61 protein-coding genes, 1 tRNA gene, 1 other RNA gene and 1 pseudogene (1 of these 64 only partly in view) are annotated in these 57,126 nt (G+C 39.9%); 18 read left to right on the top strand and 46 right to left on the bottom strand.

The annotated features are described in order from the left end of the window. The 15 genes from P7J58_RS03770 to P7J58_RS03700 all read right to left on the bottom strand — a co-directional run. Positions 1-1,179 carry the 5' portion of an RsmF rRNA methyltransferase first C-terminal domain-containing protein gene (locus P7J58_RS03770; RefSeq protein WP_408555738.1) on the bottom strand. It extends 123 nt beyond the left edge of the window, so 1,179 of the gene's 1,302 nt are visible here — the first part of the coding sequence; the start codon lies at positions 1,177-1,179; the stop codon falls past the left edge of the window. After that, a complete protein-coding gene (locus P7J58_RS03765; protein ID WP_024375673.1) occupies positions 1,179-1,937 on the bottom strand; it encodes an inositol monophosphatase family protein in 759 nt (252 codons plus the stop codon). Before P7J58_RS03765 ends, P7J58_RS03770 begins: the two co-directional genes overlap by 1 nt. Continuing rightward, positions 1,927-2,205, bottom strand: coding sequence for a UPF0223 family protein (locus tag P7J58_RS03760; RefSeq protein ID WP_332422349.1), 279 nt, complete (start codon positions 2,203-2,205; stop codon positions 1,927-1,929). The genes P7J58_RS03765 and P7J58_RS03760 overlap by 11 nt, the downstream gene beginning before the upstream one ends. A gap of 14 nt (positions 2,206-2,219) precedes the next feature. Then, the gene (locus P7J58_RS03755) at positions 2,220-2,621 is read right to left on the bottom strand and encodes a Spx/MgsR family RNA polymerase-binding regulatory protein (protein WP_009909989.1); all 402 of its coding nucleotides are present in this window, start codon (positions 2,619-2,621) and stop codon (positions 2,220-2,222) included. A 73-nt stretch (positions 2,622-2,694) separates the two neighbouring features. After that, positions 2,695-3,432, bottom strand: coding sequence for a potassium channel family protein (locus P7J58_RS03750; RefSeq protein ID WP_408555737.1), 738 nt, complete (start codon positions 3,430-3,432; stop codon positions 2,695-2,697). Further along, positions 3,425-4,348: a bifunctional riboflavin kinase/FAD synthetase gene (locus tag P7J58_RS03745; RefSeq protein ID WP_408555736.1), complete on the bottom strand. Its 924-nt coding sequence runs from the start codon at positions 4,346-4,348 to the stop codon at positions 3,425-3,427. Before P7J58_RS03745 ends, P7J58_RS03750 begins: the two co-directional genes overlap by 8 nt. A gap of 19 nt (positions 4,349-4,367) precedes the next feature. Continuing rightward, positions 4,368-5,258, bottom strand: coding sequence for a tRNA pseudouridine(55) synthase TruB (gene truB / locus P7J58_RS03740; protein WP_408555742.1), 891 nt, complete (start codon positions 5,256-5,258; stop codon positions 4,368-4,370). A 52-nt stretch (positions 5,259-5,310) separates the two neighbouring features. After that, complete coding sequence (locus tag P7J58_RS03735) at positions 5,311-5,742, bottom strand: hypothetical protein (protein WP_228376853.1); 432 nt, start codon at positions 5,740-5,742, stop codon at positions 5,311-5,313. Between the two features lie 33 nt (positions 5,743-5,775). Then, positions 5,776-7,101: a DUF438 domain-containing protein gene (locus P7J58_RS03730; protein WP_408555735.1), complete on the bottom strand. Its 1,326-nt coding sequence runs from the start codon at positions 7,099-7,101 to the stop codon at positions 5,776-5,778. Further along, a complete protein-coding gene (locus P7J58_RS03725; protein ID WP_029172144.1) occupies positions 7,098-7,331 on the bottom strand; it encodes a DUF1858 domain-containing protein in 234 nt (77 codons plus the stop codon). The genes P7J58_RS03730 and P7J58_RS03725 overlap by 4 nt, the downstream gene beginning before the upstream one ends. A 52-nt stretch (positions 7,332-7,383) precedes the next feature. Continuing rightward, positions 7,384-8,184 carry an aminoglycoside adenylyltransferase domain-containing protein gene (locus tag P7J58_RS03720; protein ID WP_408555734.1) on the bottom strand — a complete coding sequence of 267 codons (801 nt, stop codon included), beginning with the start codon at positions 8,182-8,184 and terminating at the stop codon, positions 7,384-7,386. Beyond that, positions 8,171-9,517, bottom strand: coding sequence for a DUF2130 domain-containing protein (locus P7J58_RS03715; protein WP_408555733.1), 1,347 nt, complete (start codon positions 9,515-9,517; stop codon positions 8,171-8,173). Before P7J58_RS03715 ends, P7J58_RS03720 begins: the two co-directional genes overlap by 14 nt. Before the next feature lie 6 nt (positions 9,518-9,523). After that, positions 9,524-9,781 (bottom strand): hypothetical protein, encoded by a 258-nt coding sequence (locus tag P7J58_RS03710; RefSeq protein WP_408555732.1) that lies wholly within the window; start codon positions 9,779-9,781, stop codon positions 9,524-9,526. Positions 9,782-9,798: 17 nt separating this feature from the next. Continuing rightward, positions 9,799-10,086: a hypothetical protein gene (locus tag P7J58_RS03705; RefSeq protein ID WP_408555731.1), complete on the bottom strand. Its 288-nt coding sequence runs from the start codon at positions 10,084-10,086 to the stop codon at positions 9,799-9,801. A gap of 51 nt (positions 10,087-10,137) precedes the next feature. Continuing rightward, complete coding sequence (locus P7J58_RS03700) at positions 10,138-10,269, bottom strand: hypothetical protein (protein WP_408555730.1); 132 nt, start codon at positions 10,267-10,269, stop codon at positions 10,138-10,140. A gap of 405 nt (positions 10,270-10,674) precedes the next feature. On the opposite strand from P7J58_RS03700, the gene P7J58_RS03695 reads away from it, so the two are divergent. From P7J58_RS03695 to P7J58_RS03685, 3 genes are all read left to right on the top strand, one after another. Further along, the gene (locus P7J58_RS03695; protein ID WP_408555729.1) at positions 10,675-11,490 is read left to right on the top strand and encodes a Cof-type HAD-IIB family hydrolase; all 816 of its coding nucleotides are present in this window, start codon (positions 10,675-10,677) and stop codon (positions 11,488-11,490) included. Positions 11,491-11,499: 9 nt separating this feature from the next. Then, positions 11,500-12,720: a peptidase T gene (pepT, locus tag P7J58_RS03690; RefSeq protein WP_024415822.1), complete on the top strand. Its 1,221-nt coding sequence runs from the start codon at positions 11,500-11,502 to the stop codon at positions 12,718-12,720. Between the two features lie 130 nt (positions 12,721-12,850). Further along, positions 12,851-13,249 carry a DUF5684 domain-containing protein gene (locus tag P7J58_RS03685; protein ID WP_408555728.1) on the top strand — a complete coding sequence of 133 codons (399 nt, stop codon included), beginning with the start codon at positions 12,851-12,853 and terminating at the stop codon, positions 13,247-13,249. 128 nt (positions 13,250-13,377) lie between these two features. On the opposite strand, the gene P7J58_RS03680 is transcribed toward P7J58_RS03685, so the two are convergent. Genes P7J58_RS03680 through P7J58_RS03665 form a run of 4 tightly spaced genes read right to left on the bottom strand, consistent with a single transcriptional unit; the run spans position 13,378 to position 17,330 of the window. After that, on the bottom strand, positions 13,378-15,141 hold the full coding sequence (locus P7J58_RS03680; protein ID WP_408555727.1) for an ABC transporter ATP-binding protein: 1,764 nt from the start codon (positions 15,139-15,141) through the stop codon (positions 13,378-13,380). Further along, positions 15,134-15,823 (bottom strand): hypothetical protein, encoded by a 690-nt coding sequence (locus tag P7J58_RS03675; protein ID WP_408555726.1) that lies wholly within the window; start codon positions 15,821-15,823, stop codon positions 15,134-15,136. Before P7J58_RS03675 ends, P7J58_RS03680 begins: the two co-directional genes overlap by 8 nt. Beyond that, entirely contained in the window at positions 15,816-16,616 is an 801-nt protein-coding gene (locus tag P7J58_RS03670) for a hypothetical protein (protein ID WP_408555725.1), read from the bottom strand. The genes P7J58_RS03675 and P7J58_RS03670 overlap by 8 nt, the downstream gene beginning before the upstream one ends. A 6-nt stretch (positions 16,617-16,622) precedes the next feature. Continuing rightward, entirely contained in the window at positions 16,623-17,330 is a 708-nt protein-coding gene (locus P7J58_RS03665) for an ABC transporter ATP-binding protein (RefSeq protein WP_408555724.1), read from the bottom strand. Between the two features lie 286 nt (positions 17,331-17,616). On the opposite strand from P7J58_RS03665, the gene P7J58_RS03660 reads away from it, so the two are divergent. The 6 genes from P7J58_RS03660 to P7J58_RS03635 all read left to right on the top strand — a co-directional run bounded on the left by P7J58_RS03660 (position 17,617) and on the right by P7J58_RS03635 (position 22,624). Next, complete coding sequence (locus P7J58_RS03660) at positions 17,617-18,288, top strand: response regulator transcription factor (RefSeq protein WP_105114845.1); 672 nt, start codon at positions 17,617-17,619, stop codon at positions 18,286-18,288. Further along, positions 18,273-19,349, top strand: a complete 1,077-nt coding sequence (locus P7J58_RS03655) for a sensor histidine kinase (protein ID WP_408555723.1) — start codon at positions 18,273-18,275, stop codon at positions 19,347-19,349. The genes P7J58_RS03660 and P7J58_RS03655 overlap by 16 nt, the downstream gene beginning before the upstream one ends. Before the next feature lie 417 nt (positions 19,350-19,766). After that, entirely contained in the window at positions 19,767-20,084 is a 318-nt protein-coding gene (locus tag P7J58_RS03650) for a PadR family transcriptional regulator (protein ID WP_105109178.1), read from the top strand. Next, positions 20,081-21,193 (top strand): DUF4097 family beta strand repeat-containing protein, encoded by a 1,113-nt coding sequence (locus P7J58_RS03645; protein WP_408555722.1) that lies wholly within the window; start codon positions 20,081-20,083, stop codon positions 21,191-21,193. The genes P7J58_RS03650 and P7J58_RS03645 overlap by 4 nt, the downstream gene beginning before the upstream one ends. A gap of 11 nt (positions 21,194-21,204) precedes the next feature. Beyond that, positions 21,205-21,783 (top strand): DUF1700 domain-containing protein, encoded by a 579-nt coding sequence (locus P7J58_RS03640; protein WP_029176599.1) that lies wholly within the window; start codon positions 21,205-21,207, stop codon positions 21,781-21,783. Then, complete coding sequence (locus tag P7J58_RS03635) at positions 21,770-22,624, top strand: DUF4097 family beta strand repeat-containing protein (protein WP_408555721.1); 855 nt, start codon at positions 21,770-21,772, stop codon at positions 22,622-22,624. Before P7J58_RS03640 ends, P7J58_RS03635 begins: the two co-directional genes overlap by 14 nt. A 36-nt stretch (positions 22,625-22,660) precedes the next feature. Here the strand turns inward: P7J58_RS03635 and P7J58_RS03630 are convergent, their stop codons facing one another. Next, positions 22,661-23,020: a DUF1304 domain-containing protein gene (locus tag P7J58_RS03630; RefSeq protein ID WP_408555720.1), complete on the bottom strand. Its 360-nt coding sequence runs from the start codon at positions 23,018-23,020 to the stop codon at positions 22,661-22,663. A gap of 19 nt (positions 23,021-23,039) precedes the next feature. Continuing rightward, entirely contained in the window at positions 23,040-23,465 is a 426-nt protein-coding gene (locus tag P7J58_RS03625) for a MarR family winged helix-turn-helix transcriptional regulator (RefSeq protein ID WP_002937706.1), read from the bottom strand. A 161-nt stretch (positions 23,466-23,626) separates the two neighbouring features. Between P7J58_RS03625 and P7J58_RS03620 the strand changes: the two genes are divergently transcribed. Genes P7J58_RS03620 through P7J58_RS03610 form a run of 3 tightly spaced genes read left to right on the top strand, consistent with a single transcriptional unit; the run spans position 23,627 to position 26,091 of the window. Further along, entirely contained in the window at positions 23,627-24,385 is a 759-nt protein-coding gene (locus tag P7J58_RS03620) for a threonine/serine exporter family protein (RefSeq protein WP_044767935.1), read from the top strand. 3 nt (positions 24,386-24,388) lie between these two features. Next, the gene (locus P7J58_RS03615; RefSeq protein ID WP_408555719.1) at positions 24,389-24,841 is read left to right on the top strand and encodes a threonine/serine exporter family protein; all 453 of its coding nucleotides are present in this window, start codon (positions 24,389-24,391) and stop codon (positions 24,839-24,841) included. 56 nt (positions 24,842-24,897) lie between these two features. After that, positions 24,898-26,091, top strand: coding sequence for a cation diffusion facilitator family transporter (locus tag P7J58_RS03610; protein WP_408555718.1), 1,194 nt, complete (start codon positions 24,898-24,900; stop codon positions 26,089-26,091). A 62-nt stretch (positions 26,092-26,153) separates the two neighbouring features. Here P7J58_RS03610 and P7J58_RS03605 read toward each other — a convergent pair whose 3' ends face one another. From P7J58_RS03605 to P7J58_RS03580, 6 genes are all read right to left on the bottom strand, one after another. Beyond that, a complete protein-coding gene (locus P7J58_RS03605) occupies positions 26,154-26,984 on the bottom strand; it encodes an amino acid ABC transporter substrate-binding protein (RefSeq protein ID WP_024375821.1) in 831 nt (276 codons plus the stop codon). Between the two features lie 26 nt (positions 26,985-27,010). Next, the gene (locus P7J58_RS03600) at positions 27,011-27,643 is read right to left on the bottom strand and encodes an amino acid ABC transporter ATP-binding protein (RefSeq protein ID WP_002940998.1); all 633 of its coding nucleotides are present in this window, start codon (positions 27,641-27,643) and stop codon (positions 27,011-27,013) included. A 9-nt stretch (positions 27,644-27,652) separates the two neighbouring features. Next, positions 27,653-28,294, bottom strand: coding sequence for an amino acid ABC transporter permease (locus tag P7J58_RS03595; RefSeq protein WP_002940990.1), 642 nt, complete (start codon positions 28,292-28,294; stop codon positions 27,653-27,655). A gap of 147 nt (positions 28,295-28,441) precedes the next feature. Further along, positions 28,442-30,253 (bottom strand): glutamine--fructose-6-phosphate transaminase (isomerizing), encoded by a 1,812-nt coding sequence (gene glmS, locus P7J58_RS03590; protein ID WP_408555717.1) that lies wholly within the window; start codon positions 30,251-30,253, stop codon positions 28,442-28,444. 191 nt (positions 30,254-30,444) lie between these two features. Beyond that, complete coding sequence (gene lepB / locus P7J58_RS03585; RefSeq protein WP_043024773.1) at positions 30,445-30,987, bottom strand: signal peptidase I; 543 nt, start codon at positions 30,985-30,987, stop codon at positions 30,445-30,447. Between the two features lie 38 nt (positions 30,988-31,025). Further along, positions 31,026-31,646 carry a GDSL-type esterase/lipase family protein gene (locus P7J58_RS03580; protein ID WP_029173286.1) on the bottom strand — a complete coding sequence of 207 codons (621 nt, stop codon included), beginning with the start codon at positions 31,644-31,646 and terminating at the stop codon, positions 31,026-31,028. 85 nt (positions 31,647-31,731) lie between these two features. Between P7J58_RS03580 and P7J58_RS03575 the strand changes: the two genes are divergently transcribed. Then, positions 31,732-32,841, top strand: a complete 1,110-nt coding sequence (locus P7J58_RS03575) for an NAD(P)/FAD-dependent oxidoreductase (RefSeq protein ID WP_029173285.1) — start codon at positions 31,732-31,734, stop codon at positions 32,839-32,841. 38 nt (positions 32,842-32,879) lie between these two features. On the opposite strand, the gene P7J58_RS03570 is transcribed toward P7J58_RS03575, so the two are convergent. The 4 genes from P7J58_RS03570 to P7J58_RS03555 all read right to left on the bottom strand — a co-directional run bounded on the left by P7J58_RS03570 (position 32,880) and on the right by P7J58_RS03555 (position 41,516). Beyond that, on the bottom strand, positions 32,880-35,606 hold the full coding sequence (locus tag P7J58_RS03570; protein ID WP_052506765.1) for an IdeS/Mac family cysteine endopeptidase: 2,727 nt from the start codon (positions 35,604-35,606) through the stop codon (positions 32,880-32,882). Positions 35,607-35,740: 134 nt separating this feature from the next. Then, a complete protein-coding gene (gene pyk, locus P7J58_RS03565; protein WP_208547410.1) occupies positions 35,741-37,246 on the bottom strand; it encodes a pyruvate kinase in 1,506 nt (501 codons plus the stop codon). A 65-nt stretch (positions 37,247-37,311) separates the two neighbouring features. Further along, positions 37,312-38,322, bottom strand: coding sequence for a 6-phosphofructokinase (gene pfkA / locus P7J58_RS03560; protein WP_253216934.1), 1,011 nt, complete (start codon positions 38,320-38,322; stop codon positions 37,312-37,314). Between the two features lie 83 nt (positions 38,323-38,405). After that, the gene (locus P7J58_RS03555) at positions 38,406-41,516 is read right to left on the bottom strand and encodes a DNA polymerase III subunit alpha (protein ID WP_408555716.1); all 3,111 of its coding nucleotides are present in this window, start codon (positions 41,514-41,516) and stop codon (positions 38,406-38,408) included. Positions 41,517-41,669: 153 nt separating this feature from the next. On the opposite strand from P7J58_RS03555, the gene P7J58_RS03550 reads away from it, so the two are divergent. The 3 genes from P7J58_RS03550 to P7J58_RS03540 are packed head-to-tail and all read left to right on the top strand — an operon-like array spanning position 41,670 to position 43,543. After that, positions 41,670-42,044 (top strand): GntR family transcriptional regulator, encoded by a 375-nt coding sequence (locus P7J58_RS03550; protein WP_024377435.1) that lies wholly within the window; start codon positions 41,670-41,672, stop codon positions 42,042-42,044. Continuing rightward, positions 42,037-42,744, top strand: a complete 708-nt coding sequence (locus P7J58_RS03545; RefSeq protein WP_014638281.1) for an ABC transporter ATP-binding protein — start codon at positions 42,037-42,039, stop codon at positions 42,742-42,744. Before P7J58_RS03550 ends, P7J58_RS03545 begins: the two co-directional genes overlap by 8 nt. A gap of 16 nt (positions 42,745-42,760) precedes the next feature. Continuing rightward, entirely contained in the window at positions 42,761-43,543 is a 783-nt protein-coding gene (locus P7J58_RS03540; protein WP_029186727.1) for a hypothetical protein, read from the top strand. 47 nt (positions 43,544-43,590) lie between these two features. Here P7J58_RS03540 and add read toward each other — a convergent pair whose 3' ends face one another. The 3 genes from add to ssrA all read right to left on the bottom strand — a co-directional run bounded on the left by add (position 43,591) and on the right by ssrA (position 45,185). Further along, on the bottom strand, positions 43,591-44,598 hold the full coding sequence (gene add, locus P7J58_RS03535) for an adenosine deaminase (protein ID WP_408555715.1): 1,008 nt from the start codon (positions 44,596-44,598) through the stop codon (positions 43,591-43,593). A 149-nt stretch (positions 44,599-44,747) separates the two neighbouring features. After that, positions 44,748-44,835, bottom strand: a tRNA-Ser gene (locus P7J58_RS03530). Between the two features lie 2 nt (positions 44,836-44,837). Next, positions 44,838-45,185, bottom strand: a transfer-messenger RNA (tmRNA) gene (gene ssrA / locus P7J58_RS03525). 109 nt (positions 45,186-45,294) lie between these two features. On the opposite strand from ssrA, the gene P7J58_RS03520 reads away from it, so the two are divergent. After that, a complete protein-coding gene (locus P7J58_RS03520; RefSeq protein WP_024377438.1) occupies positions 45,295-45,888 on the top strand; it encodes a TVP38/TMEM64 family protein in 594 nt (197 codons plus the stop codon). 143 nt (positions 45,889-46,031) lie between these two features. On the opposite strand, the pseudogene tnpA reads toward P7J58_RS03520, so the two are convergent. The 4 genes and pseudogenes from tnpA to dnaG form a co-directional block, all read right to left on the bottom strand. Further along, a pseudogene (tnpA, locus tag P7J58_RS03515) lies at positions 46,032-46,495 on the bottom strand (IS200/IS605 family transposase). A gap of 626 nt (positions 46,496-47,121) precedes the next feature. Next, complete coding sequence (locus P7J58_RS03510) at positions 47,122-47,445, bottom strand: metal-sulfur cluster assembly factor (RefSeq protein ID WP_002935553.1); 324 nt, start codon at positions 47,443-47,445, stop codon at positions 47,122-47,124. A 547-nt stretch (positions 47,446-47,992) separates the two neighbouring features. Continuing rightward, positions 47,993-49,111, bottom strand: coding sequence for an RNA polymerase sigma factor RpoD (gene rpoD, locus P7J58_RS03505; RefSeq protein ID WP_024378007.1), 1,119 nt, complete (start codon positions 49,109-49,111; stop codon positions 47,993-47,995). A gap of 2 nt (positions 49,112-49,113) precedes the next feature. Further along, entirely contained in the window at positions 49,114-50,904 is a 1,791-nt protein-coding gene (gene dnaG / locus P7J58_RS03500) for a DNA primase (protein ID WP_043024950.1), read from the bottom strand. A gap of 180 nt (positions 50,905-51,084) precedes the next feature. On the opposite strand from dnaG, the gene mscL reads away from it, so the two are divergent. After that, positions 51,085-51,465 carry a large conductance mechanosensitive channel protein MscL gene (gene mscL / locus P7J58_RS03495; protein WP_408555714.1) on the top strand — a complete coding sequence of 127 codons (381 nt, stop codon included), beginning with the start codon at positions 51,085-51,087 and terminating at the stop codon, positions 51,463-51,465. An 81-nt stretch (positions 51,466-51,546) separates the two neighbouring features. On the opposite strand, the gene galE is transcribed toward mscL, so the two are convergent. From galE to P7J58_RS03455, 8 genes are all read right to left on the bottom strand, one after another. Next, on the bottom strand, positions 51,547-52,560 hold the full coding sequence (gene galE / locus P7J58_RS03490; RefSeq protein ID WP_408555713.1) for a UDP-glucose 4-epimerase GalE: 1,014 nt from the start codon (positions 52,558-52,560) through the stop codon (positions 51,547-51,549). Positions 52,561-52,662: 102 nt separating this feature from the next. Next, entirely contained in the window at positions 52,663-52,839 is a 177-nt protein-coding gene (gene rpsU / locus P7J58_RS03485; protein ID WP_000048054.1) for a 30S ribosomal protein S21, read from the bottom strand. Between the two features lie 83 nt (positions 52,840-52,922). After that, positions 52,923-53,537, bottom strand: coding sequence for a TIGR01906 family membrane protein (locus tag P7J58_RS03480; RefSeq protein ID WP_408555712.1), 615 nt, complete (start codon positions 53,535-53,537; stop codon positions 52,923-52,925). Beyond that, positions 53,527-54,300: a TIGR01457 family HAD-type hydrolase gene (locus tag P7J58_RS03475; protein ID WP_408555711.1), complete on the bottom strand. Its 774-nt coding sequence runs from the start codon at positions 54,298-54,300 to the stop codon at positions 53,527-53,529. The genes P7J58_RS03480 and P7J58_RS03475 overlap by 11 nt, the downstream gene beginning before the upstream one ends. Positions 54,301-54,309: 9 nt before the next feature. Continuing rightward, entirely contained in the window at positions 54,310-54,927 is a 618-nt protein-coding gene (locus tag P7J58_RS03470; protein WP_408555710.1) for an NUDIX hydrolase N-terminal domain-containing protein, read from the bottom strand. Beyond that, positions 54,914-55,654 carry an acyl-ACP thioesterase domain-containing protein gene (locus tag P7J58_RS03465; protein ID WP_408555709.1) on the bottom strand — a complete coding sequence of 247 codons (741 nt, stop codon included), beginning with the start codon at positions 55,652-55,654 and terminating at the stop codon, positions 54,914-54,916. The genes P7J58_RS03470 and P7J58_RS03465 overlap by 14 nt, the downstream gene beginning before the upstream one ends. Before the next feature lie 15 nt (positions 55,655-55,669). Beyond that, positions 55,670-56,806: a radical SAM family heme chaperone HemW gene (gene hemW / locus P7J58_RS03460; protein ID WP_408555708.1), complete on the bottom strand. Its 1,137-nt coding sequence runs from the start codon at positions 56,804-56,806 to the stop codon at positions 55,670-55,672. 194 nt (positions 56,807-57,000) lie between these two features. Continuing rightward, positions 57,001-57,114, bottom strand: coding sequence for an LPXTG cell wall anchor domain-containing protein (locus tag P7J58_RS03455; protein WP_079268616.1), 114 nt, complete (start codon positions 57,112-57,114; stop codon positions 57,001-57,003). Positions 57,115-57,126: the final 12 nt, after the last annotated feature.

Genomic DNA, 57,126 nt, shown 5'->3' with positions numbered 1-57,126 from the left:
TATTGTATGTCCAGCAGTATAGGACGAGAATTCTTCTAAGCTGATTTCTACTCGATTTTTAACCTCCGAACTATGGAGTGCTAGACCTAAAGCAAAACTTGGTTCAAATCTTTTTTTCTTAAACGTCCCCAAGTGAAGACCATTTCGAGCAATCTTTACTTTTGACAAATCAGGAAGGCCGTGTGGCAGTAGATAGAGATTGTCGCCAAAAACCTGCAGTAAACCATCCAATTGAACCCTTAAATGCTTCTGTTCAAATTCTTTCCAGAGAGATTGCTGTTCTCTATTCAAATTGGATTTTCCTGGTTTTAATTTTTTCTGACTGGCTTCCCCTAGAAATCTAAATTTGGCAACGAACTGACCTTCTCCTGCAAAATGGTGGGGATACATACGAGCAACTTCTGGATAACCGACTCCTTCTGCCATGCCATTGATTTTGGGAATGTCTATTAGTTCCAAATCATACTGTTCTAAGAGCCACGTCACTACTTCTTCATTTTCCTCTGGTGACCAAGTGCAAGTAGAATAAATCAATTGACCATCTGGAGCCAACATGTTCAAGGCCGATTCTAAAATTTCACGCTGTAAGCTTGCACATTGTGCTGGATAATGTTTGGACCAATATTGAATCGCATCGGGGTCTTTTCGAAACATCCCTTCACCTGAACAGGGAGCGTCTAGGACAATCATATCGAAATATCCTGGAAAGACCTTTTCCAAGCGGTCTGCTGATTCATTTGTTACAACAACATTTCTCGCTCCGAAACGCTCAATATTTTCAGCCAATATTTTTGCTCGTTTGTTAGAAATTTCATTACTAACCAAGAGCCCCGTATTTTCTAAGTATGAAAGCAAGTGAGTAGACTTTCCTCCTGGCGCTGCTGCCAAGTCCAATACTTTCATCCCTTTTTCCGGGGCTGCAATCTGACCGACAACCTGTGCAGCTGGCTCTTGTGAATAAACCAAACCAGTCACGTGTTCAGGCGATTTACCTGAAACTTTACCATAGTAAGACCAAGGCATATCTGGAATTGGTTGCTCAAAGTCCAACTGATTTTCCTTTAGCGGATTGACCCGAAAACCTGAAATAGCTGGCTCATCAAAGCTCTCAAAAAATGCTTGGGCTTCACTACCAAGCAAATGATTATATTTATCTATAAAATCCTGTGGTAATTGCATTAGAATATATATCCCTTCACTTCCTCAAGATGGGATTCTGATACTAGCATGACAAACTCTCGCTTATCATAGGCCAGACTCGGACCATCAAAACTTAACATGACTAAGCCTAAAGAGGAACCAATAATACTGGCTGCTGCGTAGTCCCATGGACACAGATAAGAAGCATAGGCAAATAATCTTCCTTCCAGAACGTGGGCGAAACCAATTCCAGCACTTCCTACAGATCTTGTACCTAAACTTTGATTTGCTAATTCTGCCACTCCATGTGCATTGGCTGCATACAACTTTGCATTGATTCCTATCAAACTCTGGCGAAGAGGGCGCAGCTCTGGTTTCTTTAAGCGTTCTTGATTGCAATAAACAGGGAATGAATCTCCTCCATGGAAAAGTTTGTCTCGCATGACATCATAAATGATACCGAACTTTCCTACTCCATTTTCAAAATAGGCAATCATAATGGCAAAATCAGTTTTCTGAGCAATAAAATTTGTGGTGCCATCAATTGGATCAATAACCCAAACATTTCCCTCATGAATAGAAGAAACGTCTCCACCTTCCTCACCTAAAATCCCATCACCTTGATAGCGAGATTGAATCTGTTGAGTCAGCATTTCTTGCACTTGTTTATCAAGGTGTGTTACCAAGTCTGTAAAGTCTCCCTTTTCTTCAATCTGAAGATCATCATGTAAATGCTGTCGGAGAAAATTTCCAGCTTCCAGGACAATCGTTTGGGCAAAGTGATACTTAGTTTCCAAAACGAATAACTCCTTTCCCTTTATCTCGAGCAGCCTTAACAACTCGATAGGTTGAATAACCAGAAACTGCTTCAAAGTCACGATCAATTTGACGTTCCTGTCCCTTACTTTTAACAACATCTTTGAAGGTTTTATAACTAGCTAATATAGCTACCGCATCTGCTCCTTTTTCATAAGCTGCCTCCACCTGATTCAAAAAAGAAAGCACGGAGGAAATCTCCTCTGTGCTCCACGAAAAATCAAGTGGATATGAATAATTTTTGTTCATATCTGTTATCTTTCTTATCCTATTTCTGCTCTCAATGTAGCATTTTTTAGTTCTTGTTTGCGATACTTCCGCGGAAGAAATGCACGAATTTCATCTTCGTTAAAACCAATCTGCATCCGCTTCTCATCCAAAATAATCGGACGCCGTAAGAGACTCGGATAGGTTTCGATTAACCCAATAAGCTGCTTCACAGAAAGCTCATCAACATCAATATCTAGTTTCTGAAAAACTTTTGAACGGGTAGAAATCAAGTCATCTGTCCCATTTTCTGTCAATGCTAAAATGTTCTTTAATTCCTCAGCAGTTAGAGGGCTAGTCATAATATTGTGCTCAATAAAAGGGACTTCGTGACTTGTCAGCCAAGCACGAGCTTTACGACAACTGGTACAACTCGGTGACAAAAATAAAGTAATCATGTCTTCCATCCCCTCTAAAAACATTTTTCTTCTTATAGTATACTCTAACTTAAAAGAGTTTTCAATAGTAAATCTAATCTCTTCCCTGTAATTTTTCCAAAGATTCTATTTTTTTCTCTAAGCGTAGCAATATTTCGTTTTGTTCATCTATTTTTGCCATCAAGGTATCCAACTTCGTTTCACGCTCTGTTTCAGAGAAAAAACGAGTTATTGTAGAGGTAACCATACCAAAAGTACAAATACCAACCAACATCAAGAGGATGGCTATAATTTTAGAAATCGTATCTTGGGGGACAATATCTCCGTACCCTACAGTTGTCATCGTTACAATGGACCACCAAAGTGCATCAAAGAATGATTTCCCTTCAATCACTGATAGTAAGACACTTGCAACTAGCACCGCTGAGATATTTAACATCAACACTTTGGATAAACTGTTGGTATGCAATAGCTTGTTGATTGTATTCCAGAATCGATTAGACAGGGCAAATATTCTCGTTACTTTGACTAATCTGAAGAGTCGTGCAAGTCTTCCCAAGCGAAGAAAACTGAAGAATAAATCGAATGGAATAATAGCAATTAATTCTAAGATATGGCCCTGTACATATTCAAGTATGTCATCCGCATAATAAAGCTGAGCAAAATAATCGCAGACAAAAATAAACCATAAGAGCAAGTCTAGTACCCGATACCCACTAGAATTAGCAATATTAGCATCCATCAATTCAAGTACGATAAGAAATACATAGACTAGAGCTATGTAGGTCATAGCCTTCTCATAAAAAGGATGACGAATCAATCGTTTAAGCATATTTCTCCCATTGCAAGGCAAATTCCTCATCAGATTTCATCTGCTCCATCAAACCTTCAATCCCGTCAAATTTGACCATATCTCGAATTTTTTCAAGCCAAAAAATAGTTATTTTTTCTCCGTAGATAAAGCGGTCAAACCCAAAAATATGAGCTTCTATCCGCATCTCCGTTCCATCAAAGGTCACATTTTTCCCAACGCTTGTCATAGCTCGATAGCGTTTTCCATCTACTTCAACATCCGCGACGTAGACTCCCTCAGATGGTAAATGGACACGGTCAAAAGGTGCCAGATTTGCAGTTGGATAGCCAATGGTGCGCCCTCTGGCATCTCCATGCACCACAATTCCCTCCGTCATAAATGGATAACCTAAAAGTTGATTAGCTAGAGAGACATCCCCTGACTGGATAGCCTGACGAATGCGAGTTGAAGAAACTTTCTCTCCGCCCAGGCTCACTTCACTTACAATTTCTACCTGACCATCAAATAACTCTATCAAGTCTGTCACATCTGCTCTGCAATTTCCGAAATGATAGTCGAAACCTGCCACTAAGACTTGTGCATTCAACCCCTTGATGTAGCGTTCTAAAAACTGCTGAGGAGTATTGCTTGCAAACTCACTGGTAAAATCTGTCAAAACCAGCTGGTCTACACCGTATTGCTCCAACAAGTGGTAACGCTGATCTTGACTGGTCAAATGGAGTAAAAGTTCTGGTGAAAAACGCGCAAAAGCCAGACGAGGTGTTTCTGGAAAAGTAAGTACAGTTACTGTCAATCCTTTTTCATCTGCAACTTGTCTAGCACGGTCTAAGAGGGCCTTATGCCCCAAATGAATCCCATCAAAATAGCCTAATACCAAAACAGTTGGTTTTTCCTGATGGAGTTCTTGATAATTTTTTATCGTTCTAATCTTCATATTGTTTATTTTATCACAACTAGGCTAAAACTTCTTCTAGAAAAACCTTACGAGGCTTGTAAACTTGGTCACGTTTTTCCATGATTGCCACCAGTTTCTCCTTATGAAAACCTGCCAACAATTCCACCTGACTATCTAAGGTAATAAAACGACCATATCTAGCCTCAATCACTTGCTCAAACGTCAAATCAACAATCGGTAGGTCTCCAATTCCTTGTTCAATTGGGCGAAGGAAGGAATAATCATTTTGAGCAACCTTGTTCGCAATCTCTTCAATGGTCAAGGCATCAGCCAGACTCATACCAGCTGAACCTGTACGCTCCAGCTTAGACATATAACTGGCGTAGCCTAACTTAGCCCCTAAGTCAACAGACAGGGTACGGACATAGGTGCCCTTGCCACAGCGAACTCGGAAGGTGAAACGAGCGCAGTCATCATCCAACTCGATCGGGCTAGTCCGCTCAAAACTGTAAATGTCAATTTGGCGTTGAGGACGCTCGACTTCTTCGCCCGCCCGTGCGTACTCATAGAGTTTGCGGCCGTTTACTTTGACAGCAGAGTACATAGGCGGAATCTGGGTAATAGTACCGACAAAGCTAGCCATGGCCTCATCAACTGCCTGCTCTGCTATGTCCAAAACTGGTGTCCGCTCGACCATATCGCCCGATGCATCTTCTGTCGTGGTCGAGTAGCCGATGGTAATCTCCCCTTCGTAAATCTTGCCCTCTTCCTGCATATACTCAATCATGCGAGTGGCCTTGCCGACTGCAATGGGCAGAACGCCTGTCACATCTGGGTCCAAGGTCCCACCATGCCCAATCTTCTTCTCCTGCAAAATCTTGCGGAGCTTAAAAACCACATCGTGCGAGGTCATGCCCGCTTCTTTTTTGACGTTAATAATTCCTGAAATCATGTTCCCATTATAACATAAAGGACCGCACTTGTGGGCGGTCCTTTATTTTTTACTCATCATAAAAACGATAGCTACCAAAAGTCGTACCTATCAAATTCTCCAGTTCCTTATGAACACGTCGCATGGTTTCAGAAGGCACCGCACCAAAGGGAACAGCTTCGTCAATCCCGACCTCTTCCTCTTCGTCATAGCCGTAAGAGAATGTCAACGGAGCATCATGATATCCTTTATCTCCTAATTTTAGGGTAGGCCACTCCAATAATTTAATTTCTTTCAAAAATTCTCTGAATTTTTTTGCCTTGCTCATACGAATAGGAGTATATTCTGGTTCATTTTCAACTAAGCCTTTTTTATCAACATGCTGTATCAAATAGTCGTGTTCATTTAGACTAACTGCTACTTCTACACTTCTTCCCTCAATATAATCTGCTCTGAAGATAATTAAATCTATATTCTCATATATGCGTTCAAATTGTTTCATTTTCTTTCCTTTCACAATTACATACAAGATTTTCTAAATATCCCGATGAAAATCGCTGTCAATCTCAAAAAATGGTTGGATATCTTGGACGTATTCCAAGACGCCTTGAAACTCTCCCTGGTCATCACGCACGGCCTTATAGACCACATAGACAAACTTGCCCATACTCTCGGACTTGAACCACATGGTCACCTGGTTTTTTTGTCCCGTGCGAAGCAGTTCAAAAATCTTCTTGACCTTGTCTAAGATTTTGGGTGGATGGCAGAACTCCACATGACGTCCTATCTGGCTTGGCGTCCGTTTGAAAATCATGTCTTCAACAGGGTGGCTGTCATTATAATATTGGAAAATGTCGTCCTTGTTGACAAAGGTGAGTTCCATCGGTAAATGGTTGAGAATGAGATTGGCCTGCTCGACAGACAAGTAACCATTGCCAAAGGTCTGCGGACTGGTCCTATCCTGAACAGTTTCCGACTTTTCCTTGGGTGTGAAGGTAATGGTGAACTGGCCTTCTGGCGTATCGATAATCTGCTGGTTTAACCCAGCAGGCTGCGGAGCAAGACTGTCAGCTGCCTGCTCTGCTATTTCCCCAAAATTCTCCCGATGAGGTACCCACTTGGCTGTCGGCTTGACGATGGCGTAGCCGTAGGCGTCGCTATCCGCTGCCACTTGGAGCCAGTCGTCCTGGGTGAAAATCTCCAGCAAAATCATGAGGAGAATGGCTTCCTCCTTGAAAATCATCTCCTCGAATTCCTTGGCGAAGTTTTCAAAGTGAGCACGTGTCGCAGCTAGGTCGCCTGTGGCAAGAGCCTTGCGGGCCGTCTTGAATAGGTCGCGAATCTCGTCGTCCACGCCCCACATGACCTTAGGCGGTGCATCGTGACCGTAGCGTTCCATGATTGGAAAAAAGACCTTTTCCTTGCGCGTATAGTGGTTTTCAAACTGACCGAGAAGGCCAAACTGGCGTGTCAACCCTTGCTGGAGCTGGTCTTGCAGTTCCGCATCTTCTGTCTGCTCATACTGGTCAAGGATACGGCGGATGCGTAGGAGAGCTGCCCGCAGTGCTAGGTTTTCCTGCTTGAAGACATAGACAGGGTGCCCTTCCTGGTCCATATCCGCCACTTCCACATCTGCAATAGCTCCTTTGAAAAGGTTGGCGTGGATATTGCAGAGGCTCATGACGTCTTCAAAAGTGATGCCCGTGTCGCTGGACATGAGTTCATGCTCCATTAGGGAGATTTCGAGGGCAGAAACCCCCGTGAAATGCTGATTAAACTGGTCCTGAACAGACTCTGGACTGGCACCGTTGTGCAGGTCCAAGAGAATGTTCTTCAGAATGTCAATCCGTTGGTCTGTCATGCTTCTCCTCCTATTACCTCGTATCCGTTGCATTCCAAGACCTGTTGAATACGGTCTAGCGGAATCTTGGTCATCTTGGAGCCTGTCTTGAGACTGGTCACCTTACCAACTGTGTTCAGCATGGCTGGATTGGCCAGGGGCTTGAAACCAAGCTCCACCAGAATCTCCTTGACTTCTGGGTGCTGGTTGATAATCTCTGCAACAGGCAGATTTAGGTCGATTGTATTCATTTCTGGCTCCTTAGTATTCTATCATAATGTCACTGGCTATTTTTGATGCATACTATTTTTCACTCACATCATTAAAGTTTATTTTTAGGCTTTTCTGTATTTGCCTCATCTGCTCTTCCACAAATCGTTTTGCTAACTGCTTATCAATTACTGCCTCTAATCGTTCTCCATTGTAAACTGCTAAAGTATCTTCTAGCAGAGTTTGGTACATAGGATGACAAACTGTAAGTTCCCACACCCCACCTTCTCTTTTGGATAGAATGATATTTTCATCAAGGTAGGCAAGAGTTCGACATAAATTTAGAATGGTATCGACAGGTTTATCTAAGACCGTTCCTTCACTATTTTGAATATCATACCAGATACTATCCAAATATTCGAACCTGCACGGCTCTTCAAACAATTGTTGTATAGCTGGACCACATAAAACAATTCCTCTATGCCAGATAACCATAATATGAGCAGTTAAATCCTTGTCCACCCCCTGCATATTATCGCAATATTTTTCTATATTATCATGGATAGTCTGAATATGCATATTTGAAAAATGTAATTCATATGGAACAGGATAGTTACATGATTTAAGACAATTTTTCAATACAATACTCATCTCCAAACCTTTAGGAGGGGATTTGGGCAACAAAGTATAAAGAGATTGAATTATTCTTATTTTTTCTATCTGTGTTAAGGAATATTCAACAACTACTAGAAAATCTATATCACTGGTTTCCCAAGTAAAACTATCCATTGCAAGCGAACCATGCAGATAGATACCAACTAGATTTTCTCCTAATTCATTTTGGAATATGAAAGAAATTTCTTTCAGTAATTCTTGAATATCATTCTCTCGCATCTTTCAACGCCTCAAACTTCGCCTTCATCGTAGGGTTATTACGGGTTAGTTTTTTGACAGAAACATCTTCCAGTTTATTATTGGCCAATCTGAGCTGGTTTTCACTGGTGGTCAGGGCTGCCTTGACAGCCTCCATACGCTTGATTGCCTTGTCGATTTCATCAATTGCTTTCTGGAAATTATTGCTGGCTGACTGGTAGTTCTTGGCAAAGGCTGTCTTGAAAGTAGCCAAATCTTCTTCAAAATGGGTAATGTCGATATGCTGTTCTCTGACCAAGGCCAGCTCCTGCTTGTATTTCAAGCTGTTCAACGCAGCATTTCGCAAAAGACCAATCAGCTGAATAAAGAACTGGGGCCGCACCACGTACATCTTCTCGTACTTGTGGCTGACATCCACGATACCCGTGTTGTAGTAGTCGTTATCCGCTTCCAACATGGTCACCAAAACCGCATATTCGCAGTCCTTCTCCCGACGGTCCTTGTCCAACTCCTTGAAAAAGTCCTCGTTCTTGTGCTTCTTGACCGTATCGTCCGCCTCGTTCTTCATCTCAAACATAATGGAGATGATTTCCACCCCATTCTCGTCCAACTCCCGATAGATGTAGTCTCCCTTGGATCCCCGTGCCGACACCTGATTATCCTTCTCAAAGTAAGCATTTGGAAAGGCCAGCTGCCGCACCTTGTTAAACTCTGCCTCTGCATAAAGTTCCAAACTCTCACCGATTGCCTTGGTGGACTGCTGGGCCTTGAAATTTTTGTAAAATTCCACCTGCTCATCCGCCGCCTTGAGCCGCACCTCATACTCCTGACGAGTGGTCGCCAGGGCTAACTCTTGCTTTTGTTCCTGCAAAACCAAAGCATTTTGTGCCGCATCCCGCTCTTTTTCCACCTGAGCTACCGCCTGCTGCAACTCCAAGTCCTTGGCAAGACCGATTTGCCCCAACTGAGCCTTAAGCTCTTGGATTTCTTGGTCTTTTTTGGAAATAGCAGAGCTGACTTCCAGCTCCGTCTGACTAGACAACTTGTCCAACTTTGCTGTCAGTTCTAGAATTTCTTGGTCCTTTTTGGAAATAGCAGAGCTGATTTCCAGCTCCGTCTGACTAGCCAGCTTGTCCAAACGTGCCGACAGTTCAAGGATTTCCTTGTCCTTATCACCCAGTTTGGCCTGCAAATCATTTTCAGCCTTTTGATTTAATAATTCCCGTTCTCGCTCCAAACGGTCATGGATTTCTTTGTCAAACTCCGCACCACGTACCTGGGCTAACAGCTGACTGTATTCTGTCTCATTGACCGTAAAAACGGTAGAGCAATGGGGGCAAGTAATAGTATGCATATTCTCTCACTTTCGTTTTCTAAAATAAGATATCAGTTTGTGTAAAATAGTAGCTACTCCAAGCGCCAATAAAAAATAAAAGAAACGAACCGCATTTCTAGCATCTGGAAGCGATAGAGCCCAAAGGACAAAAATCGTTATGGCAGTCGGCCATCTCCATCCCCAGGTCATCTTCCGTTTGATAAACCATTCCATCCAATCTTCATTAGAATCAAACCGTGTTTCGTAATATTCTTCTTTCAGTTGTTCCCACCACTTTTTCATAACAACCTCCTTTCAGATTAAAGACCTTCTAATTCAAGCTCCAGAAAAGTACTCCACTTTTCCTGCAATGGTTGACGTGCAGGCAGGTCCTGACCTTCTAAGAGGTTTTTGATACATTCATTCTGCACCAGCCAGCCGGTCATATCTTTTTGCGCATTTGCAAATTCATTACCAAAATCTTCTGGAATTCGTTCTTCAAAAGTAATCAAGGTCTGATTTTCTAACTGGGACAGTGTAAATGAAACTGTTGCTGAATCCCACCTGTAGGCAATTTTCTCATTTTTTCGATATTCCAGTAAATCCATGGTTTCACAGAAGTCTTCCATTTCAAAAACCAGCGTATTTCCTACAATGTTTTACTGTGGAAACCAGCGGGCAAAACCACTATCTGTCGCCAACAAGTCCCAAGCTTCTGCCAAACTAGCTGGAACAGGGTAGGAAATAGTTAACAGATACATCTCGGATTCTTTCTGAACACTAATCTTCATACATAACTCCTCTTCTATTCCCCTATTATACCAAAAAATACTGGTCCATAACCGATATTTCCATTGTCTCTATTTCTTTAAGCATAATCAAGCACGAGTGCTATTCATTCCAGAGGATCGAAAAACGGTATCTTGAAATCTGAATTATTTTTTATAACATCTTTCATAGACAGTCCTTACCTTTGTTTATATGGCTCATACTCCATGTTTTGTATCCCCTAGCAATGTTAGACTTTCCTGCCACATAATGAACATTGTCATTTTTGAAACACTTCTATTTTTTACACTTTCATTTCATCTATCCGCCACCCAATTTATTTTACAATATAGAACAGAGTTTAGTATTTCAATCATTCCTTTCTCATTTTATGCTATACTAGATGTATTGAAAACAAGGAGGTTTATATGATTAAACTAATCGCTCTTGATATGGACGGAACCCTTTTAAACGAGAAAAAAGAGCTGATGCAACCGCAAATCGATGCCATCCATCAGGCTGTTGAAGCGGGCGTCAAGATTGTTCTTTGTACTGGTCGGCCCTTGGCTGGTGTTAAGCCTTTTGTAGAGCAACTCGGCTTTGACACTGAAGAAGAATTTATCATTGTCAATAACGGCTGTTCAACCCATTCGACAAAGGATTGGAGCCTGATTGACTGGGAAGAACTATCTATCTCAGATATTAATTATCTTTCCACTTTTATTAAAAATGATGATGTGCAAATTTCTCTCTTTGATGAGGAGGACTATTTCGTTCTTGCAGAAAAAGCCAATGCACGTGTCAACTTAGATGCCAGTTTAGTCGGCATGACTCCTCAACCAATTGATTTGAAGGAAGCTTTGTCAGGTCAGCATCGCTTCTTTGAAGCCATGTTCGTCGGTGAAAAAGAGCATATTGATGCCTTTGAAAAGCAACACAATCCTGTACTCAGCCAGCGCTATTCAACCGTTCGTTCACAGGACTATCTCTTGGAAATTTTGCCAAACGGAGCTAGCAAGGCCACTGGTTTGAAAAAATTGGCAGACCGCCTCGGTATCCTCCCAGAAGAAATCATGGCTATGGGAGATGCCAACAACGACCTGGAAATGATTGAATTTGCCGGTCTGGGAATCGCCATGGGCAACGCCAACGAACAGGTCAAGGCGATCGCCCAGGACATCACGGACACCAATGAAAACAACGGCGTTGCCAAAGCCATTGAAAAACATATTTTGAACAAATAAGGAGACACTATGAAATACCCAACACTCTTAGACCGCTTTTTAGTCTATGTCAAAGAAAATACTCGCTCAGATGAAAACTCGACAACCACACCTTCTACCCAAAACCAAGTCGAGTTCGCCCAGAACATCCTTCTGCCTGAAATGAAACGCATCGGCTTACAGAATGTCCACTACCTACCGAACGGCTTTGCTGTGGGAACACTGCCTGCCAACGACCCAAGTTTGACACGTAAGATTGGCTTCATCGCCCACATGGATACGGCTGATTTCAACGCTGAAGGTGTCAATCCGCAAATCATCGAAAACTACGACGGCAACCCAATCGCTTTGGGAACTTCTGGCTACGAATTGCATCCAAAAGACTTCCCACAACTTGCCAACTACCACGGTCAAACCTTGATTACCACTGACGGTACTACCTTGCTAGGCTCTGATGACAAGTCAGGAATTGCAGAAATCATGACAGCGATTGAATTCCTAGTCCAAAATCCTGACATCAAGCACTGCGAAATCCGTGTCGGCTTTGGTCCTGACGAGGAAATCGGTGTCGGAGCAGACAAGTTTGATGTGGAAGACTTCGATGTGGACTTTGCCTACACCATGGACGGCGGACCGCTGGGGGAACTCCAGTACGAAACCTTCTCAGCAGCAGGTGCCAAGATTGATTTCCTAGGACGTAATGTCCACCCAGGATCTGCTAAGGACCAGATGATCAATGCCTTCCAAATGGCTATTGATTTCCACAATGCCCTTCCAGAAGCAGACCGCCCTGAGAAAACAGAAGGCTATGAGGGTTTCTTCCATTTGATGAATATGGAAGGCAGCGTTGATACTGCTTCTACCTCCTACATCATCCGCGACTTTGAGGAAGAGGATTTCCTTGCCCGCAAACAGCTCATGCTGGACATCGCTGAAAAGATGAATGCCAATTTTGACACTCCACGTGTCATTGTCAACCTACATGACCAGTACTACAACATGAAGAAAATCATCGAAAAAGATATGACTCCAATTAACATTGCTAAGGACGTCATGGAAAATCTAGGTATCAAGCCACTGATTGAGCCTGTTCGCGGAGGAACAGACGGCTCCAAGATTTCCTTCATGGGCATTCCAACGCCAAATATCTTCGCAGGTGGCGAAAACATGCACGGTCGCTTCGAGTTCGTCAGCTTGGAAACCATGGAAAAAGCTGTTGATGTGATTTTAGGTATTGTAGCATATAAATAAACAATTTGTTCAGACTTTCAATTGAAGGTCTGATTTTTTCTGAAAATCTTTCAAAATTTTTGAAAAACTACTTGTATTATTGAACTAATACTGTTATAATAGAACCATCAAAAAGAAATGGAGTTTTAATATGACAGAAGAAACATTTGCGCAAGGTATTTTAGTTGGTCTTTGGGGTGCTACTATGATTTTCTCATTTATTTGGTATATCCTAGTTGCTATTTCCAACTACATCCTCTTCAAAAAAGCGGGCTATGCAGGTTGGAAATCTATCATTCCAATCTATAACCTCTATATCCAACAATGCATCGCCTTTGGCTATGAAAAAAGATGGTTCATTCTATTCTTACTGATTCCACTAGCAGGGCCATTATATGGCATCTATCTCGTTTACAATTTTGGTCGTAGCTTCGGTTTGTCAGCTGTACAAGCTATCTTCTATGTTCTTCTTACACCTATCTTTAACCTCTACATCGCCTTTAATGACGGAAGCCGTTACCAAGGTCCTCAGAAATTCTTTATCGACTAATAAAAAGTACACAACTCAACTTGATAGTAAGAGTTGTGTGCTTTTTATTATGTCATTAATTAATGATAAATATTTTTATAGCTTTTCAGCCCTAATTTGTTTACTAAAAAAATCATCTAAGGTTTAACTCAATCAATTTTATCACTTCCACATATTTCGGTATTGATGAACTGAGTTTCAACCAATTCTTTATAGAATTTATTCCTTGATAGTAATTCTTGGTGAGTACCGAAGTCACGTACTTCGCCTTCTCTTATTAAATAAATTGAATCAGCATTTTGAATAGTAGATAATCTATGAGCAATTATTAAGACAGTCTTCTTGCTAGATAAATCTTTAATTAATTGTTGAATTTTCGACTCGTTTATACTATCTAAATTTGATGTAGTCTCATCCAATAATATTATGTCATTTGGAGAAATTAAGGCCCTAGCTAATGATAGCCTTTGCTTTTCACCACCACTCAAAGTGATTCCAGACTCCCCTATTACTCTATCTAGTATTTCTTCAGTAGGAATATCCTGAAAAAGATTAACCAAATTAAGTGCGTTCAAGCAGTCAAATCTTGAAGCATTTTGATTAGCAATTTGTAGATTCTCTAGTACTGTGCCAGAAAAGATTGAAGCATTTTGTTCCACAAAGGTTATCTTTGAACGAAGAACTTTAATTGGCAAATCATAAATATTATTTCCATACAATTCTATTAACCCATTATCTGAATCATAAAATCTTTCAATAAGTTCAAATATAGTTGTTTTTCCTGAGCCAGACGGTCCAACTAATGCTGTCACTCCCGGACCATTAACAGAAATATCAATCTTGTTTAGAATATTTTTATCAGAATTGTCTTTATATTTAAAGGTCAAATTTTTAATTTGCAAAGCCTGATTTCCTTTTTTATCAAGAACGGCTAAAGAATTTACATCTTCTTCTATCGGAAGTTCCAATGCAAGTTTAATTCTCGAATAAGCTCCCAACCCCTCATTTATTGATGATAATACTCCTCCTAACATTGCAGCTGGAGTCAGCACTAACATCACATACATTATAAAGGCGCTTAGATTTCCAATAGATATAATCCCTGTAGCAACTCTAATTGAACCAATTCCAATAATCGTTATAAGCATTATTTGTAGTGCTATATTGGAAAAACCACTTATTATTGATTTAAAAATAGCTACTTTTTTACCAATTTTTGTCGCATTAGTTACAACACAGCTCATTCTTTCAATAAAAATATCTTCTGATAAAAATGCTCGAATAGTCCTAATACCCCGCAAAGTTCGTTCCAACTCAGAGGATAACTCTCCAACTACTTCTTGTAAATCCTTCGCAATCGGTCTAGTTTTTTTCCCAAACAACAAGCCACACATCAAAAGAGAGAGAACGGCTAACAAAGATACACCAAATAATTGAACATCAAGATAAAACATCATAATTAATGCAAATATCATTGTAAATGTTTGCGATACCAATTCTACTATTCCTTGACTCAAAATCCCCCTTAGCTGGGCTGTATCTGCACTCAAGATTGATGCTAAATCCCCAATCTTTTTAGTATCAAATACTTCAATCTTATATTTTATTGATCGATTCACAATTTGAATTCGTAAACTACTCACTAAATTTTCACTAATACTCTCCAATATATACTGCTTAATTGAGTTAAGGATTGCAGATAACAATACTATTATGGAGAAAAATACTACAGTTTGCCCCAAAATATTATCGTTAATATTGTCAATAATTTTTGAAAGAAGTATTGGTTGAAAAATTGATAATGTCGACGAAATAAGTGCAATAATCAAAGCAATACTTATAGCTATTTTATACGGTTTTAGTAATGTTAAAAATTCCCTGAAAGTGACTTCTGAATGTTTTTGACTATTCATTTTTCAACCTCTTTTTGACTTTCAAATAAATTAATAGGAGTAAAATCAAATTCCACAATAATAGTATGATATGACTAGCAGATATTGCTGATATTTTGAAGCTTTCAGAAATAGTTTCATAATAAATGTATGGTAATGCTCCAGAAAATACACGTTCAATATAGGGGATAACTAATATTGGAAATAGCAACAAAGTAGCTAACGCTGTCATCGAACTCTTAAAAAATAAAGTTAAATAATATGCAATGAGGAAACACAAAATGCTACTTAATAGATAAGAGATAAACTGTATTACGCTAACTTCTTTAATAGTTCCTTTAAATGTGAAGAAACTTACGATAACTAAAAATGATAGAATGGCTTGTAATGCACAGTCTATCAACTCAACAATAATGATTTTTTGTGTACTACTATTTTTGTTTCCAGTTAATAAATAGACTATTTTAGATTCTGGATTCTCAACTTCCATAGAGCCATTTATCAGGCCACCTATCATAAATAAATAAGATGCAATTACCAAAATTTGATTAATTGATAACACAATATAATTATTATTGATTTCAAATGTTATCAAACTAAGAATACAGGTAAATAGAATAAGCAGTAACTGACTTAAAATTTGTATTTTTACCGCATTCAAACTGTATTTTTTATAAATAAGAGCATATACTGTTTCATCCATATTTCTTGTCCTTCTGATTTTTATACCAAGCTTTAATATACATCAAAATAGTTACTATTGATGCTTGAGATAGTAATAATAACAAACCATAAATTTCTGAAGGATTGTTATTTTCTACTCTTCCAAATGCAAATGACTTTGCACCTATTAGGGGTAATAAATTTTCAAGTGTCGGAGAAACTACTCTCAATATGCCTGATAAAGTTATAACAAGAAGACTTACAATAACAATAACTGATGGAATAGGCTTTCTTGTTATTTTTACTAAAAACATTGAAAGCAATGTCAATGTTATGGCAAAGATAATGATTCTTAACGTTACTTCTAAAATAAGACTTAGATTGAGATAATCTTGTAATGTTTCATCTAACATCACATAGAGCATCGCACTATTTATTAGAGATAGAACAACCGTCAACGTACTGGCTACAATCATTCCAGAACAAATCTGACCTGTTAAAACCGTCTGCCATTTGGGTGTCAATAATTTAGTTAATGATTCCTGGCCAAATTTGTACTCCGTAGATAGAATCAGTGCAAATAAGATTGGAAAAAATAGAATACTAGATTGATAGGGGGAAGATAATATCGCATCTCTTACTGTTTGAAACTCTGTTAATTGACTGGTTGTATCTTCAAGCATAAGAATCTCTGTATCACCATTCGCTATCGCATTGATTACTTGAATATTTTGAAAGGTAAAGAATACACTGATTCCAATCACAATTGCTACCCCCATCCAAAAGAGCGGCAATGATAATATTTTGTATAGTTCACTACGAGTATTTTTCATAAAGCATTACCCCATCTCATTTGTAACAGATTTAAAATAGGCTTCCTCAAAAGAGCCATATTCTTCAAGAACATCTTTGCTACTACCATCAATGACTACCTTACCATTAGATAATCCTACAATTTTATCAACCGTAAGTTCTAACTCATTCATATAATGGCTTGTGATTAAAACAATTTTATCGTCTCTTACAAATTCTCTTAGAAACTCTCTAACCCATCTAATTCCATCTGGATCGAGTCCATTAATCGGTTCATCCAAAATAAGTATTTTAGGATTCGCTAAAATAGCCGTAGCCAGCCCCAGTCTTTGTTTCATCCCAAGAGAGTAGTCTTTTATCTTTTTATTGCCAACATCCTGAAGGCCAACTATTTTTAAACATTCTAAACATCTCTGCTTATCTATACCACTAGTTAAAGCAATCCACCTCAAGTGACTATAGGCCGTCCTTGTTGGATTGGGTTGAAAACTATCCAAAAAGGATCCAACATATGTAAAGGGAGTGTCACTCAATTCTCCATATACTTTCCCATCAAAAGTCGCTCTACCTTCATCTGGAGAAATTAAACCAAGCAGAATTTTTATTAAGGTTGATTTACCAGATCCATTTGGACCAATAAGTGCTGTCACTTCTCCTTCTTTAGCTGTAAACGAAACTTCTGAAAGAACCGTTTTCCCACCAAAACATTTGCTAATTTTTTCAATTTGTATCATTTATCTTTTCCACCTTTTACAAATATAATGCCATTATAGACGAAACTCGTCATCTACATTTCATATTCTACAAAACAACTATCAGAAAAATATCAGAATTTCTGATTTCTATGTAATTTTTTGATTCTAGATTATCGCATTGTAATATAATAGCGGTATACGTAACAGACTATATACTAATTTTCATAAGAAGTCTGTATTATTTAGATTATTATCACCCCTATATCATTACCGGGGTAAATATGGTACAATATGATTAGAATATATTTTCAAAGGAGAGGCAATCATGAAATATAAAGTCCTAGTCATAGATGATGATACCGCTATTCTAAGACTCATTCAAAATGTTCTAGAGAATAAAAACTTTGTCGTCGATACGCGAACTGCTATTCCAGAAATTGATATATGTCATTTTATCGGCTATGATTTAATTATTTTAGACATCATGATGCCCCACAGTGGAATTGAAATCTGTAAGTATATCCGAGAATTTATCCCTGTTCCAATCATATTTCTAACAGCTAAAAATTTAGAAGAGGATATTGTATATGGTATACAATCCGGTGCAGATGACTATATCACAAAGCCATTCAGCATACCTGAACTAGTAGCAAGAGTACAGATGCATATCCGTAGAGAAGTACGTAATAACAATTCTAGTGATATTCTACAGTTTGGACCTCTCGCAATTGATAAAATTAAAGAAGAACTTAGAATTGCGGATATACATATTCCTACTACAAAAAGAGAGTTCCAATTAATTTTGTTACTCTCCAGCAATCCAAATAAAACATTTTCAAATAACGAACTCTTTGATTATCTTTACCCTCATGATTCTGAAACTCAGGGGCGATCAATTACAGAGTATGTATACCAAATCAGGCAAAAATTAAAACCTTATGAAATTAATCCAATTAAAACGATCTGGGGAGGTGGTTATCAGTGGATAACGCTCTGACTTTTAACCAACTGATTAAACAGACATATTTTAAGATATTAAAGCAATTTCTTATTAGTCTTTTTCTATTTTATTTGCTACCAATGTTGTTTACTGCATTTACTAATATTACTGAAAAAAATGCAGGTGCGTTTACTATCTATTTCAGTACGATTTCTTGGATTTATATTAGTCTAATTTTGTTTTCTATTATTGCTAAAAATATGAGCAATCTTTTAGAAAAGATAAGACAAGAAACAAACATTGTTTATAATCAAAGTCTACTGGTTGATACAAATGAACATGACCTAGCTAAGTTAACCTTAATTGAACTGATTGAAACAAGACAAAAAATTCAGGAAATGCAGTCAACGATAAAAAAAATGATTCAATCTGAAAAACAGCAAAAAAAGGAGCTGATGTTTCAAGTCTCAGCTGCAGCGCATGATCTGAAAACACCTTTAACAGTTATTCAAGGAAATGCTCAATTTTTACAGTCTATGGATATTACTGGAAATATTGGGCAATGTTTAGGAGATATCGAACTTGCCAGCCAACAACTTAATAGATACTTTAACCAGCTCATCTATTACTCTAAAACATTCTATAATGATACTTCCAATTGGGAGAGTTTGTCTTCGGATTACTTACTTGAATTATTTGAACAAGAAATTAGGCTAATTACTGACAAAAAAGCTAATATTCAATTTTCAAACAACCTACCAATCCCTATCTATTTAACGCTTAATCTAAACCTATTCCTACGAGCTATCCTAAATATTATCAATAATGCGATTGACCATTCCAAAAGCAATTATCCAGTAATAAGAGTAGATTACAAGTTAAAAGATAATAAATTTTACATTTCCATATGGAATAGCGATTCTTCATTCTCGGAGAATTTACTAGAGAAATATGGGTTACTATTCTATCAAGACAAACAGGCAACAAATTCTGAGCAAGGAAGTCATTTCGGAATTGGATTAGCATTTGTTAAGCGGGTAGCAAAAATTCATGGAGGACAAGTAAATTTGAGTAATTTTGAGAATGGTGCTCTTGTCACTATTTACATTCCAGTCTAGATATCTGTAAGACCTACGGTTGATGAATCATTGATTTCCCTGTTAACCTTCTAACAGGGATTCCCACTCTCAATTGGATATGTTTAATTTTCAATAATTTTATTGAAAAGGATGTTCACAAAGATAGTTTTTTTATGCTATTATGATAGCTTACTAATCAATTCAAACCAGGCAACTCCTCTACTCACAGAAGGGTTGCTTTTTACTTTTTTAAAAAAATATATAAAAAATTTATATAATCACTTGATTTTAGTAAATAATAGGTATATAATTTATATATAAAATAATTATATATAGACTTTCAGTTTACTTTTAATACGAGGCAACTAGCTGTAGGCTGTACTAGCGTACGGCAAAGCAAGTTAACGAAGTAGTAAAAGATAAACTGGATGGCTATAAAGATAAAGAGGTGAGTTCATGTATTACCCCGTATCCTCTATCTTGATAGAATTTCTGGTCTTAGCAATTGTGGAAAAACAAGATTCCTATGGCTATGAAATCAGTCAGACCATCAAGATAGTTGCTGACATAAAGGAATCCACGCTCTACCCTATCTTGAAAAAATTGGAAAAGGCTGGCTACGTTACCACCTATACCCAAGAATTTCAAGGGAGAAAGCGGAAATACTATACCATCACACCTGCTGGACGTGAGCATATTCCCTTCCTGCAGGGTGAATGGAATACCTACAAAGACCATATTGACGGAATCATAGAAGGGAGCCTACGAAAATGACACGCACAGATTATCTGAACCAACTAGAACAAGCACTATCTCAACTTCATCCAAGTGCCAGACAGGAAGCTCTGGACTACTTCAATGAATATTTTGACGAAAAGGATAATGACGAGGAAGCTATTATAGAGCTAGGAACACCTGATGAAGCTGCAAAAGAAATCATTGCCAATCTACCTGAAGATGCCCTAATCACCGAGAAAGACCAAGGAACTTCACAATCAGCTAAACCATTTGATTTCAACTTTGATTTTGACTTTCAATTTGACTGGGAGAATTTTTTCAACAATTTCAAACATTCAGCCTATAAAGCTAGGGAAAGGATTGAATTGCAGACGAAGATTGAAGAATTACCTGATTTTTCAAATCTACAGATTATTCTCGAAGACCAGGCACTTAGCGTGCAAAGCTATGAAGGTGACAAGGTAGTATTGCACAATCCATTTTCTGAAGAAATGTCCTATCAGGCTTTTGACTATCAGCTAGTCCAAGATAGTTTGTACCTATCTAGCAAGCCACTCCCAGACCACCTCTACTTTTCCAACCAGCAAACCAGCTCTGCTATTCTCAAAATCCCTAAAAAACTCCTGCCCCTTACCAATCTCAATCTGAAAACGACAGATAGTAGTCTGACGATGGCGGATGTGCAGGCGAGCGAACAGCTAGTCATCAATGCAGAAGATAGCAGTATCAGCATGACGAAAGTGAGCTGTCCAAGCTCTGCTCTACGGTTAGAAGACTCTACACTAACTATCTCAGATGGACAGCTGAGCGAGTTAAAATTGGAAGCCAGCGATGCTGTTATCACTCTGACAAGCCTTAACCTAGCAAATGCAAACATACGCTTAGAAGACTGCATCTGGAATCTCAAAGAATGTGACTTGAACGGCAAGCTCAGTTGTCAGGCTGAAGATTCTGTCTTAACCTATAAACCAAGTACGGACATCAGTTTGGACATATGGGAGGAAGATTCTAGCCTTAAACTTCCAAAGGATAAGGCGTTTACAATGATGAAAGAGGGTGACATCACTCATCTCAGCTACAAGCAAGAAAATAGCCCTGCTCAGTTGGTTATTCATTGTCAAGATTGCCAGCTTACTGTTGGATAAAGGAGGTTCCTATGAATCGCAAGGAATATTTACAGAAACTCGAAAAATATCTCAAAAACCTACCAAAAGAAGATTTTCAGGATACCATAGACTATTTCAATGAATATTTTGACGAAAAGGAAAACGACGAGCAAGCTATTCAAGAGCTAGGCAGTCCAAAAGATGCAGCCCGTGAAATTCTAGCCAATCTCTATGATAAAGAGAAGATTGAGGATAAGCCAAATACCCGCAATATGGTCTGGCTGACCATCCTCTCTATCCTTGCCGCACCAATCGGCATCCCCCTAGCAATCACCTTGGTCGCCCTCTTCATCACCCTTCTCCTAATCATCTTTAGCCTCTTTCTGCTCCTTATCTCACTCTGGATCGTCCTCCTCAGCCTGGCGATAGCCCAGCTACTCCTCGCCTTTGACCTCTTCACACTATCATGGTCTACCTCCCTGCTCTTCACAGGCCTGGCCCTCATCTGCTTGGCCCTCACTCTATTGGGTAGTAAATTCACTCTAGACCTTGGAAGCAAAACCTTCTTGCTTGTTTTACATTGGATACAAAGAAAGATTCGCAAAGGAGGCTATTATGAAACAGCTTAAACCATTTACGAAAATCAGTCTGAGCCTGTTAACCATGGGGACCATTCTCAGCCTCATCGGCTACCTTGCTGGTGGTTGGACAAATATGAAAACTGTTGCAGAAAACTATTTTCAGCCCCAAACGGCAAGCTTTACGGATATTCGTTCTATAGAAGTTAATGAAAAACTGTCCATTATGCCCTCGCCTGACAACCAATTCCACCTCCACTACTATCGAAATCAGCATAAAGACATCGACCTCCTCAGTCACCAAGTCCAAGATGGAAAATTAACCATTTCTAGTGCCTATCAAGGCATCGTTACTTATGATGGTTTACTCGAACCTATCTTAAATCTTGTCAATGACCAGAATGTTGCCTACTACCAACCTGTCTTACAGGTCCCTAAAAATAGCACAATCGAAACACTCTCAGGCAACCTTCAAGGAGACCTTTATCTGGATAAAGTAACTATTCAAAATCTTGAACTCACTGCAGAAGATGGGGATATGTTGATTGAAAACAGTCAACTCAGCTTTGCTCATTTGTCACACCTCAATGGAGAAGTAGCAATCAATCATTCCACATTAATAAGTCCGAAAGACATTTCCGATACTGTTGGCAGTAGCTTAACGATTGAGGATGGGGATTTTAAAGCTGAAAACCTAAAACTAGAAGGAAGATATAGTATCAGTAATTACGGTGGTTCAATCGACATTTCTCTTCATTCCAAAACAAAAACTGACATCCATATAGATGCCAGTCAAAATAATCTGAGAATTGACCTTCCAACCTATTCCAATCCCCAAGCCACTAATTACCTCAACATCTCTACACTAGATGGAGAACTGAATATTCAGTAATTGCAAAAAGCCCTCCTCAACGGAAGGCTTTTTAACCTATTTAAACAACAAAATAGAAATTAATGCCAAGATAGCTGGTCCACCTTGGGTTAAGATGATTTTTGGACTAGAAGTCGCTGCTCCGTAGCCTGCTGCTCCAATAACAAACAAGACAAAAATAGTTGTCACTTCAAGGTTGCCTGTGAAAATTCCATAGATAAGGAAGACGGCCAACAAACCATTATAGATTCCCTGGTTTTTAAATAGGGTTGTCACAGACTTACATTGTAATTCTTCCTTCTCCATATTGAATACGCGACTAGTAGAGTCTGAATGGGTCGCAAAGGTTTCCAAATACATGATATATAGGTGCTCAATAGCTACGATACTAGCTAGAATAGTGGTAAAAATAGACATAATGTCTCCTCTCAAAAAATTATATAGGTAGATTTTGCAAGCCAATCAATAGTTTATCAAGAGTGGCTAGGAATTGCTCGCTCTCCTCAACAGTTAGAATCTGATTCATCGAAGTTTTGATAGCTTGGTGGTGGGCAGAAGGATTCGTGATTAGCGCTTCTCTAGCCTGCTCAGTTGGCCAGACAAGTACTTCTCTCTGATTGTCAGGATTTCGCTTGCGAATGATATAGCCGCTCTCTTCCAACAATTTGAGATGACGCGTAACCGCTGCGCGGTCTATCTGAAGCCGCTCCTGCAAAGCCAACTGATGCAGGGGTGCATCTTTTAGTAATGTTTGCAATATTGAATAGCGTGTCAAACTGATTCCCAACTGCTTTTCAAAAAGATTGGAAATCGTCTCATCTGCCACTTTCAATCTGTATAACAAATCTTCCATTTCTTGCATTATCTACCTCTTTTGATTGATTAATCAATCGTTGATGAGTCAATTATACTACAATCCGAACAATTTTCAACTATTTTGCCTATCTATTAAAAAAATATGTTGCCTACACCTATATTTTGTTATAATTAAGAAAATAACTAGCAGAGGGATGGGACTTACTTATGGAAAACACTCCTAGACTAAACTTGGTCATAGACGTGCTCATGCTCGCTGGTGCCATTTTGGCACAAAGCGGTGCAGAAATTCACCGAGTTGAAGATACCATGATTCGGATTGCACATTCACAAGGAATTGAACAGGCCAATGTCCTTGCCATCCCTGCTGCTATCTTTTTCTCCATCGACCATACGAATATTTCGCGTATGAAACGCATTGTCAATTCAAATTACGATATGCAGAAAGTTTGTGACGTCAACCAAATCTCCCGTTCCCTAGCCAATGAAGAAATCAGCCTAGAAGAAGCATGGAGCCAATTAAATGCAATCAAACAACAAAAGCCACCCTATAACAATATCCAAATAACCTTAGCTGCCGTAGTAGCCGCACCATTTTTTACCATCATGTTCGGAGGTTCTCTTTTAGATGCAGCAGGCGCTGTCCTCGCAACGGCTTTGGCTTTCCCTATCTCACTAATTGTCGAGCGCTATATTGGAATTGATTTTGTTACCACCTTCGTTGGCGCCTTTGTCTTCTCACTCACCTCTTATTTATTAAGCGCATCCACTACTCTCCCCATTAATCCTAACCTGATTAATGCAGGGGCAGTCATGCCTTTTGTACCAGGGATTGCTTTTACAAATGCCGTAAGAGACCTCATGACCAATCATATCAATACAGGGATGACCAAATTTTTCCAAACTGCGCTTATTATCTTATCGCTCGGTGCAGGTACAACTGTGGCCTTTATGCTTGTGAGGTAATCTATGACACCAGTTCACTTCTTATTACAGGCACTCGCCTCTTATATCGCTATCGCAGCCTTCTTAATTGTTCTCAATGTTCAAAGAAAAATGCTGGTCCCTGGTGGACTCCTAGGCATGCTTGTTTGGCTTATTTATCTTTTACTATTGGAACCAACAAATGTCTTGATTGCTACCTTTTTCGCGGCAATTATCGGATCCTGTGTCAGTCAAATCATGAGTATTTGGTTAAAAACACCCTCCGTCATCTTTTCATTGGCTATACTTGCACCACTTGTTCCAGGCTATCGAGCCTACATGACCACGACTTATTTCGTTTCTGGGGACCACGCTCAAGCCCTAACCAATATCACTACCGTCTTAACTTTAGCCTTAGTCATTCCCATCGGTATGGCCAGCGGAACAATATTATTACGCCTTTATAAGATTCTTCGAACAGGCAAAAAAGCAGCCTAGCCCCTTGAAAATAAGGGGCCTTTTTGTTAAAATGAAAACTTATCAAAGGAGATGCTATGAACCAAAACGTAACCAATTTAAAACTTGCTGAACGTGGTGCCTTGCTATCTATCGGTGCCTATATTATCCTATCAGGTATCAAACTCGTTGCAGGACAGCTCTTCCATTCGGATGCCTTACGAGCAGATGCCTTCAATAATATTTCTGATATTATCGGTAATATCGCTGTACTTGTTGGACTAAAAATGGCACAGAAACCAGCTGATACCGATCATAAATTTGGACACTGGAAAATGGAAGATTTAGCAAGCTTGATTACATCCTTCATCATGTTTGTCGTTGGTTTCCAAGTACTCTATGATACCCTCCAAAAACTAATCAGCAATTCTTCTATCGAAGTAGACATTATGGGGGCCATTGTCGGAATTTTTTCTGCACTAGTTATGTTAGCTGTTTATTTATATAATAAACGCTTGGCAAAAAAAGTACGTTCCAAGGCCTTAGAAGCAGCTGCCAAGGATAATCTATCCGATGCAGTCACTTCCATAGGAACTTCTATCGCGATCTTTGCTGCGGCCTTCAACTTCCCTATTGTCGATAAAATTGCAGCCATCATCATTACCTTCTTTATCCTAAAAACTGCCTACGATATTTTTATGGAAAGCTTCTTTACTCTATCTGATGGATTTGATGAAAACTTATTGAAAAAGTACGAGGAAGATATTCTCAAACTCCCAAAAATCGTTTCTGTCAAATCACAACGTGGTCGGACTTATGGAGCCAACATCTACCTTGATGTTGTTTTAGAAATGAATCCAGACTTATCCGTTTATGAAAGTCATGAAGTGACTGAGCAGGTTGAGCAACTCCTAACACTCAAACATGGAGTTTTTGATGTGGATATTCACGTAGAACCATCTGAAATTCCACACGATGAGATGTATGAGCATGTGTATGACAAACTCTTCCGTTTTGAAACAGAGATACAAGCACATACTAATGGGTATGAAGAATTGATTGACGACCAGTATCTCTTAATTGATGCCAAAGGCCGCTATCGAAATAAAACTCAGATGCTTGCCGACCACCCCATCCAGACCAGGTATTTATCCAATTACCAAATGACCTCCATTAGCCAAAAATCAAAATTAGTTACGTTTGAAATTGGTGATTATGTTCATACGTCACTTTGGCGCCGTCATGAAAATTGGACGGTTATTTTCCACCAGATTTCAAAGAAACAAACCTAGTCGAATGACTGGCTTTTCGTTTGGATATATAAAAAGAGCACATGGCTCTTTTTCTTACATTATTAGTTTTTTACTGCATCGGTTGCAACATCCTCACCAAACCATTTTTGGGAGATTTCTTGGAATTTACCTTCTTTATATAATTCAGCAAACGCCTTATTAATGTTTTCTACGAGTGTCGTATCTGATTTACGAGCACCGACTGCGAAGGCTTCATTTTCAAAACCTGCATCAATGATGTTGTAATCTGAGATAATTCCCTCTTGTTGCAAGTAATAATTTGCATACACACGGTCAATCAAAAGGCCATCAATACGATCGTTTTTCAAGTCAATCAAGGCTTCATTGAAGGTCGCATACTGACTTGCATCGTTATTTTGAACAATATCTTTCAAAATAGCTGGTTGTGATTCAAATACTGAATAGCCAGATGAACCTGCTTGTGCACCTAAAATCTTATCCTTCATATCAGATACTTGGCTAATATTGGAAGATTTTTTGGTTACAAGAACTTGTTGGTTATCCATGTAGGGATTTGTGAAAAGAACTTTTTCCTTACGCTCATCTGTAATAGAATAACCATTCCAAATTAAATCAATATTCCCGTTATTCAATTCAGTTTCTTTCAAATCCCAGTCAATTGGTTGCCATTTTACAGTAATTCCATATTTTTCAAAGACTGCATTAGCCAAGTCAATATCAAAACCTGTGTAAGAACCATCTGTCTGTTCAAATCCCATTGGGACAAAGGTCTTATCAAAGCCAATCGTAACGGATTTTTCAGACTCGTAGGCTGTCCAATTATCAGACTTAGTAGCCGAATCATTGGAGCCACAAGCAGCAAGAGTTAAAGAAGTTACAAGAGCAAGAGCTCCAAGCATCATTTTTTTAATATTCATCATCATATTTGTTCCATTTCTTAGTGTTTCGGTTCAATTTTGATGATTTCATCTGCGATATTCTCAGCAAACTGCATATCATGGGTGACCACAATTTGCGTGATTCCAGTAGCCCTATTTTCAAGAATCAGTTTCTCAACTTCTTTTCTTAATTCAGGGTCTAGGGCCGAAGTTGGTTCATCATAGCCGATAATCTCAGGATCAATCATCATCGCACGCGCCAAGGCCACACGTTGTTTCTGTCCACCCGATAATGAAAATGGGTAGGCATTTGCGTGGTTAGCAAGTCCAAGAGTATCCAAGAGTTTAAGGGCCTTGTCTTCCGCCTCTGAACGCGACATATTTTGCGTTTTCATAGGAGAGAGAACCAAGTTTTCCAATACGGATAGGTGCGGGAAAAGCTGGAAGTCCTGGAAGACAAAGCCCAGCAAATGTCGTTTTCCCAACTCCTCTAATGGCAGTTCTTGACCATTATACATCAAAGTTCCTGAATCAATAGTCTCTAAACCAGCCAACATCCGTAAAAGAGTTGTCTTACCACCGCCAGATTGACCAACGATGGCAACAATTTTCCCTTCTGGAATGACCAAATCATAGTTGGAGAAAATCTGTTTATCTTCAAAGCGTTTTGACAAATTGCGTAACTCTAACATGACTTCCTCCTATCTATAATAATCAAATTTCTTTTCTACTTGTTTAGAAATCAGTGTTACCGCACCGATCATCAATAGGTAGATTGCACCTGCGATAAACATAGGTGCCAAGCTGGCATCACGATTGGCCGCAGTACGACTAGCCAACAACAAATCGCTAACCCCAAGTGCATAGACCAAAGAAGTATCCTTTACCAAAGTCATGACTTCATTGAAAACACTTGGCAGAACAATTTTCACAACCTGTGGTAAGACTATGTAGCGAATGGTCTGAACAGGGGTAAATTTCAATACCTTAGCAGCTTCGTACTGACCTTTTGGGATAGCTTCAATACCACCACGGAAAATTTCAGAGAAATAGGCCGCATAGTTGAGCGTAAAGGCCAGAATTACAGCAGGCATTCGGTCAAATGTAATACCCACACTTGGTAAGACATAATAAACAAAAATTAATTGTAAAAGCAAGGGGGTTCCTCGCATAATTAATACATAGAAATGCAATAACCATTGTAAGGGTTTAAATTTAATCTGCATTAAAAAAGCGAAAACAGCTCCTAATGGCAAGGATAATATCAATACTAGAAAAAATACTTGCAGGGAGACTGCAGCACCATTTAGTAGACTGGGCAGAACTTCCAAAACATAATCCATAGAATTCTCCTAAAAGAGTGATTAGGTAATAGTATATCAGAAAACTTTATCTATTTCAAAGGATTTTTCAGAATTTTTATAAAATTTAATGTAATTTCCGAATATTTTTCTGAAAAAACGGATTTGGCTACCCAAATCCGTTCATATTTATTCAACTGTTACAGATTTCGCCAAGTTACGTGGTTTATCAACATCCAAACCGCGTTGCAATGTCGCATAGTAAGCGATCAACTGTGTCGGAACCACCATAGCAATCGCTGACAAGAATGGATGAACAGTTGTAACAGTGATGTCATCTTCTTCCTTAGCTACTGCTTCATCTACAATTGTCAAGACATTGGCACCACGCGCCACAACTTCCTGAATATTTCCGCGAGTATGGCTTGCAAGGTGTGGATGATTTGAAATCAAGGCCAAAACAGGAACACCGTCTTCGATCAATGAAATGGTACCGTGTTTCAATTCACCTGCCGCAAAGCCTTCACATTGGATGTATGAAATTTCTTTCAATTTCAAGCTGGCTTCCATAGAAACGTAGTAGTCGCTACCACGACCGATATAGAATGCGTTGCGAGTGGTTGATAAGAGTTTTTCAACTTTTTCAGCAATCACATCTTTTTCTGACAAGCTGGCCTCGATAGATTGAGCAACGATGGACAATTCATGCACCAAGTCAAATTCTTTCGCGTAGGCATTGCCATTGGCATCACCGACAGCCTTAGCCAAAATTGCCAAAGTCGCAATCTGTGCAGTATAGGCTTTGGTAGAAGCTACCGCAATTTCTGGTCCTGCATGGAGCAACATGGTGTAAGTTGCCTCACGTGACAGGGTCGAACCAGGAACGTTGGTTACAGTCAAACTTGGAATGCCCATTTCATTAGCTTTAACCAATACCTGACGGCTATCAGCAGTTTCACCTGACTGGCTAATCATGACAAAGAGTGGCTTTTTGCTCAAAAGCGGCATATTGTAGCCCCACTCAGATGAAATTCCCAACTCTACTGGTGTATCTGTCAATTTTTCCAAGAAGTCTTTTGAGGCAAATCCTGCGTGATAGGAAGTTCCAGCAGCCAAGATATAGATACGGTCAGCTTCTTGTACTGCCTTAATAATATCCGCGTCAACTGTTACCTGACCAGCTTCATTTGTATAGGCGCTAATCAATTTACGCATAACAGTTGGCTGCTCATCAATTTCCTTGAGCATGTAGTATGGATAAGTTCCCTTACCAATATCTGACAAATCAAGCTCAGCTGTATAGCTACCACGCTCAATCGCATTGCCATCATAGTCCATGACTTCAACACTATCTTTTTTCACGATAACCAATTCCTTATCGTGAATTTCCATGTATTCACTTGTCTCACGAATCATAGCCATGGCATCTGAGCAGACCATGTTATAGCCATCACCCAATCCAATCAAAAGTGGAGACTTGTTTTTGGCAACGTAAATAGTATCTGCATCATTAGCATCAATCAAAGCAAAGGCGTATGAACCTTGGATGATATGAAGTGCTTTTTTGAAGGATTCCAAAGTAGACAGACCTTCCTCAGCAAATTGACCAATCAAATGAACAGCGATTTCTGTATCTGTCTGACCCTTGAAATCATGACCAGCCAAGTAGTCGTTTTTCATTTCGAGGTAGTTTTCAATCACACCGTTGTGAACAAGTACAAAACGACCTGTTTGTGAGGTATGTGGGTGGGCATTGTCCTCAGTTGGTTTACCATGAGTTGCCCAGCGAGTATGACCGATTCCTGTTGTTCCCTCAGTCTTATCGCCTACCTTAGCAGACAACTCTGCAATGCGACCTACTGCTTTTACCAAGTGAGCCTGCTCCCCACCCGTTACGAAAATACCTGCTGAATCATAACCACGGTATTCTAACTTTTCAAGACCTTGAATCAAAATATCAGTTGCGTTTGTATTACCTACAACACCAACAATTCCACACATATTCTATCACCTTCAATTCGAACGAATTGAACTTTCTTAAATTTATCTTAAATTGGTATAGTCTAATTTTTATATTAAAAATCAGTAAAATCAGTATATAACAAGTTTTTGTACTTGTCAACATTTTAATTGGTATAGTCAGATTTATAGATTTCAAATCCAAACAGTTCAACAATTAATAAAAGCTGATTCTACTGAACCAGCCCTGTTTTTATAAATCCAAATTCTCTTAAGGGACTTAAGCGGAATGTTAGTCTCCCAATAACATCTTTTTCTGCAATCAATCCAAAACTACGACTGTCCTGATGATTTGTCCTATTATCATTCAAAACTAAAATGAAATCCTTAGGAACGGACTCGAATTGTCCGTTTGTTAAGGTAGCAATTGTAAAATCTTCCGTGTAACTTTCTTGTGTATGCGGTGCTTTTAGATAGGATTCTGTTACAATCACATTATCTCTATACAAGACATCATCCATATAGGTTACAGTTTCATCAGTAACTGCAATGACTCGACTGACATACTCTTTTCCATCATGTTTATAAAGTATGAAATCACCATGTGTCAGTTTGGCATTGCGAACGGTAACAATAAAGTCACCTTCTTTGATATAGTCATTTGCCATCTGGGATGTGATGGTTACTGGTTCAAAGAACCATACTCTCAAACCAATCAATCCTAAAATCAACAGAATGACCAAACTGATCTGCTTTACTAAATCTCTCTTTACCATAATCTCTCCAATCAATACTATTATACCATAAACTCAGGCTATCCATTGATAAGATGATGGTATATTTCCTCAGCTATCACTTGATTTCCAAGAGGTGTCAAGTGCAAGCCATCGCTATAATATTCCAAATGCCCCTTGGTTAAGAGATAAAGATTGATGACTGGCACATCCAATTCCTGACCAATTGCTGCAATAATGTCTTGTAATTCATCCTCGATAATCTGATTATTCAGTCCAAAACGGCTGGTTGGCACGAAAGGTGGAATAACCAAGTATAGATCTGGTTGACTAGGTAAACTCAAGTACCGCTCTGCCATTTCCCTATATTCGCTAATAAATCGCTCCTTATTCCAGTATGGACCACGGCTGTCATTGCTACCAATCATGATAATGACAATGTCCGCTTCGCTCTCAAGGGACAACTGGGCATTTTTCTCATTGAAATAGGGATAATCCGACGTTGACTGAAGCGAACGTCCACTCAAACCGAAATTGGACACCTGATAAAGATGCCCCAGCTTCTCTGCTAAAATACAGGGATAGGCATCTTTTTCACGGTTCTCCAGTCCGTAACCGTAAGTCAGGCTATCGCCAACTGTTGCAACTTTTATGGCCCCACTTCCAACGGTTAGGACCTCTGGATACATAATATCTGACACGTGAACTCCTCTGTTTTTCTTATTTATCTATTGTACCATCTTGAAAAAAATAAATATACTTCTGAATTTGTGATATAATGAACATATGAAAAAAAACGTGATAATTATAGGCGGAGGGATTGTCGGCTCAACTGCCGCTTTCTACCTCTCCCAAGATGAAACTGTCAACTTAACCCTCATTGACCATGGTGTCGGCACTGCTACTCGTGCAGCTGCCGGGATTATCTGCCCTTGGATGGCCCAAAAGAAAAATAAAGATTGGTATAAACTGACTTCCGAAGGCGCAGTCTTCTATCGCAAATTGGTCGCAGATTTAGAGTCTGCTGGAGCCAAGGACATCCCTTTCAAGCAAACTGGAACTATCGGCCTGAAGAGCAAGCCAGAATTGCTAGAAAAAATCCAAAAGATTGCGGAAGACCGCCGTGTAGATACTCCCACCATTGGTCAAATTACAAGCTTGCAAGGCGAAGAAATCAGCGATTATCTCCCACCGCTCAAACCTGACTTTTACGGCATTCATTTAGAAGGAGGCGGCCGTATCGATGGTGGGCGTTTGATTGACATTTTGCAGGAAGAAGTTTTGAAAAATGGCGGAGCGCTTCTACAAGGACAGGCAAAATTGCTAGACGCTCACACTGTCGAACTAGATGGACAAGAGCTGACAGCCGACCACATCATCCTGGCTACTGGAGCCTGGCTACCACATATCCTAGAACCACTTGGTTATCGGGTGGATGTCCGACCACAGAAAGGACAATTGTTAGAATTAGACACCAAACACGACACCAACAACTGGCCAGTCTGCATGCCCTATGGGCAAATTGACATATTGCCTTTCGAAAAAGGTAAAATCATCGTCGGAGCTACACACGAGGATGATATGGGGTATGACCTGACACTTGACCCGGAAAAAATTCAAGCTATGCAAGTTAAGGCAGCCGAGTTTATGCCAGACCTAGCCAACTATTCCGTTGCCAGAACACGGATCGGAACCCGTGCCTACACTTCAAACTATGCACCATTTTATGGCAATATCGAAGACATGAAGAATGTTTGGGTTGCTAGCGGTCTAGGTTCCTCTGGTTTGACAAACGGTCCATTTATCGGCTGGCAAATCGCCCAAGAAATCTTAGGGAAGGAAACCAGCTTCGACCGCTCTGCCTATTCTCCTACTAACTACATTAAAAAACAATAATATAGCTGAAAGGCCACTCGCTCTGAGTAGCCTTTTTTCTATGACTTATCAACTTTAATCATCTTGTGAAAAAGTAACCAATAACCTACTGCCCCAATACCTAGCAGAGAAAAGGCTATTAAATAGGGAGTTTGGTCAGCCGTTTCTTTTTCTTGACTATCCGCCTCATCCCCCTTAGCTACTGCTTTTTCACTCCCTTTGCCCAGATTTTGATTGTTTGAACTGATACTTGTGGAAGGGGTGACTTGTTCCTTCTCCGAATCCTTTTCAAACTGAAAATCCGGTTCTGATGACTGATTGAATGCCCTTGGTAAACCTGTACTATTAGCCTGACCAACTGTCTCTTGCTCCACGATTAGTTCGCTAGAAATGTTGGTATTTTTATATCCATTCTCACGCATATTTAGTGTAGGTCTAATTGAAATTTTTCCTGAATACTCATTAGACAAGGAAATAATCTGGTTAAAGATTCCTCTTCCAGCCTGCTCTATTTCCGTTTTTTCAGCAGTCACATGTTCTAACTTGTCGGCCACCAAATCCTCAGAACTTGACAAAGCTCCCACAGGCAATTCATGCGTGACAGAAGAACCATGAAGAGACAAGTGACCAACTGGTAATTCATGGCTGACTGAAGAACCATGAAGGAACAAGTGACCAACGGGAACCTCTTGCGTGACAGAACTTCCATGAAGGAACAAGTGACCAACGGGAACCTCTTGCGTGACAGAACTTCCATGAAGAGACAGGTGACCAACGGGAACCTCTTGCGTGACGGAGCTTCCATGAAGAGACAGGTGACCAACTGGCAATTCATGGCTAACAGAAGAACCATGAAGGGACAAATGACCTACTGGTAATTCATGGCTGACCGAAGAACCGTGAAGGGACAAGTGACCAACTGGCTGCTCATGCGTGACGGAGCTTCCATGAAGGGAAACATGACCGACGGGCAACTCATGCGTGACGGAGCTTCCATGAAGAGATAGGTGTCCTAAAGGCAAGTCATATTTAACTGAGTCACCATGAATAGATAGATGACCTAAGGGCAAATCATATCTAACTGAATCACCATGAATAGATAGATGACCTAAGGGCAAATCATGTCGAACTGAGTTTCCATGAACAATAAGATTTCCAAACGGTCTATCGTAAGCTAGAGCTTGCCCAACAGATTTCATGGGAATCCGTAAACTTTGCAGAGCGGATTGCAAGATTTCTGATAGTTCCTGCTTTGCCATAGCTTGATTGATTTGCTTCAAACCTTCAAAATATTTTTCTTCAATTAGGGCAAGATAAGACCTTTCTTCCTTATCAGAAAACTCCTCTTGAGCATGGATTGCGTGAAGTAAGCCAAATTTAGCTTCTGAAAGTTTCTGTCTGGCAGTCTGTTTTTCATCTTCCAATCCATTAAAATAAGTTTCCCAATGCTTCCGACCAAGATTGATGGTATGAACATAGTCCAGATGAGAACCAAACGAATTTTTCACGACATTATTATTTAAACGAGGTTTGCCAGAGGAATCCCGTGTGATTCCCATCCGTTTCAAGCCAATTGGATGATGCTGATCGTCCGAATCCGTAATATATACTGCTCGGATCAATCCCTTCTCATCATACTCAGCCCCCCAGACCGTCACAATATGAGTAGTCGTTCCAAAAGTTCGATAGGTCAAGCCAAGTAAACCTTGATTTTCTAAATTATTGCGAACCAAATTTCCAAAATAGAGATAATCTCCGCTGAACATCCGATCCGTCAGCATTTTCTCCTTAAATACTTCATGAAAAAAGCCACCGCGTTTATCAGGCACCAAATCAGGATTTTCTAAATTGACCCCTCCTTGACTCTTTGGGGGATAGCCATTGATAAATAGATCCACCAGGGCATCTGATACAAATCCATTTAGACGACGACCGTAATATGCCTTGAAAAGGTTAAAAATTCGGCTATTTTGCTGATTTTCAAAAGAATCTGTGTAACGTCTTATATCAGTCAAAGAATAGTCCTGCTGCCCTAGATCAGCTCCATATTTCTCACTAATATACCGTTCTACATACTCCTTATTTTGTTCCAACCACCAGTGCAACATGTTGGAAGAAACTGCCGCAAAACACAGGTTCAAGTCCTCTATAGAAGCATCCAAACTCTTGTTGGCATCATAGTAACCATTTCCGGCTTCATAGGGCATGGTATACTCAATAAATTCTCCCGTTACTTCTTTTTTAAAATCACCACCTTGCCCCATGCTAGGAGGCGTTATACCTTGTGCCCAAATAATTTCTCTGTACTGACCATCTTCGCTAGTATAAAGACTAATAGGCTGTTCAACCACATCTTTCTGGACTGCTACTGGTAGATTAGAAGGGAGGCTACTATCTTCGTGCTCAGGAATGACCTTCTCTTCCATATCTGCATGGATCTCAATACTTGTAGACTCGAAAAGGTTATCAATTTTCACTTCAAGTAACTCATTTTTCAGCTCAGAAGGGCCTACTTCATTCTCACTCCCTTGAGCTAGGTTGTCACTTTCTACTAATATATTTAGACCTGTAAACTCGCTATTATTCTTTTCCCCTTGTTCTTCTACATTTATGATTTCAAGCGATTGTGGTACCAAGTCTCCTTCCAACAGGGAAGTTTCTTCTTCTAGACTAGAAATCGTTTCTGCTTGGGCAGATAGAACAGACTGATTGGCTAGAAATAGGAAAGTCACTGGAACTAAACCAACTGCTAGTTTTCTCAACGAAAAACGAATGTGAATGTCCATATGTCCATCTCTTTCAACTTAGTCACCTTATATTATATCAATACAATTTGAATTTTGCAAAATCATACCATATATTCAAAGAAGCCTATCATTCAAGCTAAGGAGCTTGATAGAATAGACTTTTTCTTTATACATTATTTCACAGTACGAACACGCATAGTGTTTGTTGAACCTGCAACACCTACAGGCACACCAGCAACGATAATAATATCATCTCCTGCTTCAACAAGACCTTGCTCTTTGGCAATACGTTCAGCCAAATCAAACATATCGTCAGTTGAATCTGGACGTTTTGTTACAACTGGGATAACACCCCAGTTAAGCATCAATGATTTTTGTACTTTCTCAGTAAATGTTACTGCCAAGATGTCAGCATCTGGACGGTATTTAGAGATTGAACGAGCTGAATAACCAGTTTCAGTAACTGTTACAACCAACTTGATGTTCATTGAGTGACAAGCGTCTTTTACTGCAGATGCAATAACTTCTGTTTTAGATGCACGGTTAAAGTGATCAGAGTTCAAACGACCATATTCATTAAGAAGAGTCTGTGCGTTTTTAGCAATAGTTGCCATTGTACGAACTGATTCAACTGGATATTTACCGTTTGCAGACTCACCTGAAAGCATTGTTGCGTCAGTACCGTCGATAACTGCGTTGAATACGTCTGATACTTCTGAACGAGTTGCACGTGGTTTTTCAGTCATTGTTTCCAACATGTTTGTTGCTGTGATAACTGCTTTACCAGCTGCATTCACTTTAGTGATAATCATTTTTTGGTAAACTGGAACCATTTCAAATGGTACTTCGATACCCATGTCACCACGAGCAATCATGATACCATCTGCTGCTTCGATGATTTCATCGATGTTGTCGATACCTTGTTGGTTTTCGATTTTCGCAAATAATTGAACGTGATCGTTACCAGTTTCTTTACAGATGTTACGAACAACTTCTACGTCTTTTGCAGTACGTACAAATGAGATGGCAATGAAGTTCAAACCTTGCTCAAGACCGAAGCGGATATCTGCGTTATCACGCTCTGCAAGAGCTGGGAAAGGAATTTTTGTGTAAGGAATGTTTACACCTTTTTGTTTAGCAATTACACCGTCGTTTTCAACCAAAACAACAAATTCACGGTTTACTGCATCTTTTTCAACAACTGTCAAACCAAGTTTACCATCGTCAACAAGGACTTGCTTACCAACTTCAACATCGTCAAAAATATCCAAACCACCTGCTACGTTCAAGGCAATCACTTCTTTGGTAGATTTGATACCTTGTTTTGTAGCAACACGCAATTTGTCACCAGTTGTATATGCATATTCTTTTGCATCATCTTCAAACAATTCTGTACGGATTTCTGGACCTTTTGTATCCAACAAGAAACCTACTTTTTTGCCAGCGATTTCTTCTGCACGACGAACTGTTGCCATACGGTCACCTTGCTCTTGGTGGTCACCGTGTGAGAAGTTGAAACGGAAAACATTAGCGCCTTCTGTAATCAAAGCAGCGATTTTCTGTGCTGATGCCTCAACATCCAATTTTTCACCCCAGTAACCATCGTCACCGAATTTTTTACCACCGCGGATTTCTACCGCTGGACCAAGGGTTGCAACAATTTTAACACGTTTGTTCATCTTAACAAAACTCCTTTTATTTCAATGGTCTTATGACCCTAATTAACACTTTAAAACAACGATGCCTAGATTGACAAATTACGGTTCAAATCAGCCAATTCCAAATCTGCTTTATGCGGATTATTAACCACAATCTTACCGTCAGCAGTCAAGCTGAACAATGCACCTTCTTCTGCAGTTCCAAGAATTGGATTTTCAACCATTTGCTCGTTACGGATACCTACTGCAAGACCTCCACGGCCTTCTTTAAGCAATTTAACGGCATGAGCACCCATACGAGAAGCGAGTACACGATCACGCGCTGTTGGAGAACCACCACGTTGGATATGACCAAGTTCTGTCACACGAAGATCACTTGTATCGCCTGCTGCTTTCAATTCTTCAGCAAACTGTGCAGCTGGCATAACACCTTCAGCCAAAACAATGATGCTATGTTTCTTACCATTGTCGTAGCCCGCTTTAATACGGTCAACAACATCGTTGATATTGAAGTCTTCTTCTGGAACAACGATAACATCTGCACCAGAAGCAATACCAGCCCAAAGAGCGATGTCTCCCGCATGACGTCCCATTACTTCAACAACGAAAGTACGACGGTGACTTGATGAAGTGTCGCGGATTTTATCAATCGCATCCATAGCAGTTGTTACAGCTGTATCAAAACCGATTGTAAAATCTGTACCCACGATGTCATTATCAATTGTACCAGGTACACCAATAGCTGGGAAACCATGCTCCGTCAAGCGCATTGCTCCGTGGTAAGAACCATCACCACCGATAACAACTACACCTTCGATACCATGTTTTTTCAATTGCTCAATCCCTTTAAGTTGCCCTTCTAATTTGGCAAATTCTGGATAACGAGCTGAACCAAGGAATGTTCCTCCACGTGAAATAACATCACCTACAGAACGCGCAGACAATTCATGGATATCACCCGCAACCATACCTGCGTAACCTTCATTGATTCCATAAACTTCCATTCCTTCTGAAATTGCTTGGCGAACAACTGCACGAATAGCAGCGTTCATACCAGGGGCATCACCACCACTGGTCAAAACAGCAATACGTTTCATTCGTTAATGCTCCTTTAACTTTTCATTTTAACTGCCCTATTATAACATACTTAACCTAAACTTGCTTGACTTTTTGCTATTTTTTATCGAAAAATCGTTTTCATAACAAATTCACTTAACTCTTCTTCTAATTGAGGCGTTTTCATAACCATGTGATGCTCAGCCTGAATTGTCTGATTACTATCTTGATAATGAAGTACTACTGGAATGCTTCCTCTATATTTATCCAAAATACGAGCAACGGCATAATCGTGTTCTCGATTTTCCAAAAGAATCCAAAATTTCTCCAAACTGACAGGCTCTAATTTTTCTAGAACTAATTGCAACTGTCCATCGCGCTCTTGCACTCTACCAGTGATGTAGCCCATTCCCCCTTCTTCCAAAATAGAAGCGTATTGTCGATAAGATTCTGGAAAAAGAGTCACGTCAACCGTCCTCTTGGTATCTGTCACTCGTAGAAATGCCATCGGCTCCCCAGTCTTTTTGGTACGAATCAATCGAATAGCTTGAATCTGCACAAGAACGGTTGCTCGATTGCCAACCGCTAAATCAGCCAAATCTGTAAAACTACGCTTAGACTCTCGACAAATAGTGACTAAAGGATGCGGACTAATACCAACACCTAGCAATTCTTGCTCTAGCATAAATTTTTCGCTATCGCTGTAATCTTCTACATCTGTCCAACTATAACTCTCCTCTGCAAAAAATGTACCGATCGCCTCTGCAAAGACAAAGAGATTGTCTAGATTTTCAATAATCTTTTTACGATTGGCGTCAAAATCATCAAATAAACCAATCTGAATAAGAGGGATCAGTAAATCTTTTTTCTTGAAATTATCTGGCAAGCGCAAAATAAAATCTTCTACAGACTTATAGGGACGATGTTCCAATATCCATAGAGCTAAATCTTTAGGCAAACCTTTTAGTGTTTTTAATCCTAGGTAAACCTTACTTTTATCAAACTTATCGTGATAAGGAATATTGTTAATCGTGAGTCGAGCCACCTCAAAGTCAAACTGCATCGCATCTTCAATATAAGCACTGCTAGAATGATTGAGCATGACATCAAAAAAGACATCCGTATAGTGACTCTTGAAATAGGCCATTTGAAAGGCTAAAGCTGAATAAGCATAGGCGTGGCTACGGTTAAAACCATAACCAGCGAACTTAGCCATCATACCAAATATTTCCCTTGCATTCTCTTCAGCATGTCCGTTTTTCAGTGCTCCCTGTAAAAATTCCGTTTCCATTGCCTGCATTTCTTGGGCATTCTTTTTAGACATCGCCCTGCGGAGTAAATCCGCCTTTCCAAGCGTAAAGCCTGCATAGACCTGTGCAATCTGCATGACCTGTTCCTGATAAAGCATGATACCATAGGTCGGTTGTAAAATAGGAGCAATGGTTGGGTCCAACAAATCAACTGCCTCTTGTCCATGCTTGCGTTTTACAAAGTTATCCGAATAATCACTAGCCCCCGGTCTATTCAAACTCGTTGTCGCAACTATATCTTCAAATCGACCAGGTTTGACCCTTCGAAGCAGGCTAATCGCACCAGGCTGTTCAAATTGAAAAATTCCCTTAGTCCGACCAGCAGCAAAAAGTTCCAAGGTTTTCTTGTCTTCTAAATCTATCTTGGCAATATCAATTTCCTGCTGATAACGTTCACGTACTCCTTCTGCCATTTTTTGCACAAAGGTCAGATTTCGTAAGCCAAGGAAATCCATCTTCAACAGACCATTCGCCTCAACAGCATGTGCATCATATTGGGTTACCAGCATGTCATCCCCTATCTTAAGAGGGATGGTATCTGTCAACTCCTCATCACTCATCACTATCCCTGCTGCATGGATAGAAGTCTGTCGGGGTTGCCCTTCAATTTGTTGAGCAATCGCAAAAGCTTTTTGGTACTCTATCTTACTATTGATAATCTGACGAAAAGCGGCATTTCGCTGATAGGCAGAAGTAAGACTATCTCTAAATGAAATTTTCTTGGTTATATTACTTAACTCATATTCAGGTGTTCCGAAACGCTTAAATACATCACGAATGGCCTGCTTAGCTCCAAATGTCGAGTAGGTTACAATTTGAGCAGCATGGGTTGAACCATAACGATCTCGTACATAACGAATAAAATCTGCTCGATGAATATCTGGAATATCAATATCAATATCGGGCATTGAATAACGTTCAGCATTGAGAAAGCGTTCAAAGAGAAGATTATGCTTAACTGGGTCGATACCTGTGATATTTAAGGCGTAGGCAACTAGGCTTCCAACAGCTGAACCGCGCCCCATTCCCATGTAGTACCCTTGGCTACGTCCAAAACGAAGTAGGTCCCATACAATCAAGAAATAATCATCAAATCCCATTTGATGAATAATGGATAATTCCTTTTCCAAGCGTTCCTTATACAGTGAATTAGTCAAGCCCTTCTCTTCTAATCCTTGATAGGAGCGCTCGTATAATTCTTCCACTGCAGGTCTATCACGATTAAAACGCGGCAATTTTAAATCTGTATTTAATTGATAAGAAATCCCTGCAACCAAGTCACGTAAATTATCAACTGCTTGCGGAAACCGATTAGAAAATAGATTGGTTAAGCTATCAGCCGATAAAAGCTTTTGTCGACTATCTATATCTGCAACTTGATTAAGTGGAATATTATCTCGAATAGCATGTAGAACCTGTAGACTTTCCAATTGTTCCTCTTCAAAAAAACGAACCGTATGAATTGGGAGTATTGCTTGCTTAAAGTCTTGAACTGGTGTATCAACCGTCACTCCGATATAATAGTTAACACCTAACTCAAGGTGCTCAATGCCAGAAAAATAAGGAACAACCACTGCTATGTCGACTAAATATTGACGAATAGTTTCAAAATCATCTTGCCCTGTCATCTTAGCAGTCGAAATTTTCAATAGATTGCGATAACCTCTGGTTGTCAGAGCAATCAATTGAGTAGTGACGTCCTGCTCCCCTCCCTGTAATTTCCAGTCCAGTTCACAACCAATAATTGGTTGAAGCCCCATTTTGTTACAGGATTCCATAAAACTATAGGCTGCATAAAGACTGTTTTTATCCATTATCCCCAATGCGTGGTAACCAAGCTCTTTAGCCTTGCCTACATAATTTTCTATCGTCACCATGCTATCCATAAAGGTATAAACTGTCTTTGTATCTAATTGTGCCAGCATGGTATTCTCCTTTTCATGTTTCTTCTATTATATCAAATATTTATCCAAAAATATTTTTTAAAAATTCAAAACATTTTTCTTGCTAATTTATATAGTTTGTTGTATTATTAAGATAAGACATAAACACGGTGTCATCCTAGAAAGGAAAGAATAATGGCTTGGAAATTTGACAACAATATGCCCATATATATTCAAATCAGTAATACTATAAAATTACAGATTGTGACCAATCAATTGAAATCGGGAGATAAATTGCCAACCGTGCGTGACTTGGCTGAAATAGCTGGCGTCAATCCAAACACGGTGCAACGGGCCCTGTCTGATTTGGAAACGGAAGGATTTGTTTACTCAGTCCGCACAACAGGACGTTTCGTCACAGACAATCAGGAATTGATTTCACAGACCAGACTTCACTTGGCACAGAAAGAACTTGAAAACTTTGTGACCAATATGCTGGACTTGGGCTTCAATCAAGATGAATTAACCCACCAGTTAGATGATTATTTGAAAGGAGTCACTTATGAATAACGCATATACTTTGGTTGAGCTACAACAAGTTTCAAAATCTTATGGTGGAGCTGTCGCCCTAAATAATGTCAATTTGAAGTTGACTGCTGGAAAAATCATAGGACTTTTGGGACCAAATGGTTCGGGTAAAACAACCATGATTAAATTGATCAACGGTCTGTTGCAACCAGAATACGGTCAAGTATTGATCAATGGCCGCACCCCATCGCCAGAAACCAAGGCAATTGTATCTTATCTCCCAGATACGACTTATCTCGATGAGCATATGAAAGTGCTCGAAGCAATTACATTTTTTGAAGATTTTTACGCTGATTTTGATAAGGAGCGTGCTCTCCATCTTTTACAAGATTTGGGCATTGATTTAAACAGTCGTATGAAACATCTCTCTAAGGGGAATAAGGAAAAAGTCCAACTCATTCTGGTGATGAGTCGTCAAGCGCAGCTGTATGTTTTAGATGAGCCTATTGGTGGTGTTGACCCTGCCGCTCGAGACTACATTTTAAAAACCATCGTCAACAACTACTCTCCGACTGCCTCTGTTATTATCTCTACTCACTTAATTTCAGATGTCGAGCAAATTTTGGATGAGGTTATTTTCCTACACTACGGAAGTGTTATTCGCCATGGAAATGTAGATGACTTGCGAATTGAAAGCGGAGAATCTATTGATGAACTCTTCCGCCAAGATTTTAAGGCTTAGTTAGAAGGAAATTGCTATGTTTAAAAAATTATTGAAATACGAATTTCAATCCGTTGGAAAATGGTATTTAGGAATTTATGCAGGAGCATTATCACTATCTATCATACTCGGTTTTTGGTTACAAGCTTTGAGCTTACGGGCACAAGCTGGAACCACAGAACCTGGTGGTGCTGAAATGGTCCTTTTCGGTACTTCCTCAATGACCTTCGGTATCTTAATTGCAGCACTTGGTTTATCCACCTTTTTCATGGTTATTAACCGTTTTAGAAAAAATGTCTATGGCCGTCAGGGCTATTTAACCATGACCTTACCGGTCTCCAGCCATCAAATTATCCTCAGCAAACTCTTGGCATCATTGGTTTGGTACATATTAGCTGGAATTACCATTATTCTTTCTATTGGAATCATTTTAGCGGTCCTCATGCTCGGAAGTGAAGAATTCATGATTCCTGAATTGCATACTGTTGTACAAGCATTAGACTGGCCTGTCATATTTGCACATCTATTCTATATGCTGATTGAGTCAACAATGGGAATCTTGCTGATCTACTTCTCCATCTCAGTCGGTCAATTGTTTAAAGACCACCGTCTTCTGTTTGCCATTTTGACCTATATTGGCATTTCAATTGTAGTTGGTGTGTTTGGAACTCTCGTTTTTACCAATTATCTAGAGAACCTTTATTATGCCGCGCTACCGTTATACCCAAGTCCTATCTTGGCCTTGATCAATATCATTCTGGCCTTTGCCTACTATTTTGGTACACACTTTATCATGACCAAGAAATTGAATTTGCAATAAGAAAAAGCTCTTTGCCGGTCGTTCTGACATGGCCTAGAGCTTTCTTTTTACAAATTATACTTTTGGGCTAGGACATCAAGTAAGTTTGCCTTTTCTTCTTCACTGGCAAAGCTTGCTTGAATAGCATTTCTGTTGAATTGATAAAATTCTTCCTTGGTCGTTCCAAAATACTCTACAAATAGCTGATATTCTTTATTTAGATTTGTATTGGAAACAGTACGATTATCTGTATTGATTGTGATGTTTGCTCCTGCCTCAACTAGCTCACGATATGGAAAATACTCAATCGAATCAGCTGCACCAGTTTGAAGATTCGATGTTAGACACATTTCAAGTGTTGCTCCGCTATTGACAAAAGCTTGGATAGCTTCAGGGTTGCGAGTAAGTGCTGTACCATGACCAATCCTTCTAATCCCAAGTTCAAGAGCTTGAATCACATTGGTCACACATCCACATTCTCCGGCATGGAAAGTCATGGGATAACCTAGTGCCTGAGTAAATTGAATAATATCCCGAAGTTCTTCCGTAGGATAGTCTGCTTCATTTCCTGCGAAATCAAATCCCACAAGTCCTTTTGGTGCCAAATCAGCAATAGCAGAAAAGATTTCTCTGGTCTGACTTGGATCAGTTTGTTTCAAGCCACAGACCAAGAGATTGGCAACTATACCAAACTCCTTCTGAGCCTTTTCTATCCCACGCAAGACTGCATTCACAGCTTCCAGGATAGTCAAACCCCTGTCAGTCGATAATTCTGGTGCAAAACGGATTTCGATATAAAGAAGTCCATCCTTTGCAGCCTGTTCTATCAGGTCATAAGCGGCCAGTTCCAAGGCTGGAGCTGTCTGTAAAAGAGGTCGAACAAAATCAAAGGTTTTCAAATAGGTCATCAAACTATCAACCTTGCCCTCTATACTGACCAATTTTCTGAGTTCCTCATCCTTGTCTGGAATGGAAATTTCTGCCAGTTGGGCAAGTTGTCGGATTGCCGATAAAGATAAGGAACCATCCAAATGGCAATGCAATTCTGTCTTGGCTAATTCTTGTACATTCAACATCAACACTTCCTCTTTCGTAAGTATATTGTTAACTATCATATCACATTTTTGATAAATTACAAGATAATTTTCGCAAAAAATGAACATTATTCTTATTAGATAGTTTCAAGTGCAAGAAAAAAAGAACGATTTTCATCGTTCTTGCCATACGGAAGACATGGGATTCGAACCCACGCACGCTGTTACACGCCTACCGCGTTTCCAACACGGCCTCTTGAGCCTCTTGAGTAATCTTCCATATATGGAGCTGGTGGGAGTCGAACCCACGTCCAAACACCTGCTAACTTATTCGTCTACAACCATAGGTTATGTCTTGCTTTAACTTGAACTCGATACATAACTCAAACCTAGACCAAGCGAGTCAGTAAATCTCTTTTGGAACTGCCTGACTCAATCCCAACGTAGCTTGCTATTTTAAGACCAATCAGCAAACACAAGCAATTCGCGAATGGTCACGCAGGCAGGTTATTAAGCTGCTAATGCGTAAGTGTTTGTATTTTTTGCAGTTATATTTAACTGGCATTTTTACATCTGCCGATGAGTTGCAGAACAAGCCTCATAATGCCTGTCGAATCCGTAACAACCCCGTAGGATTTGATACAGGAATTATTATAGCAGAATTTTTTATAAATAGCAAAATTATTTTACATTTTCCTTACAATTTAAAAAAATTTTGAAATATGGTAAAATGAAAGTATGTATAAATTTTGGCAAAAAACCATTCAAGTATTAAGTATTTTGACCCTTATCGGGACTGCTATTTTTCTGTTTTGGCTCTATAAGATTGGCATTTTGAACGATCAAAATGTCTTAAGCGATTTAATCAAAAGCCAAGGTGCTTTAGGTAGCCTCTCTTTTTTAGCTATTCAGATTATTCAAGTTGTATTTCCGATTATTCCAGGCGGTGTTACGACTGTTGTAGGTTTCCTCGTATTTCATTTTTGGTGGGGATTCTTTCTCAATTATCTTGGAATTTCAATCGGTAGTATCATCCTTTTCTGGTTGGCTCGTCGCTATGGAAAGAAATTTTGTCTCCTCTTCATGTCTGAAGATACGTTTTACAAATATGAAAGCAAAATTGATAATAAACGTAGTTATGAAATTTTCTTTGTTCTTTGTATGCTTTCTCCCATTTCTCCAGCTGACATAGTGGTGATGATTACTGGATTAACAAGCATGAGCTATCGGAAATTTATTATGATTACTTTACTTTGTCGCCCTTTCTCAGTTGTGGCCTATAGCTTCTTTTGGATCTATGGCAGCCAATGGTTGCAGCAATTGTTAGGATAAGTCATAACCACCCGTGAAAACGGGTGGTTTGAACAAGGGCTATAAGCCCACATCACCAGCCAGCGCCTAAAGACGCTGGCTTTCACTTTGTTCAAGCCTCACTGCTTTTGACTCGTCACTAGCCTCTTAAAGAGGCATTCGTACTACTTGCCATTATCCCTAAAGGAATCTTCATACTCTTTTACACTCAATTTATCAAGTGCTAGATCATGTTTTTCCTGTTCTTGTATATATTTCTTAATTGTGGCTTCATTAAGTCCAACCGTACTTACATAATATCCCTCTGCCCAGAAATGACGATTGCCAAATTTATATTTGAGATTGGCGTGTTTATCAAACATCATAAGAGCACTCTTGCCTTTTAAATAGCCCATAAAACTGGATACACTTAACCGCGGGGGAATATTGACTAACATATGAACATGATCCAGCATCAGATGACCTTCGATAATTTCAACACCTTTATAACTACACAATCGTCGAAATATCTCTCCAAGACTACTTCGATATTGATTATAGATAATTTTTCGTCTATACTTAGGGGTGAAGACAATGTGGTAGAACACAGCCACTTTGTATGTGATAAACTATGTGCCTTTTGCGCCATACTTTTCTCCTTTCGCTTTACAATAGGCTTGAACACCTTTATTGTATCGCGTTTGGAGTTTTTTTGGTATAACCTTCGTCGCGCACCCGCATAGCGGGTGGTTTATTTGTCACGCACCTTATGGAGCGTAACGGACTAAAAGTCACATAACAAAGCAAAAAGAGCAGGGTTCATCCTGCTCTACAATCCAAATCGACGCTTTTTATTCTTCTCTTGAGTTTATGTGCCTACCGTTTCCTACTCTCCAGTGCAAATATATACGTACTTTATTGACCGTTTCACAAGATGACGTGTGCTTTCACCACACTAAATTTGATATACGAATTAGGGATGAACCCTAAAATCAACTTATAAAATGTAGGCTTTTAACCCTATCAATAATGTGGCTTACGCCACGCTTCGGCATTCGACCCGCCTGTCCGTAGGCTTTGGTTATGATAAATAGCAGAGCTACCCATCCCATATAGGTCTGATATTTGCTAGAATAGGTATGACTACTTTTCCTAGGCCTGTTTATTGTAACACGGAAATTTCTCTTTGACAAGTATAATTTTTAATATTTTTTACAAAAAATCCAAACATTAATAAAAAAATGGCTTCAAACGTTCGAAACCATTTTGTTTTTTTTATTTAATTCCTAATGCAATTCGAGCATAACGACTCATTTTTTGAACGGTCCAAGCTGGTGACCAAACCAGTCTCACATCTACTTCTGTTACTTCAGGAACATCCTTCAGTACATCATGAATTTGATCGGTGATTAGATCAGCTAATGGACAACCCATGGTTGTCAGAGTCATATCAATCTCAGCCTTACCTTCGATAAAACGTATTTCGTAAATCAAACCTAGATTGATAATATCAATCCCTAACTCTGGGTCAATCACATCTTCAAGAGCATGAAAAATACGCTCCTGAATGTCTTTAATTTGATCTTCTGTGTACGTCATTTTTCTCTCTTTCTTTTCACTGTTGCAATGTCATCTAAATGAACAAAAATTTCATCCAAATAAGCCATGAACTATTGGAGATTGGAAATGAAACAAACAAAGTTTGTGTCAAAATAAGTTCACTGGACGCTCGCTTTCTAATTTCAAGAGTAGCGGTTCAACTCGCCAAAGTTGAGTGCTTCAAAAAACTACTTAACAAACGGCAATTCCCAATAGAATTGCCTAGACGACTTACTAGTTTCTCACATCATTATGGTCGAATGATATGAGAAACGTCGATCACCTCCCCCGGAGGTTAGCCTCGCTTTCTTATTTCTAGGCTCGGGTTAAAACACCACTGGGTTAGCCTGCTTTCTTATTTCTGGGCAGGCTTCAACAGTCTGGGAGACTGTTGAAGGTTGGAGATGAAGCAAACGAAGTTTGTGTCAAAACCTCCCCGAACTCTCGCTCGTTTCCAGTTTTCAGCGAGCGGTTAAAAACCTCCCCCGGAGGTTAACCTCGCTTTCTTATTTCTAGGCTCGGGTTAAAACACCACGCCAGTGGTGTTTTAATCCTCTATAAAATCTCTGAGTGGTTTGCTGCGGGATGGGTGGCGGAGTTTACGGAGGGCTTTGGCTTCGATTTGGCGGATGCGTTCACGGGTTACGTTAAAGACTTTACCAACATCTTCAAGCGTACGCATTTTACCATCGTCTAAACCAAAACGAAGACGCAATACGTTTTCCTCACGGTCAGTAAGAGTATCCAATACCTCATCTAACTGTTCACGAAGAACGACACGAGTTGTGTAATCAACTGGATTTTCAATGACTTCGTCTTCGATAAAATCGCCAAGATGACTATCATCTTCTTCACCGATTGGGGTTTCCAAAGACACTGGCTCTTGTGCAATCTTGAGGATTTCACGAACTTTCTCAGGCGTCATATCCATACGCTCAGCGATTTGCTCAGGAGTTGGATCCTGACCTAATTCCTGCAAGAGATTGCGTTGTTCACGGACCAATTTGTTAATGGTTTCTACCATGTGAACAGGGATACGGATTGTACGCGCTTGGTCCGCAATGGCACGAGTGATAGCCTGACGAATCCACCAGGTTGCATAGGTTGAAAACTTGAATCCTTTAGAGTAGTCAAACTTATCAACGGCCTTCATCAAGCCCATGTTTCCTTCTTGGATAAGATCAAGGAACTGCATACCACGCCCGACATAGCGTTTGGCAATGGATACAACCAAACGCAAGTTGGCTTCAGCCAAACGTTGTTTCGCTTCTGGGTCCCCTGCCTCAACCGCCAATGCCAATTCTTGCTCTTCCTCGTTGGTCAAAAGAGGTACAACACCAATTTCTTTCAAATACATGCGGACCGGGTCGTTAACTTTTGCAGAAGTGCTTCCGAGCAATTCTTCATCAGATAATCCTGGTTCTTCCTCTACCTGCATAGCACGAGCAGAAGGGTTCCCTTCTTTATCGACAATCGAAATCCCTGCGTCCTGAATACGTTGGAGCAAATCATCGATTCCGTCAGCATCAAGCGTAAATGGAATAACCAGTTGGTCATTGATTTCATCGTCTGTAGCTGAACCTTGTTTTTTATGGTTACGGATAAATTCGGCAACTTGTACATCAAAAGTAGTTACTTCTGTTTTTTTATCTTTTTTATTGGTCATATTTACTCCATTTGTCTTCTTCTATCGAGGAGTTTTTGCAACTCATCGAGGGCAATATCTGCATTTCCCACATGGGAATGTTCACGGATTTTCCGCGCTAGGTGCTGGTTCTCCTTCTTCAACAATTCCTTGTCTCGCCGAATTTCTAATTCTTCAATTTCGTGTGGAGACACTTCATTAGGTAAACGTTCTTCCTGCATACGATACCAAGCCTGTTGAGCGGAATCGTTCAGCTGTGATAGTTCAAAACTGGTAATTTCCCCAGATTTTTTTAACATATCATAAATAGCTTGCAATTCTGGCGTCGCAAAATAAAAATCTTCTCGTAAACGGAACTCATTGAGAATATAAGGATGTTCAACCATCCGATAAAGTAAATGGTTTTCTGTTCGAATAAGACTCGTTATACGAGCAATCGTTTGGACTGGTGGCAAATAAGACTGACCAGTCTGTGATTGAAATACCTGTTGTGTTCTCTCCTGCCGCTGGTTCAGACGAACAGCATTTACTGCCTGTTCCACCTGATTATAATCAAAGTCAGAAAGTAAATCCGCCACCTTATAAATATAAGAATTTTGAGCTGTAATGGATGATACTTTGGCAATAATTGGTGCAATCTTATCTACAAACTCAATCTGCATTTGTAGATTGTCAGGATTTTCAGGTTTCAAGTATTGAATCAAAAATTCTACATCGCTGATTCGTGATTTGGTTAAAACCTGTTGCAAGGCTTCTTCCGAATTTTTCTGCAAAAATTCATCTGGGTCCATATTATCTGGCAAGCTCACGATTTCAACCTGAAAATCTTGTAGTTCGTCCAACGCCTTCATGGTAGCTGCCTGTCCAGCCTTATCCCCATCATAAGTCAGAACAATTTTCTTACAAAACTTAGCTAGGTGTGCAACATGCTCTCTTGTCAAAGCTGTTCCCATGGAAGCCACTGCATTATCAATCCCTACACGATGAGCAGCAATGACATCTAGAAATCCCTCCATCAGGTAAACTTCCCGCTGCTTTTTGATGACCGCCTTGGCCTTATCCAAATGATATAATTCGTAACTTTTATTGAATATCTCTGTACTACGAGAGTTTTTATACTTGGCTAACTGCTTATTCTGTAAGTCTTTATCTGTCCAAATCCGACCTGAAAAGGCAATCACTCGACCATATTCATCAGTTAGCGGAAACATGATCCGCCCTTGAAAAGCATCGAAAATCATATTCTGCTCACTGGGATTGAAAAGACCCGAATTCAATAGACTTTCTTCGTCATATTGACCTGATAGTTTTTGGTAAAGAATATTCTGTTCGGCAGGAGCTAAGCCTAGCTGGAATGTTTTTATGACATCATCTGTCAAGCCACGTTGGTGTAGATAAGCTCTAGCTTTCTCACCCATTTTGGTTGTCATCAAAAGGGCATGATAAAACTTTGCAGCATCCCGATGAATATCATACAGTACCTGATGCGGACTAACCCTTTTCTCCTCTTGATGATAGGAAGGAGTTACATCTACTTGAAACCCTGCCTTCTCAGCTAAGATAGCTACCGCATCTGCAAAAGAAACACCACGAACTTCTTCGACAAACTTAAATACATCGCCAGACTTCCCACATCCAAAACAATGATAGAACTGCTTGTCCTCGACAACGTTAAAAGAAGGTGTCTTTTCGCCATGAAAAGGACAAAGGCCAATATAGTTTCGTCCAGCTTTAGTCAGTGCAATAGTTTCACCAATTACATCCACAATATTGAGGGCTTGTTTAATTTCTGTTATTCTATCTTTTGACAGCATATTTCCTCCTCAATATCTTTTTTCTAAATCGAAAAGTGGACACTATCCCCTTAGTTTAGCATACTCTATTTTATACTAAAAAAGTCAAAATGTAAAATTTCTGAAACAAATTACTTGTAAAATATTTTTAATGGTTATAATATATAGAGTAAAATATTTATGAAAGGACATATTTAGGATATGTTAAAAGATTTAAAAGCCTTTTTGTTCCGTGGAAACGTGATTGATTTGGCTGTCGGTGTGATTATTGCTGCCGCATTTGGTGAAATCGTTAAGTCATTGGTTGGAGATGTGATTACTCCATTATTCTTGACGCCAGCTTTGAAAGCTGCTGGTGCAGACAAAATTGCTGACTTGTCATGGAACGGTGTTATGTACGGTAACTTCTTGAGTGCTGTTATCAACTTCTTAATCGTTGGTACTGTTCTCTTCTTCATTGTTAAGGCTGCTGAAAAAGCACAAAGCTTGGCTAAGAAGGAAGAAGCTGCTGTTGAAGAGGCACCAGCTGGTCCAACTCAAGAAGAATTGCTTGCAGAAATCCGTGACTTGTTGAAAAAATAATCAATAAGATAGTGAAACAGGCACCGTGCCTGTTTTTTGTACTATGAAAAAGAAGATGTGAGCCAACACTCACATCTGTTCTTATCCTTCATATCCATTTGGATTTTTAGACTGCCAATTCCATGTGTCACGGCACATATCTTCAATGGTTTTCTCTGTTTTCCAATTGAGTTCAGCCAGAGCCTTGTCTGCGTTAGCATAGCAAGTTGCTACATCACCTGGCCGACGGTCTACAATCTTATAGGGTACTGGCACACCATTGACTTTTTCAAAGGCTTGAACCAATTCCAGCACACTGGTCCCTTGACCTGAACCGAGGTTGTAGGTATGAACACCTACTGTTGTTGAGATTTTTTCCAAGGCCTTGATGTGACCAAGTGCTAAGTCAATGACGTGGATGTAATCACGAACACCCGTTCCATCAACTGTGTCGTAGTCTGAACCAAAAACGCTGAGTTCTGGGCGTTTACCTACTGCTACCTGGGCTATAAATGGCATGAGGTTGTTTGGAATACCTGCTGGATCTTCACCGATTAAGCCTGATTCATGAGCACCGATTGGGTTGAAATAACGGAGAAGGGCAACACTCCAGTCCTTGTCTGCCACTTCCACATCACGCAAGATTTGTTCCAACATGACTTTTGTATAGCCATAAGGATTGGTTGCACTGGTTGGCATGGTTTCCACCAAAGGTGATGGGTTGTTAAGACCGTAAACCGTTGCACTAGATGAGAAGACTATTTTCTTAACACCAAATTCTGCCATGACTTCTACCAAAGCCAAGGTGGACATGATGTTGTTTTCATAGTACATAACTGGCTTTTCAACAGACTCACCAACCGCCTTGTAGCCTGCAAAGTGAATAGCTGACTCAATGTTTTCTTTTTCAAAAACCTGACGCAAGGCAACCTTATCTGCCACGTCTAGCTCATAGAAAGTTGGGCGTTTGCCTGTGATTGCTTCGATTCGGTCCAAGACTAAGATGCTAGAGTTGGATAGATTATCTACGATGACGACTTCTTTTCCCAACTTCAACAACTCTACAACCGTGTGACTACCAATATAACCAGCTCCACCTGTAACCAAAATACTCATGTATGCTCTCCTTTTCACTTGGACAAAATTTTATATATCTATTATATGTTACATAGGGTGAAAAGTAAACAAAAAAACAGCCCGAAGGCTGTTCAAATTCAATTAGAATTTTTTACGCTTGCGAGCTGCTTCTGATTTACGTTTACGTTTTACAGATGGTTTTTCGTAGAATTCGCGTTTGCGTGTTTCTTGAAGAGTACCAGCTTTAGTAACCGCACGTTTGAAACGACGAAGAGCATCATCAAGTGATTCGTTCTTGCGTACTACTGTTTTTGACATTATTTTCACTCCCCTCAATTTCAAAGTCCTAATCATTTTACTGTAAATTCACTGCGTTGTCAAGTGGTTTTTCTTGGCTAATATTATTTTTTAACTCTCCAAAGCCACATCAAACAAAGCAACTCATATAGGATAAAGAAAATAATAAAACAATGAAGGAAAAATTCCTGTGGAAGTATATAAATAACCGGATCTTTCAACGGGTCAAAGAGCCAGGTTGAATCACCTGGAAATAGCAACTGATGAAAAAGAACAAAGAAGCTATCAAAACCAATCAACAAGCCCACTAGTGCAATAAGTAAAGGAGCTAGTGACATCCACATAAAAACAGTTCGATAGAGCTTGCCATAGCCTTTTCGCACCACTTCTTTCCAAAAATAGAAAACAACAGGCAAACTAATCAGGAAAATAAGCTGTGCCAGATGAAAGAGACCTTTCACATCCGCAAAATGTTTCAGACCATCAGCTGAGGATGAAAAATTTGGCATATCTAAAACACTTGCAAATGGATTGGTCAGATAGTTCATCAGGATATTGAAATTATAGGAAACATCTGCCGATTTCATGTAGACAATCTTTTCCAAACCTAAGTAGGAAATTTCCAGTGGATAGATTAACCAAGCAAGATAAATGGTTGCTAAAACAGCTGCCGACAAGGTGAAACATACTGTTCCAACAAGCTGTAACTTAATTCTCATCAAAACTCCATTCATCTAGGCTGTTGAGGACATGGGTTGGAGCTATAGGCAGACTAGCTACCTCTTCTGGCTTGGTGAATCCAGTCAGGACTAAAAGAGTTGGAAATCCATTGTCAATCCCTGCACGAATATCCGTCAGGTAGTTATCTCCCACCATAACCGTTTGGCTGCGTTCTGTGCCCAAGATGTCCAGAGCCTTGTCCATGATGATGGCTTCAGGCTTACCGATAAAGGTCGGCTCTACTCGGGTTGCAGCTTTCAAAAGTGCAATAAGTGAGCCTGCTCCTGGCAAATGACCTCTTTCAGTCGGAATGTTCAAATCAGGATTGGTACCGATAAAGGTCGCTCCCTTTTGAATAGCCAAGGTGGCAATGGTTAGTTTTTCATAAGTTAACTGAGTATCCAAACCGACAACAACATAGGCTGGATTTTCCGTGTCTTCCACATAGCCTGCCTCAAAAATGGCAGACTTGAGCCCGTCTTCTCCAATAACATAGACTGTCTTTTCCTTGCCCAAATCATTCATATAATCTACTGTCGCCAAACTGGCTGTATAAATTGTTTCAAGTGGTGTCTCAATGTTAAAGTTTTCAGCCAACATAGCCTGCACAATCTCAGGACGGCGGGTGGTGTTGTTGGTCACGAATAAATAGGGAATCTGACGTTCTTGCAAGCGATGAATAAAACGTTCACCAGCAGGAATCCGCTTTTTCCCTTCATAAATCGTACCATCCAAATCAATCAAATAACCTTGATAAGTCATACTTTCTCCTTAATCAAATCGTGTTTCCCAATGCTCAGACCGACTAGCTTCCAAGCAAAGTGCTAACTGCTCAGCTGTATTTTTCGCAAGTGAGAGCGGTGGTAAGTCATCTAGACTGAAAAAGCCACTGGCAAGAGTTTCCGAATTGGGCTGGAATTCACCACCGAGTAAGCGACATAGAATGAAGACCTTGGTCACGCGGTGAGCTGACTTGGCAGGATTGTTCTTGTGCTTGTCCAAAATTGCCACCACACGCTGAGCCTCCACATCCAGCCCCGCTTCTTCTTTTACTTCCTTAACAACATTTTCCTTGACGGACTGGTCCACATCGCACCAACCACCTGGCAAGGACCAGAGCCCATCGTTTTCCTGAACCAGCAGGATTTTATCCTCTTGGAAAATAGCTGCGCGGGTATCCAACTTAGGTGTCTGATAGCCAGTTTCATTGCAAAACAAGTCTTTCACCACTTCCAAGGGCTGTCCAGATGGCTCTACCAACATTTCCGCCGCAATCTGCCTGATTTCTTCAAAACGCTCCATGTCATAAACATCTTTTCCATAAGCCAAGCCTGTCTGAGCCAAGGCTTGTAAACGCACTGCCCATTCTAACCACTTATCCTGCGACATGACTTTCCCTCCATTCTATGACAGCTTGCGCATGAATATGCCCATCTACCACAATCTCATGCTGGCTGACACCAGCTTCTGCCACCATACGCGAACTCACCAGGCTAGTTGCCTCTACTTCCTTAAGATACTTGAGTTGGATTTTTTTAGGGACATGGCAGAGCAGAAAATCATAGCCCAGTGCTTCATACATCCATTCCAGATACTTGCCATTATTGACATGACCATTCATATCCAAGTCAAAATAACGAACAGGAAATTCTTGAACAGACGGATTTTCCAAGAGCTGATACTTGGGAGCCCGAGGCAATTTCTTGACCTGCTCAGACTGATAAGGAGCAATCAAATCTTCTGGCACAGGCGCCACCTTGCGAGTCTCAAAATCAATCAGGACAAAATAGCAGAGAATGTCCAACAAAAGATTGCCCGCCTCATCGTAGATATAGAACATCCGATGACAGAAAAACTTATTGTAGGCAACCGCTTCTGTTTTTATCGTGATGGTTTCATTGTACTTAGGCAAGTTTTGAATAGTTAGTTCATAATCAGTCACCACCCAAATCAAGCCAAATTCCTGAAAAACATAGAGGTCACTGCGACCCAGTTCTTCCGACTGCCGACCTGACACACCGAGACAGTAGGAAATAAAGTCAGGCAGTTTAATTTCTTGTTTAACATCCACCATATCAAAGGGAATGGTGAATTCTTCTTGGTAGGTTAAGCCCATCGTTTTTGCTCTTTTCTAATCTGTAATAATAAATCGTTCAGCAACTGTATCGCCCAAAAACAATCCTTTTTTGGTCATCCTAAGCCAACGGTCTTCTTCTTGCAAGAGACCTTCATTTTTCAAGTCTCTGACCACCTGACCGTAGCGGTCTTCAAAGGAAATGCCAAACTTTTCCTCGAATCGCTCAATGGACACGCCAGTTTTTTTCCGTAGCCCTAAAAACATCTCTTCTTCCATCTGCTCAGTCTTACTGAGAAACTCTTCGTGTAAGCGAGAATGGCCTTTTTCGCGGATGGACTTGAGGTAGTGCTGGATGGGGCCGCGATTGCGGTAGCGCATACCATCGATGTAGCCAGATGCTCCAGCTCCCAAGCCGTAATACTCGGAGTTGTCCCAGTACATGAGATTGTGGCGGCTTTCAAAGCCGGGCTTGGTGAAGTTGGAAATCTCGTAGTGCTCAAAGCCGTTTTTCTCCAACTCTTGCAGGATGTAGTCAAACATATCGGACTCCACATCTTCGTTGGGCAGATGGAGATTGCCACGACGCTGGCGGTTCATGAAGACCGTGTGATTCTCCAAAATCAAGCTATAGAGGCTCATGTGGGGAATGTCCAGCTCCAAGGCCTTGGCGACATTGTCCACCACCTGCTCCATGGTCTGACCAGGCAGGGCATAAATCAGGTCGATGGAAATGTTGTGGAAACCTGCTTCCTTGAGGGCAGCAATGGTTTCATAAATCTGGGCCTGATTGTGGCTACGACCGATTTTTTTCAACATACGGTCATCAAAGGTCTGAACGCCAAGCGACACCCGATTGCACTTGGATTTTTTTAGCACTGCAATCTTGTCCGCCGTCAAGTCACCTGGATTGGCTTCAATGGTAAATTCTTCCAGTTGCGACAAGTCCAATAGTTCCTCCAGATTGGTCAAAAGGTAGTCCAACTGTTCTGCTGAGAGAGCCGACGGTGTTCCACCTCCGATATAAAGTGTGCGGAGGGTTGGCAGGTCGTAAAACTTGACCTCTTCCATGAGGGCTTCCAAATACTCATCAACAGGCTGGTTCTTGATAAAGACCTTGGAAAAGTCACAGTAGTAACAAATCTGGGTACAAAATGGAATATGGATATAGGCAGATGTCGGTTGTTTTTTCATACCAACTATTATAGCACACTATTAGACTTTTTATGTTTTTAGCAAAACAACAAAAGGACCTAAAGTCTAATGACCTTAGATCCTTTTTATTTTGAACTGTACAGATGGATGACTTACCAAGAGATATCCATCTGTACTCAACTTTTCGAGAAAAGCTAGTTTCTTATCAAAAAGATTTCGATGAATGACTTATTTTAAGCTTCTTCTTCGTCTTTTTTTCTCTTTGCTGCGAAAAGTGCTAATCCCATTCCAAGAACTGCTAATCCAAGTGAAGTTGCTGAAGTTGCTTTTTCACCTGTATTTGGCAATTGCTTAGCTTT

Origin of the sequence: Streptococcus suis (genome assembly GCF_046032535.1) — a bacterium.
Taxonomy (GTDB): domain Bacteria; phylum Bacillota; class Bacilli; order Lactobacillales; family Streptococcaceae; genus Streptococcus; species Streptococcus suis_AK.
Note: the sequence above shows the minus strand (reverse complement) of the source record. Positions and strands in the feature narration are given on the sequence as shown.

What these genes read in the sequence shown, in the direction of transcription:
- P7J58_RS03660 (WP_105114845.1), top strand. Translation starts at nt 17,617, where the DNA reads ATGAAATATAAAGTCCTAGTCATAGATGATGATACCGCTATTCTAAGA.
- glmS (WP_408555717.1), bottom strand. Translation starts at nt 30,253, where the DNA reads ATGTGTGGAATTGTTGGTGTTGTAGGTAATACAAACGCAACTGATATT.
- P7J58_RS03650 (WP_105109178.1), top strand. Translation starts at nt 19,767, where the DNA reads ATGTATTACCCCGTATCCTCTATCTTGATAGAATTTCTGGTCTTAGCA.
- P7J58_RS03615 (WP_408555719.1), top strand. Translation starts at nt 24,389, where the DNA reads ATGACACCAGTTCACTTCTTATTACAGGCACTCGCCTCTTATATCGCT.
- P7J58_RS03600 (WP_002940998.1), bottom strand. Translation starts at nt 27,643, where the DNA reads ATGTTAGAGTTACGCAATTTGTCAAAACGCTTTGAAGATAAACAGATT.
- P7J58_RS03575 (WP_029173285.1), top strand. Translation starts at nt 31,732, where the DNA reads ATGAAAAAAAACGTGATAATTATAGGCGGAGGGATTGTCGGCTCAACT.
- P7J58_RS03720 (WP_408555734.1), bottom strand. Translation starts at nt 8,184, where the DNA reads ATGCGAGAGAATGATATTCAAGAATTACTGAAAGAAATTTCTTTCATA.
- P7J58_RS03550 (WP_024377435.1), top strand. Translation starts at nt 41,670, where the DNA reads ATGGCTTGGAAATTTGACAACAATATGCCCATATATATTCAAATCAGT.
- P7J58_RS03735 (WP_228376853.1), bottom strand. Translation starts at nt 5,742, where the DNA reads ATGAAACAATTTGAACGCATATATGAGAATATAGATTTAATTATCTTC.
- P7J58_RS03510 (WP_002935553.1), bottom strand. Translation starts at nt 47,445, where the DNA reads ATGACGTACACAGAAGATCAAATTAAAGACATTCAGGAGCGTATTTTT.
- dnaG (WP_043024950.1), bottom strand. Translation starts at nt 50,904, where the DNA reads ATGCTGTCAAAAGATAGAATAACAGAAATTAAACAAGCCCTCAATATT.
- P7J58_RS03745 (WP_408555736.1), bottom strand. Translation starts at nt 4,348, where the DNA reads ATGAAGATTAGAACGATAAAAAATTATCAAGAACTCCATCAGGAAAAA.
- mscL (WP_408555714.1), top strand. Translation starts at nt 51,085, where the DNA reads ATGTTAAAAGATTTAAAAGCCTTTTTGTTCCGTGGAAACGTGATTGAT.
- P7J58_RS03685 (WP_408555728.1), top strand. Translation starts at nt 12,851, where the DNA reads ATGACAGAAGAAACATTTGCGCAAGGTATTTTAGTTGGTCTTTGGGGT.
- P7J58_RS03710 (WP_408555732.1), bottom strand. Translation starts at nt 9,781, where the DNA reads ATGAAAAAGTGGTGGGAACAACTGAAAGAAGAATATTACGAAACACGG.
- P7J58_RS03625 (WP_002937706.1), bottom strand. Translation starts at nt 23,465, where the DNA reads ATGCAAGAAATGGAAGATTTGTTATACAGATTGAAAGTGGCAGATGAG.
- P7J58_RS03570 (WP_052506765.1), bottom strand. Translation starts at nt 35,606, where the DNA reads ATGGACATTCACATTCGTTTTTCGTTGAGAAAACTAGCAGTTGGTTTA.
- P7J58_RS03725 (WP_029172144.1), bottom strand. Translation starts at nt 7,331, where the DNA reads ATGAATACAATCGACCTAAATCTGCCTGTTGCAGAGATTATCAACCAG.
- P7J58_RS03520 (WP_024377438.1), top strand. Translation starts at nt 45,295, where the DNA reads ATGTATAAATTTTGGCAAAAAACCATTCAAGTATTAAGTATTTTGACC.
- rpsU (WP_000048054.1), bottom strand. Translation starts at nt 52,839, where the DNA reads ATGTCAAAAACAGTAGTACGCAAGAACGAATCACTTGATGATGCTCTT.
- P7J58_RS03675 (WP_408555726.1), bottom strand. Translation starts at nt 15,823, where the DNA reads ATGGATGAAACAGTATATGCTCTTATTTATAAAAAATACAGTTTGAAT.
- P7J58_RS03555 (WP_408555716.1), bottom strand. Translation starts at nt 41,516, where the DNA reads ATGCTGGCACAATTAGATACAAAGACAGTTTATACCTTTATGGATAGC.
- P7J58_RS03475 (WP_408555711.1), bottom strand. Translation starts at nt 54,300, where the DNA reads ATGACTTATCAAGGTTATTTGATTGATTTGGATGGTACGATTTATGAA.
- P7J58_RS03620 (WP_044767935.1), top strand. Translation starts at nt 23,627, where the DNA reads ATGGAAAACACTCCTAGACTAAACTTGGTCATAGACGTGCTCATGCTC.
- galE (WP_408555713.1), bottom strand. Translation starts at nt 52,560, where the DNA reads ATGAGTATTTTGGTTACAGGTGGAGCTGGTTATATTGGTAGTCACACG.
- P7J58_RS03680 (WP_408555727.1), bottom strand. Translation starts at nt 15,141, where the DNA reads ATGAATAGTCAAAAACATTCAGAAGTCACTTTCAGGGAATTTTTAACA.
- add (WP_408555715.1), bottom strand. Translation starts at nt 44,598, where the DNA reads ATGTTGAATGTACAAGAATTAGCCAAGACAGAATTGCATTGCCATTTG.
- hemW (WP_408555708.1), bottom strand. Translation starts at nt 56,806, where the DNA reads ATGAAAAAACAACCGACATCTGCCTATATCCATATTCCATTTTGTACC.
- P7J58_RS03465 (WP_408555709.1), bottom strand. Translation starts at nt 55,654, where the DNA reads ATGGGCTTAACCTACCAAGAAGAATTCACCATTCCCTTTGATATGGTG.
- rpoD (WP_024378007.1), bottom strand. Translation starts at nt 49,111, where the DNA reads ATGACCAATAAAAAAGATAAAAAAACAGAAGTAACTACTTTTGATGTA.
- P7J58_RS03480 (WP_408555712.1), bottom strand. Translation starts at nt 53,537, where the DNA reads ATGAGAATTAAGTTACAGCTTGTTGGAACAGTATGTTTCACCTTGTCG.
- P7J58_RS03760 (WP_332422349.1), bottom strand. Translation starts at nt 2,205, where the DNA reads ATGAACAAAAATTATTCATATCCACTTGATTTTTCGTGGAGCACAGAG.
- pepT (WP_024415822.1), top strand. Translation starts at nt 11,500, where the DNA reads ATGAAATACCCAACACTCTTAGACCGCTTTTTAGTCTATGTCAAAGAA.
- P7J58_RS03750 (WP_408555737.1), bottom strand. Translation starts at nt 3,432, where the DNA reads ATGCTTAAACGATTGATTCGTCATCCTTTTTATGAGAAGGCTATGACC.
- P7J58_RS03640 (WP_029176599.1), top strand. Translation starts at nt 21,205, where the DNA reads ATGAATCGCAAGGAATATTTACAGAAACTCGAAAAATATCTCAAAAAC.
- P7J58_RS03715 (WP_408555733.1), bottom strand. Translation starts at nt 9,517, where the DNA reads ATGCATACTATTACTTGCCCCCATTGCTCTACCGTTTTTACGGTCAAT.
- P7J58_RS03540 (WP_029186727.1), top strand. Translation starts at nt 42,761, where the DNA reads ATGTTTAAAAAATTATTGAAATACGAATTTCAATCCGTTGGAAAATGG.
- pyk (WP_208547410.1), bottom strand. Translation starts at nt 37,246, where the DNA reads ATGAACAAACGTGTTAAAATTGTTGCAACCCTTGGTCCAGCGGTAGAA.
- P7J58_RS03630 (WP_408555720.1), bottom strand. Translation starts at nt 23,020, where the DNA reads ATGTCTATTTTTACCACTATTCTAGCTAGTATCGTAGCTATTGAGCAC.
- P7J58_RS03695 (WP_408555729.1), top strand. Translation starts at nt 10,675, where the DNA reads ATGATTAAACTAATCGCTCTTGATATGGACGGAACCCTTTTAAACGAG.
- P7J58_RS03595 (WP_002940990.1), bottom strand. Translation starts at nt 28,294, where the DNA reads ATGGATTATGTTTTGGAAGTTCTGCCCAGTCTACTAAATGGTGCTGCA.
- P7J58_RS03610 (WP_408555718.1), top strand. Translation starts at nt 24,898, where the DNA reads ATGAACCAAAACGTAACCAATTTAAAACTTGCTGAACGTGGTGCCTTG.
- P7J58_RS03705 (WP_408555731.1), bottom strand. Translation starts at nt 10,086, where the DNA reads ATGGATTTACTGGAATATCGAAAAAATGAGAAAATTGCCTACAGGTGG.
- P7J58_RS03645 (WP_408555722.1), top strand. Translation starts at nt 20,081, where the DNA reads ATGACACGCACAGATTATCTGAACCAACTAGAACAAGCACTATCTCAA.
- P7J58_RS03670 (WP_408555725.1), bottom strand. Translation starts at nt 16,616, where the DNA reads ATGAAAAATACTCGTAGTGAACTATACAAAATATTATCATTGCCGCTC.
- P7J58_RS03470 (WP_408555710.1), bottom strand. Translation starts at nt 54,927, where the DNA reads ATGTCGCAGGATAAGTGGTTAGAATGGGCAGTGCGTTTACAAGCCTTG.
- P7J58_RS03635 (WP_408555721.1), top strand. Translation starts at nt 21,770, where the DNA reads ATGAAACAGCTTAAACCATTTACGAAAATCAGTCTGAGCCTGTTAACC.
- P7J58_RS03545 (WP_014638281.1), top strand. Translation starts at nt 42,037, where the DNA reads ATGAATAACGCATATACTTTGGTTGAGCTACAACAAGTTTCAAAATCT.
- P7J58_RS03700 (WP_408555730.1), bottom strand. Translation starts at nt 10,269, where the DNA reads ATGAAGATTAGTGTTCAGAAAGAATCCGAGATGTATCTGTTAACTATT.
- pfkA (WP_253216934.1), bottom strand. Translation starts at nt 38,322, where the DNA reads ATGAAACGTATTGCTGTTTTGACCAGTGGTGGTGATGCCCCTGGTATG.
- P7J58_RS03665 (WP_408555724.1), bottom strand. Translation starts at nt 17,330, where the DNA reads ATGATACAAATTGAAAAAATTAGCAAATGTTTTGGTGGGAAAACGGTT.
- P7J58_RS03730 (WP_408555735.1), bottom strand. Translation starts at nt 7,101, where the DNA reads ATGACAGACCAACGGATTGACATTCTGAAGAACATTCTCTTGGACCTG.
- P7J58_RS03755 (WP_009909989.1), bottom strand. Translation starts at nt 2,621, where the DNA reads ATGATTACTTTATTTTTGTCACCGAGTTGTACCAGTTGTCGTAAAGCT.
- lepB (WP_043024773.1), bottom strand. Translation starts at nt 30,987, where the DNA reads ATGGTAAAGAGAGATTTAGTAAAGCAGATCAGTTTGGTCATTCTGTTG.